The organism is Halomonas sp. 3F2F (genome assembly GCF_014897805.1).
In the GTDB taxonomy this organism is placed as follows: Bacteria; Pseudomonadota; Gammaproteobacteria; order Pseudomonadales; family Halomonadaceae; genus Vreelandella.
Window position 1 is genome coordinate 1 of sequence record NZ_JABUZE010000149.1, and the last position, 44,684, is coordinate 44,684.

41 protein-coding genes and 1 pseudogene are annotated in these 44,684 nt (G+C 53.2%); 34 read left to right on the forward strand and 8 right to left on the reverse strand.

Annotated elements, in window-relative coordinates:
* Positions 1-205: 205 nt before the first annotated feature.
* On the reverse strand, positions 206-535 hold the full coding sequence (locus INT21_RS15960; RefSeq protein WP_193060797.1) for a hypothetical protein: 330 nt from the start codon (positions 533-535) through the stop codon (positions 206-208).
* A gap of 381 nt (positions 536-916) precedes the next feature.
* On the opposite strand from INT21_RS15960, the gene fliD (INT21_RS15965) reads away from it, so the two are divergent.
* The 7 genes and pseudogenes from fliD (INT21_RS15965) (at position 917) to INT21_RS15985 (ending at position 7,041) form a co-directional block, all read left to right on the forward strand.
* Entirely contained in the window at positions 917-2,269 is a 1,353-nt protein-coding gene (gene fliD, locus INT21_RS15965; protein WP_193060798.1) for a flagellar filament capping protein FliD, read from the forward strand.
* 232 nt (positions 2,270-2,501) lie between these two features.
* The gene (gene fliD / locus INT21_RS15970; protein WP_193085464.1) at positions 2,502-3,893 is read left to right on the forward strand and encodes a flagellar filament capping protein FliD; all 1,392 of its coding nucleotides are present in this window, start codon (positions 2,502-2,504) and stop codon (positions 3,891-3,893) included.
* 291 nt (positions 3,894-4,184) lie between these two features.
* Positions 4,185-4,750, forward strand: a pseudogene (locus INT21_RS20460) (flagellin N-terminal helical domain-containing protein).
* Positions 4,751-4,760: 10 nt separating this feature from the next.
* The gene (locus INT21_RS20465) at positions 4,761-4,928 is read left to right on the forward strand and encodes a hypothetical protein (RefSeq protein WP_226930674.1); all 168 of its coding nucleotides are present in this window, start codon (positions 4,761-4,763) and stop codon (positions 4,926-4,928) included.
* A gap of 155 nt (positions 4,929-5,083) precedes the next feature.
* Entirely contained in the window at positions 5,084-5,743 is a 660-nt protein-coding gene (locus INT21_RS20470) for a flagellin (protein ID WP_226930675.1), read from the forward strand.
* A gap of 96 nt (positions 5,744-5,839) precedes the next feature.
* Positions 5,840-6,031: a hypothetical protein gene (locus tag INT21_RS15980; RefSeq protein WP_193060800.1), complete on the forward strand. Its 192-nt coding sequence runs from the start codon at positions 5,840-5,842 to the stop codon at positions 6,029-6,031.
* 410 nt (positions 6,032-6,441) lie between these two features.
* Positions 6,442-7,041, forward strand: a complete 600-nt coding sequence (locus tag INT21_RS15985) for a hypothetical protein (RefSeq protein ID WP_193060801.1) — start codon at positions 6,442-6,444, stop codon at positions 7,039-7,041.
* Between the two features lie 95 nt (positions 7,042-7,136).
* On the opposite strand, the gene INT21_RS15990 is transcribed toward INT21_RS15985, so the two are convergent.
* Together INT21_RS15990 and INT21_RS15995 are read right to left on the reverse strand one after the other, a co-directional pair.
* The gene (locus INT21_RS15990) at positions 7,137-7,877 is read right to left on the reverse strand and encodes a zeta toxin family protein (protein ID WP_193060802.1); all 741 of its coding nucleotides are present in this window, start codon (positions 7,875-7,877) and stop codon (positions 7,137-7,139) included.
* Positions 7,877-8,092, reverse strand: coding sequence for a hypothetical protein (locus INT21_RS15995; RefSeq protein WP_193060803.1), 216 nt, complete (start codon positions 8,090-8,092; stop codon positions 7,877-7,879). The genes INT21_RS15990 and INT21_RS15995 overlap by 1 nt, the downstream gene beginning before the upstream one ends.
* 301 nt (positions 8,093-8,393) lie before the next feature.
* Here INT21_RS15995 and INT21_RS16000 point away from each other — a divergent pair, with 301 nt between their 5' ends.
* From INT21_RS16000 to INT21_RS16080, 17 genes are all read left to right on the forward strand, one after another.
* The gene (locus tag INT21_RS16000) at positions 8,394-9,164 is read left to right on the forward strand and encodes an amino acid ABC transporter substrate-binding protein (protein WP_193060804.1); all 771 of its coding nucleotides are present in this window, start codon (positions 8,394-8,396) and stop codon (positions 9,162-9,164) included.
* Positions 9,165-9,266: 102 nt separating this feature from the next.
* Positions 9,267-9,935 carry an amino acid ABC transporter permease gene (locus INT21_RS16005; RefSeq protein WP_089040744.1) on the forward strand — a complete coding sequence of 223 codons (669 nt, stop codon included), beginning with the start codon at positions 9,267-9,269 and terminating at the stop codon, positions 9,933-9,935.
* A complete protein-coding gene (locus tag INT21_RS16010; RefSeq protein WP_193060805.1) occupies positions 9,932-10,687 on the forward strand; it encodes an amino acid ABC transporter ATP-binding protein in 756 nt (251 codons plus the stop codon). The genes INT21_RS16005 and INT21_RS16010 overlap by 4 nt, the downstream gene beginning before the upstream one ends.
* A gap of 273 nt (positions 10,688-10,960) precedes the next feature.
* Positions 10,961-11,227: a 30S ribosomal protein S20 gene (gene rpsT, locus INT21_RS16015; protein ID WP_009722795.1), complete on the forward strand. Its 267-nt coding sequence runs from the start codon at positions 10,961-10,963 to the stop codon at positions 11,225-11,227.
* Positions 11,228-11,336: 109 nt separating this feature from the next.
* Entirely contained in the window at positions 11,337-12,914 is a 1,578-nt protein-coding gene (gene murJ, locus INT21_RS16020; protein WP_089040746.1) for a murein biosynthesis integral membrane protein MurJ, read from the forward strand.
* 129 nt (positions 12,915-13,043) lie between these two features.
* Positions 13,044-14,081, forward strand: coding sequence for a bifunctional riboflavin kinase/FAD synthetase (gene ribF, locus INT21_RS16025; protein ID WP_120386314.1), 1,038 nt, complete (start codon positions 13,044-13,046; stop codon positions 14,079-14,081).
* A 7-nt stretch (positions 14,082-14,088) separates the two neighbouring features.
* Complete coding sequence (ileS, locus tag INT21_RS16030) at positions 14,089-16,920, forward strand: isoleucine--tRNA ligase (protein WP_193060806.1); 2,832 nt, start codon at positions 14,089-14,091, stop codon at positions 16,918-16,920.
* On the forward strand, positions 16,913-17,461 hold the full coding sequence (lspA, locus tag INT21_RS16035; RefSeq protein ID WP_089040749.1) for a signal peptidase II: 549 nt from the start codon (positions 16,913-16,915) through the stop codon (positions 17,459-17,461). The genes ileS and lspA overlap by 8 nt, the downstream gene beginning before the upstream one ends.
* Positions 17,462-17,488: 27 nt before the next feature.
* The gene (gene fkpB / locus INT21_RS16040; RefSeq protein ID WP_038478384.1) at positions 17,489-17,932 is read left to right on the forward strand and encodes an FKBP-type peptidyl-prolyl cis-trans isomerase; all 444 of its coding nucleotides are present in this window, start codon (positions 17,489-17,491) and stop codon (positions 17,930-17,932) included.
* Between the two features lie 55 nt (positions 17,933-17,987).
* Positions 17,988-18,968, forward strand: a complete 981-nt coding sequence (gene ispH, locus INT21_RS16045; RefSeq protein WP_038478382.1) for a 4-hydroxy-3-methylbut-2-enyl diphosphate reductase — start codon at positions 17,988-17,990, stop codon at positions 18,966-18,968.
* A gap of 63 nt (positions 18,969-19,031) precedes the next feature.
* Entirely contained in the window at positions 19,032-19,433 is a 402-nt protein-coding gene (locus INT21_RS16050) for a type IV pilin protein (RefSeq protein WP_193060807.1), read from the forward strand.
* A complete protein-coding gene (locus INT21_RS16055; RefSeq protein ID WP_193060808.1) occupies positions 19,434-19,841 on the forward strand; it encodes a type IV pilus modification PilV family protein in 408 nt (135 codons plus the stop codon).
* A gap of 13 nt (positions 19,842-19,854) precedes the next feature.
* Complete coding sequence (locus INT21_RS16060) at positions 19,855-20,328, forward strand: PilW family protein (protein WP_193060809.1); 474 nt, start codon at positions 19,855-19,857, stop codon at positions 20,326-20,328.
* 29 nt (positions 20,329-20,357) lie between these two features.
* On the forward strand, positions 20,358-20,852 hold the full coding sequence (locus INT21_RS16065) for a pilus assembly PilX family protein (RefSeq protein WP_226912668.1): 495 nt from the start codon (positions 20,358-20,360) through the stop codon (positions 20,850-20,852).
* A gap of 49 nt (positions 20,853-20,901) precedes the next feature.
* Entirely contained in the window at positions 20,902-21,924 is a 1,023-nt protein-coding gene (locus INT21_RS16070) for a tryptophan--tRNA ligase (RefSeq protein WP_193060811.1), read from the forward strand.
* Between the two features lie 137 nt (positions 21,925-22,061).
* On the forward strand, positions 22,062-23,273 hold the full coding sequence (locus INT21_RS16075; RefSeq protein WP_193085465.1) for a YeeE/YedE family protein: 1,212 nt from the start codon (positions 22,062-22,064) through the stop codon (positions 23,271-23,273).
* Positions 23,274-23,451: 178 nt separating this feature from the next.
* On the forward strand, positions 23,452-25,131 hold the full coding sequence (locus INT21_RS16080) for an NAD-dependent malic enzyme (protein ID WP_226912669.1): 1,680 nt from the start codon (positions 23,452-23,454) through the stop codon (positions 25,129-25,131).
* A 92-nt stretch (positions 25,132-25,223) separates the two neighbouring features.
* Here the strand turns inward: INT21_RS16080 and acnA are convergent, their stop codons facing one another.
* Positions 25,224-27,956, reverse strand: coding sequence for an aconitate hydratase AcnA (gene acnA / locus INT21_RS16085; protein ID WP_193060814.1), 2,733 nt, complete (start codon positions 27,954-27,956; stop codon positions 25,224-25,226).
* Between the two features lie 272 nt (positions 27,957-28,228).
* Between acnA and trxB the strand changes: the two genes are divergently transcribed.
* Positions 28,229-29,179 (forward strand): thioredoxin-disulfide reductase, encoded by a 951-nt coding sequence (trxB, locus tag INT21_RS16090; protein ID WP_193060815.1) that lies wholly within the window; start codon positions 28,229-28,231, stop codon positions 29,177-29,179.
* A gap of 28 nt (positions 29,180-29,207) precedes the next feature.
* Here trxB and INT21_RS16095 read toward each other — a convergent pair whose 3' ends face one another.
* On the reverse strand, positions 29,208-29,732 hold the full coding sequence (locus tag INT21_RS16095) for a GspH/FimT family pseudopilin (protein WP_193085466.1): 525 nt from the start codon (positions 29,730-29,732) through the stop codon (positions 29,208-29,210).
* A gap of 79 nt (positions 29,733-29,811) precedes the next feature.
* Between INT21_RS16095 and thiO the strand changes: the two genes are divergently transcribed.
* A complete protein-coding gene (gene thiO / locus INT21_RS16100; protein ID WP_193060817.1) occupies positions 29,812-30,921 on the forward strand; it encodes a glycine oxidase ThiO in 1,110 nt (369 codons plus the stop codon).
* A gap of 32 nt (positions 30,922-30,953) precedes the next feature.
* On the opposite strand, the gene INT21_RS16105 is transcribed toward thiO, so the two are convergent.
* On the reverse strand, positions 30,954-31,220 hold the full coding sequence (locus INT21_RS16105; RefSeq protein WP_038478351.1) for a PP0621 family protein: 267 nt from the start codon (positions 31,218-31,220) through the stop codon (positions 30,954-30,956).
* Between the two features lie 145 nt (positions 31,221-31,365).
* On the opposite strand from INT21_RS16105, the gene INT21_RS16110 reads away from it, so the two are divergent.
* Positions 31,366-33,000, forward strand: a complete 1,635-nt coding sequence (locus INT21_RS16110; RefSeq protein ID WP_095603762.1) for an NAD+ synthase — start codon at positions 31,366-31,368, stop codon at positions 32,998-33,000.
* Between the two features lie 122 nt (positions 33,001-33,122).
* Here INT21_RS16110 and INT21_RS16115 read toward each other — a convergent pair whose 3' ends face one another.
* Entirely contained in the window at positions 33,123-33,926 is an 804-nt protein-coding gene (locus tag INT21_RS16115) for an outer membrane protein assembly factor BamD (protein ID WP_193060818.1), read from the reverse strand.
* Between the two features lie 197 nt (positions 33,927-34,123).
* On the opposite strand from INT21_RS16115, the gene rluD reads away from it, so the two are divergent.
* The 5 genes from rluD (at position 34,124) to ilvN (ending at position 41,325) form a co-directional block, all read left to right on the forward strand.
* Positions 34,124-35,083: a 23S rRNA pseudouridine(1911/1915/1917) synthase RluD gene (rluD, locus tag INT21_RS16120; protein ID WP_193060819.1), complete on the forward strand. Its 960-nt coding sequence runs from the start codon at positions 34,124-34,126 to the stop codon at positions 35,081-35,083.
* Positions 35,080-35,835, forward strand: coding sequence for a peptidoglycan editing factor PgeF (gene pgeF, locus INT21_RS16125; protein WP_193060820.1), 756 nt, complete (start codon positions 35,080-35,082; stop codon positions 35,833-35,835). Before rluD ends, pgeF begins: the two co-directional genes overlap by 4 nt.
* Before the next feature lie 155 nt (positions 35,836-35,990).
* Complete coding sequence (clpB, locus tag INT21_RS16130) at positions 35,991-38,570, forward strand: ATP-dependent chaperone ClpB (RefSeq protein WP_089040764.1); 2,580 nt, start codon at positions 35,991-35,993, stop codon at positions 38,568-38,570.
* A gap of 539 nt (positions 38,571-39,109) precedes the next feature.
* The gene (locus tag INT21_RS16135) at positions 39,110-40,834 is read left to right on the forward strand and encodes an acetolactate synthase 3 large subunit (RefSeq protein ID WP_089040765.1); all 1,725 of its coding nucleotides are present in this window, start codon (positions 39,110-39,112) and stop codon (positions 40,832-40,834) included.
* Positions 40,834-41,325, forward strand: a complete 492-nt coding sequence (gene ilvN, locus INT21_RS16140; protein WP_027336791.1) for an acetolactate synthase small subunit — start codon at positions 40,834-40,836, stop codon at positions 41,323-41,325. Before INT21_RS16135 ends, ilvN begins: the two co-directional genes overlap by 1 nt.
* Before the next feature lie 79 nt (positions 41,326-41,404).
* On the opposite strand, the gene ilvY is transcribed toward ilvN, so the two are convergent.
* Positions 41,405-42,292 (reverse strand): HTH-type transcriptional activator IlvY, encoded by an 888-nt coding sequence (ilvY, locus tag INT21_RS16145; protein ID WP_193060822.1) that lies wholly within the window; start codon positions 42,290-42,292, stop codon positions 41,405-41,407.
* A 217-nt stretch (positions 42,293-42,509) separates the two neighbouring features.
* Here ilvY and ilvC point away from each other — a divergent pair, with 217 nt between their 5' ends.
* Together ilvC and pssA are read left to right on the forward strand one after the other, a co-directional pair.
* Entirely contained in the window at positions 42,510-43,526 is a 1,017-nt protein-coding gene (gene ilvC / locus INT21_RS16150) for a ketol-acid reductoisomerase (protein WP_016916053.1), read from the forward strand.
* 163 nt (positions 43,527-43,689) lie between these two features.
* A complete protein-coding gene (gene pssA, locus INT21_RS16155) occupies positions 43,690-44,622 on the forward strand; it encodes a CDP-diacylglycerol--serine O-phosphatidyltransferase (protein WP_193060823.1) in 933 nt (310 codons plus the stop codon).
* The last annotated feature ends 62 nt before the right edge of the window (positions 44,623-44,684 follow it).

The window sequence follows — 44,684 nt, forward strand, 5'->3', positions numbered from 1 at the left end:
TGACGTGAAGTAGGTCAACTACGTCGTAGGATGAACGCTTACGTTGTTGTGCTGTTTATTCTATCGCTGCTTGGACTGCGCTAAGCACATCACGCTAATAGAAAAGCGCCCGCAGCTCTTTTTTCAAGGGGCTGCGGGCGCTTTGTATTTAAAACGTCGTATTTAGAGCGTCGTATTTAGAACGTGCAGAGCAAAGCAAACGCGATTACGCGCAGTCGGCAGCACCCTGACCAAACATATCAAACATTAGCTCCCGCCCCATAGACGTCAGTACGAAGCGGTCGTAATCATTAAATTCAGCGGCACCGCTCTCTTCAAGCACCCGTTGGCATGTTTTCCAACTAGGGCAATGCCCCTTCAAATGAGCCAGCTCGCGTCGGGCGAGGCCACGCTGCGGCAAGGTAATGGTTTCGAGCACATGGCCGTTATCGTAAAGCAGCTCGGCAACGGTAGAAAGGCAGTGGCGTAGGCTGCGCTGCACATGATAAGCGGCAGACACTACGGTGGATGCGGGTTGTGACACCTCGGAAGGCATAAGTCGTTCTCCTGCAAACAGCCCCAAAATGGGCTTGTTGCAGTGCATTATAAAGCAATGCGGGCATTAGACCAAGGTCTATGATGGATTGGTGTCAAAGCAACCGCCGACCTTTTTCTGACATATTTCTGTCATCTAGATAATTCAACATGTGGGCCGCTAGGGGAAAAGCAAAAAGTATTAATTAAAATTGATGGTGTTATGCCTTTTTAGCTTTATGTAAGCGTCATTCTTTACAATTCATTACTTTTTAGTACGTAAAAAAAGCCAAATAGGCTCAAGTCTAAGCTTTAATGGTCGATAGTATTAAATATAAATCACATTCTTACGTATGAGCAGCGCCAGCGTGTTGGGCGTTATTTAAAAAAAGGGCAGTAACTTATGGCTTCCATTTCATCACTCGGTATTGGCTCAGGGCTCGACCTCAACGGCTTGCTGGATCAACTGCAAGATGCTGAGCGAGGGAAGCTGAAGCCTATAGAGCGTCAACTGGAAACCCAGCAGACCAAGATTTCTGCTTATGGTCAGCTGCAAAGTGCGCTCTCCCAATTTCAAACTGCCTCCGCTGAGTTAAACGACAGTGCGCTGTATGAAAGCCTTTCCACGAATGTGGGAGGCGATGCCATTACTGCCACGGCAGATGGCGAAGCGCAGCCCGGTAGTTACAATGTCACCGTTGATACACTCGCTACTCGTGGCACGCTGGCTTCCACAGGTGTTGATCAACTGGACGCGCCGCAAACGACCACTGAGCAAACGCTAACCTTCACATTCGGTGATGGGGCCAGTAAAGACGTCACCATCGGTGCGAATAGCAGCCTGGAAGATATTCGCGATGCGATTAATGCCAGTGAGGATTCAGGCGTTAACGCCACCATTGTGAACGACGGCACCAACTACCGGCTGGCGCTTAGTTCCAGCGAAACCGGTGCGGATGCCTCTATTACCGGCTTTAGCTTTTCTGATGCAGGCACAGCGCCCTTCGCCGCCGACACCGATAACACCCTGCAAGCAGGCACCGATGCCGCGTTGACGGTGAATGGCATTGCTATTACCAGCCCTACCAATCAGGTTGAAGGGGCGATTCAAGGCGTGACGCTTAACCTTCAAGATGAGGGCGATAGCACCGTGGCAGTCGAGCAGAATACACGCGCTGTTCGTGAAGCGATTACGGGCTTTGTCGATGCCTATAACGACCTCAAGGGCACCATCGGCGCGCTGACCAGTTTCAATTCTGAAACCGGTGCTGCGGGTGATCTGCTAGGTGATGGCACTGTCCGTATCGTTGAGTCTCGCATGCGCAGCGTGCTCAGCGGTGGCGTGGAAGGCGAATTTTCCATGCTCAGCGATATCGGCATTTCTTTACAGCGCGATGGCACGCTTGAAGTTGATAGCGACAAGCTTGATAACGCCATTGCCAATAATCAGGAGGCACTTTCAACCTTCTTTGCTGGCGATGCGGATGAGTCAGGCATGGCGGGGCAGCTTAACACCACAATAGAGCAGCTGCTTAGTTCCAACGGCAGAGTGTCGGGGGCGATTAGCGGTGCGGAAAGCCTCAAAGAATCTCTGGGTGAGCGCTATCTGAATATGGAGCAGTCTATTGAGCAGACCATTTCCCGCTATCGCACTCAATTCGGCCAGTTAGACGGCATGATTGCCCAGATGAACCAAACCAGCAACTATTTAACCCAGCAGTTTGATGCCCTTGACGCTCAGCTTGGGCGTAAATAGTCGCTAAAGTAATTTGGTGGTTGTTGAACGCCTACGCTAACGCCTGCTTCCTGCAGGCGTTTTCATTAGAAAATTCTCATTTCTAGTAAAAAAGTATGAAAATCGGCGAAAGCGCGAAAAGGCGCTAAAGTTGTGCGCTTTTCTGCCGATAGCAGTGCTATTAAATAAACGGGCGTGCGCATGCGTGCCTGGGTCTTGTGGTTTAGCCTTTTGCACTGAGGAATACCCCCGCATGGCGACGATAACCTCTCTTGGCGTTGGTTCTGGCCTTGATCTCACTGGTTTGCTTGATCAGCTTCAAGCGGCTGAGCGAGGCAAACTCGCGCCGATTACGCTTCAAAAGAAACAGCAGCAGGCGAAAATTTCTGCTTTCGGTCAACTTCAAACGTCGCTGAACTCGTTTCAAGATGCGGTCGCCAAAATCAATGACCCCAAGCTCTACCAAAGCCTTTCCGCCAATGTGCGTGGCGATGCCATTAAAGCGACTGCTGCCGCTGATGCGCTGCCGGGCAGCTACCGGGTAGAGGTCAGCCAGTTGGCCACCTCTGGTACGCTGGCCTCAAACCGCGTGGCAGAGCGGGACGCCGCCCTGGATCTACAAGGGGCCACCGCAATGCAGCTGACCTTTGGCGATGGGGAGAGCGTCGATATCAACATCGCAGAAGGCAGTAGCCTTGCAGATATTCGTGATGCCATTAACGCTGATAAAGAAGCTGGTGTTAACGCCACGATTATCAATGATGGCACGGGCTACCGGCTGGCACTTAGCTCTAAAACCACTGGCGCAGACGCTTCTATTGAAAGCTTTAGCTTTGTTGATACCAATGGCGCCGTGCTCCCCGGCCCCTTTGCTGAAGATGCGCTAACAAAACGCCCAGGTGAAAATGCCGCGCTTACGGTTAATGGCATTGCGATTAGTAGTGCAGAAAACAGTGTTGAAGGCGCGATTCAAGGCGTAACGCTAAATCTTGCTGAACTCAATATCGTGGACGGCGAAACGGCTTCCAGCACCATTAATATTGAGCGCGACACGCTAAAGCAGCGCGAAGCGATTAATGGCTTTGTAAAAGCGTTTAACGACTTAAAAGGCACCATTGGCAAGCTCACTAGCTTTACCGGCGATAGCGAAACCGCTGGCGAGCTATTGGGCGATAACACCGTGCGCACCATCGAATCCCGGCTGCGCAGTGTATTAACCGGCGGGGTAGAAGGCGGTGAGTTGTCGACCCTTAACCAGCTAGGCATCACTCTGCAGCGAGATGGCAAGCTCAAGGTCGATGAGGAGACGCTAGATGACTTGGTTGCCAATAACCCCCAGGCCCTCAATGACTTTTTTGCCGGTGAAAACGAGGGCGACGGCATGGCGGGTAGGCTAAACACTACAATCGAACAGATGCTGGGCAACAATGGCGTGGTAAAACTAGCGATTAGCGGCGCGGAAAACCGTGTTAAAAGCTTGGACGACCGTTTCGAGCGTATGGAAAAAACCATTGAAGGCACCATCTCCCGCTACCGCACCCAGTTCGGTCAGCTAGATGCGATGATTGCCCAGATGAACAGCATGAGCAGCTACCTCACCCAGCAGTTTGATGCCCTGGATAATCAGTTAGGCCGCAAGAAATAACCTTAACGCTTCGGTTGAGTAGCCACAGATAAGTAGTGCGGTGTAACGAGCGAAGCGAGGCACCCGCAATGGGCGGCGTAAGCCGCCCTTTTGTTGCCCACGTAAAAGTAAGCCTCTCACCCTACAGTTACCAAACATTACATCTTTTTTTACTAACCGCCCTAAAGATTCTTCTCACTGTGCCGTTAATTCTAATAACGGCGCACAAAGTGGCCGAATAGCAGGCCTTCCGGCCAGTGTTCATGCAAGGAGAATCACACCATGTCAGTGATCAATACCAACATTACTTCCATGATTGGCCAGTCCAACCTGTCCAAATCACAAAACTCGCTGCAAACCTCTATGGAGCGTTTGAGCTCTGGCCTGCGTATCAACAGCGCTAAAGACGACGCAGCTGGCCAAGCCATCGCTAACCGCTTCTCTTCACAGATCACCGGTCTCGGCCAGGCTCAGCGTAACGCTAACGATGGTATCTCCATTGCGCAAACCGCTGAAGGCGCGCTGAATCAGGTGAATTGTCTGTTCAGGCTCAAAACGGTACTAACTCTGAGTCTGACCTGGGTTCCATCCAAGACGAAATTAATCAGCGCCTGGATGAGATTAACCGTATCTCTGAAGAAACTGACTTCAACGGCACTAAAGTGCTGGCAGAAGATAGCGGCCTGAAAATTCAGGTAGGTGCTAACGATGGCCAGACCATTTCTGTCAACCTACAGCAGATCAATGCTGAAACATTGAATTTAGGCGGCTTTAATGTGAACGGTACGGGTACCGCCAATAAAGCTGCGTCGATTCAAGACCTACGTGCCAATGACTTTGAACGAGTATACAAACGCAGCGTTCAACACCGCTTCTAACGTTGGTGATGTGTTCCAGAATCTGAAAGATGGCGCTGAAATTACTTTAGATCCGGGTACTACCGATACTGTATACACTCTCGACGCTGACACTAACACTTTCAGCTTCGACCGTGCTGGCGTAGCTGTAGATGGAAATGCTGGTAACTTAGCCACCGATCTTGGCCTAACACCGTAAACTTAGGTGGTGATGACAAAGAAGTTAACGTTTCATCTTCTGGTGCACTAACGCTTGCCTCTACAGGCGAAAACTTATACCTGACGGGTACCGCTGGTTCTGCTGATCTAAGCGTAACAAATACGGGCGGCGATCCTGTCGCTACGATTGAAGACTTGGTCAGTGAGCTTGCTGAAGGAGGCCGTACTGCAGACGATACGGTTTATAGTGCGAACGGTGGCGCCGGAGTAGATACTGAAAACGAAACCATCGCCTTTGAAGATCTTCAGAATCAGATTCAAGACGATACAACTAACGCTTACGATGTAGACTTAGACGGTGAAGGTACAGCTGCTAATCAGTATAATATTAGTAACGCTAATGCGGTGACTGATGCCCTCGGTGGTGGCGGCGCAGCTGTCTTTACTTCCGGGTTTGAAGGAGACTTCACTCTTTCCGATTCAGCTGCTGCCTCTGTCTATGTTAATGACAATGGCAAGATCACTGATGGTGCTGCAAATGAAATCTTCATTACCGAAGATGGTGATCTGACTCAAGAAGCGCTTAGCGATGCGGACGCCACCAAAAACCCGCTGGAAGCCTTGGACAGCCTGCGTTCTGAGCTGGGTGCTGTGCAGAACCGTTTTGAATCAGCCATTACCAACCTGAGCACCAATGAGACTAACCTCTCTGCAGCTCGTTCGCGCATCGAAGATGCTGACTACGCGGTAGAAGTCGCCAATATGACTCGCGCGCAGATCCTGCAGCAGGCTGGTACTTCTGTATTGGCACAGGCCAACCAGATTCCGCAGAACGTTCTTTCACTGCTGGGTTAATCTGAGGCTTAGTTTCGATAGAGCATTTGCTGTATCACTAAGTAGTACACTAAACCGGCTCCCTTTGGGGGCCGGTTTTTTTTACTGAGGTGACGTATGACTAATGAAGAACAACAACACGTTATCGATGAGCTGCAAACTGTCATAGCGGACACTCAAGCCACTTTACAACGCTTTGAAGACACCGGCATGGATAAAGCGATGCCGGAGGATTATGAAAAGCTGCTGGGTATATTAGATGGTGCGGTGAAGCAGCAGCGCGAGCATACTAAGGCGATGTTGGGGTAGCTTGCACCCGCCACTCACAGAGGTTACGCCCCAGGTTCGTCATTCCCGCATGCCCTTAGCGGGAATCCATGGTGAGGCAGGCTGCTGGGTAGTATCGGGCAAAGGTCAGAATGGATTCCCGATAACCCCACTCGGGAATGACGGTGTGGTGGGTTACTCGGGCATGACGGTGCGGAGGGTTACTCGGGAATGACGGTGCGGTGGGTTACTCGGGTATAGCGGCGTGGTGCATACGCAAGTGATGTTGGGGTAGCTTGAAAGGTGCTATAGACCAAGGGTGGCTTGTGATGACGCGCTTTTCTACCATAATCACTTAGCAGGCTCATTTTGGGCCGTGCTAGCAACAACAGGGTGTTTTATAGACTGAGGCTTAGAGGCGCTGCGGGTGCCGCAGGGATAATAAAAATAGTATGGATACTTATACGCTCGCGCTAGTGGTGGCGATTGGTACGATGTGGGTTAGCCTGACCTGTGGCTTTGTTGCTATGTATTTAATTCTTAGCGGCGAGTTTAGAAGCGCTTCCCAGCCTGCTGATCGGCCCAGAAAGCTTTCGATGGGCGCTAAAATGCAAGCGGATGATGTTCCCACGCTGGCGAATGAGGGCGGTACTTCTTGGGGCGTGCAAGTGCTGTTTGAAACCCCTTCACCTGGGCTAAACGAGCGCTTAAGCGTAGCGCTGGCATCTGCGGGAGCGGTGTATGAGCCTAGTACGAAAGCCTTTACGGTGATGGGGGAGTCTTCACGTAACCCTATCGTTGTTGAAAACGCCTTTCCTCCTGGGCAACTTCCTTCTTTTACCGATGATAATAGCCAGTACTTAATTAAGGGTGTCACTATTAAGGTGAATGAGAGTGGTCGCTCTCTTTCGCCCAGCAAGCTCCAGCTTGCGCGGTTGGTTTCTCTTGCCAAATCATTGGCCCGTTTAGGCGGCAAGGTGGTTGACGTCAATCAGCAGCCGATCACCAAGGCAGGGTTTAAAGCCGTTATTTCTGGTAAGGCCAAGGTTTAGCCATCTGAGGCATCATTTCTGCTCGCCTTCTCGTTCACTCTGCTAAGAATGGGGGCTTCCGCAACGGAGAAAAAGTCCAGACGTGAGCTAGCTTCTTAATAGGCAGGAGTGAGCTTCTGTATAACGCTTCGGTAAAACCAGTCGGGTATTTCTTCCGCTTTAGGTTCAATTTCTCCTTCCGGAGTTACTTCTGCTAGCCATATGTCTTCATTACCTGAGTTATCGAATATAAACGCTCGATCAGCAAGCTTGATGGCATTTATTAATAAGTCGAGTGAACGATGGTAACGCTGACGAATCTTATCTTCTGGTACGGTGTGTCCTCCCGATTCTACTCGGTTGTGAACTCGTTGGACGTTAATGTCTGGGTCGTCGGTGGCAATGTAGTAGAGATAGTTTTTAAAACCTGCTGCACGGGATGCCTGTAATACTTCTATCTTGTCTTCTGATGACATTACAGTTTCAAACGTAAAACTAATTCTAGAGGCGATAAGCTGATCACGAATGAGCGATGAGGCAATTGAAGCGATATAGGAGTTTGGTTCGGTTTTACAAAAGGAAAGGCAGTTGTCTTCAAATAGTAATGTTTCAAGCAGAGGTGCCAGAGACGCTTTTCGTGTTAAAGGCGATTGATAGAAATAGTGTTTGATATCCGCTTTTGAAATGTCGACAGAATAATCACCAAAATAGATAGCGCCTGTGTCCTTGGCGCTTTGTTCAATATCATCTGGGTTGATGTAAACCCCTTTCAGATGTGCAGGTATGACACTCTGAATGGTGCTTTTGCCTGAGCCATTGGGGCCAGCAAACATTCTCAACCTTGGTGTTGGATCCATTAGGTCACCTTCAGCTTCACGCCTACAGGAATTTTGTGTTTAGCGGGTGCTTTTTTCAACACATAAGTGCTGCCATCGGGGCGCGTTTCGACAAGATTTCCGTTGGCGATTTCCACGACTTTCTGGCCTCGGCTCAATGACGCTTGGTAGGCGCGACGTGTGTAACGCACTGTTTGTGCTGCAAATCTTTGTTCTGCATCAGGTTTAGTTGCCACGATTATCTCCCCAGTCTGCAAATCACCTTATAAATGTATAGTACAAGGACTAGAGTATAAGTGTAAGCATACTAATAGTAATGGTGATAGGAGTGGTTATGTGTGGAACACGTGCTGAGCACGTCATCTTCAATAGCACCACCGGTTGATCCTAAATTCCAAAAAAGACTAAGAAAGCTGTTTATTATTTCTTTTTTGCTGGTATCTTGGCCTCATTGCACTGGTAGATGCTCGACGAACGTCGCAACCGGTGCCCACGTTTAAAGCAGGGGGCTTAGGTGCCCTAGAGGGGAAAATGAATATGGCGAATGTGAGCCGTTGGAAAAAAGCTGTTGCTGTTCTTTCGCTTAGCGTTGTGGGTAGTGTGCTGTCTGCCGCTGCTTACGCGGATACGCTGCGCGTCGGCATGTCTGGGGGGTATTTCCCCTTTACGTTTGTTGAGCAAAACGAACTGAAAGGCTTTGAAGTCGATGTCATGAACGCCGTTGGTGATGTGACTGGCGATGAGATTGAGTTCGTGACAGCGAGTTTCTCTGGCTTGGCGGGCATGTTGGAGTCTGGGCGCATTGATACCATTGCCAACCAAATCACTATTACCGATGAGCGCAAAGCGAAGTACGCCTTCACCGCTCCGTATGTTTACGATGGTGCCCAGGTTGTTGTGCGGGCAGGTAATGACACCATTCACGGTGTTGAAGATTTATCTGGCAAAAGCGTTGCGGTGAACTTGGGCTCTAACTACGAGCAGTTGCTGCGTGAACAGCCTAATGCCGATGAGATCGATATCCGTACCTACGAATCCAACGTCGAGCAGGATGTGGCGCTTGGCCGTATCGATGCATTTGTGATGGATCGCGTTAGCGCCAGCCAGGTGATCAGCGAGCGCGGTTTGCCGCTTGCATTGGCTGGCCAGCCGTTCACCATCATAGAAAACGCGCTGCCGTTTCGTGATGATGAAGAGGGCCGTGCTCAGCGTGACCGCGTAGATGCCGCCCTGGAAGAGCTGCGTGAAAACGGTACATTAGGTGAAATATCGCAAAAATGGTTCGATACTGATATCACCCAGCCATAATCGCGGCGTTTATCTTTAGACGACCAGCAACTGATTGCGGCCGTGGCACTGCCACGGCCGTTTCGCTTATAGCGACGTTGCGAAACTGACCTTGGAATAACCATGTTGAATGTGGAGTATATGTGGGGCCTGTTGCCGGTCCTATTGAGCTATTTACCGTTAACGCTGCAAATGGCGAGCATCGCCATGTTGTTGGCGCTGATCATTGCCTGCCTGTTGGCGGTCATCCGGGTATCGCGAGTGCCGGTGTTGAACGGCGCGGCAATGCTGTTTATCTCGTTTTTTCGCGGAACGCCGCTATTGGTGCAGCTGTTTTTGTTCTATTACGGCTTGCCCCAACTGATTAACGCGCTGATTTCCATCAACGGGGTGACCGCAGCGGTGCTGGGCTTAACGCTGCACTTTTCGGCCTACATGGCGGAATCCATTCGCGCGGCGATTGTCGGTATTGACCGCAGCCAAACCGAAGCGGCGCTGTCCATCGGTATGACCCAGTCTCAATTGATGCGGCGGATTATTCTGCCTCAAGCCACCCGCGTGGCAACGCCAACGCTGATGAACTACTTCATCGATATGATTAAAGCGACTTCCCTGGCGTTTACCCTGGGTGTTACCGAAATGATGGGCGCTACCCAAAAAGAAGCCTCGGGCAGCTTTCTCTATCTGGAAGCATTTCTGCTGGTGGCGATTATTTACTGGGTGGTGGTGGAAGCGCTTTCCTGGGGCCAGCGCCGTCTGGAAACGTATCTGAATAAGGCGTACCAGCGATGATCACCCTCGAATCTGTCAGTAAGCGTTTTGGCCAGCAGCCAGTATTTACCGACGTTGATTTGCACCTGGAGCAGGGTGAAATCATCGTCATTATTGGTCCCTCGGGTACCGGTAAATCAACCCTGCTGCGCTGTATTAACTTTCTAGAACGCCCAGAAACGGGACACATCACGGTAGGCGACTTAAGGGTCGATGCCCGGCGTGCTAGTCGTGCCGATATTCTGGCGCTACGCCGACGAACCGCTTTCGTATTTCAGAACTATGGGCTATTTGCCAACAAAACGGCGTTAGAAAATATCAGCGAAGGCATGATTGTCGTTGATAAGCTGCCTAAGGCTCAGGCGCACGCTCGGGCAAGGGAGATTTTAGAGCGCATTGGCTTGGCCGATAAGGCGGATGCTTACCCAGCATCGCTGTCCGGTGGCCAACAGCAGCGGGTAGGCATTGGGCGTGCGATGGCCGCGAATGCCGATGTGATTCTATTCGACGAGCCAACCTCATCGCTGGACCCGCAATGGGTGGAAGAGGTGCTGAGCTTAATGAAACAGCTCGCCGCCGAGCAGCAAACCATGATTGTGGTGACCCATGAAATGCAGTTCGCCAGAGACGTCGCCGACCGGGTGGTGTTTATGGATGAAGGACAAATTGTCGAACAAGGGCCGCCTGAGGAGCTGTTTACCAATCCTCAAGATGAGCGGACGCGGCGTTTTCTGCGCAAAATTCTGGCGCCAACGGGGCAGGCATTGCCATAACGGGTGAGTGGCAATCTGTGCGGGAAAAGCATTGACAAGCGCTGGCAAGCCCGCTTAACGCGTGATAGACTATGCCATCCTCTCAGACAAGACCCGTGGACGGGCAGATTTTGAACTGCTCGTTACACCATTTGGTAGTATTTTAATTGCTTCCAAATCAATTGGTTATTGTGGAAAGATTCTGACGGAAATGTCGTGGTGAAAGCCGACCGACAAACACATAGTTAATCCGTTGCCGTTTATTGGCAACCTTTATTCTCCAAGGAGATACCTGTGGCGAACAGCAAGCAAGCACGCAAGCGCGCCCGCCAGGCCGAGACTCGTCGCGTCCTGAAAGCCAGCCAGCGCAGCATGGTCCGCACCTACATCAAGCGTGTGATCAAAGCGATCAGCACCGGCGATCATGGCAAAGCGATGGAAGAGTTCCGGGCAATGCAGCCGGTTGTCGACCGCATCGCTGATAAAGACGTTCTTTCTAAGAAGAAAGCTGCACGTCTGAAAAGCCGCTTGAACAAGCGCATTAAGGCTCTGGCGGCGTAAGCCGGCAGGCGCCATAAAAAAACCGGCTGCGGCCGGTTTTTTTGTGTCTATACGTCGCGTTGCCCGCGGCGACTTTGGGTCTCTTGTTTTAGTCGCTATGGATTGAGTGATGACCGCCAACACGCCACCGCAAGCAAATATGTCGCCCCCGCGCCGCGGGTTGATGCGCTCTGGGTTAGTGGTCAGTGCCATGACCATGTTGTCGCGTGTGATGGGGTTGGTGCGCGATGTGGTGGTTGCCACCTTCTTGGGGGCAGGCAACGGCTCGGATGCGTTCTTCGTTGCGTTTAAAATTCCTAATTTTCTGCGCCGTTTGTTTGCCGAAGGGGCGTTTAACCAAGCCTTTGTGCCGGTGCTTTCAGAGTACTCAACCCAGCGCAGTAAGCAGGAAATTCGCGAGCTACTGAATGCGGTAGCGGGCAGCCTGACGGCTATTTTGGCGCTAATAACAGCGTTGGCGATGCTGGGCGCCCCGTGGCTGGTGTGGGTATTTGCCCCCGGCTTCGGGCGCGACCCCGAAAAGCTGGCCATGACAGCCGACATGCTGCGCCTGACGTTTCCCTATTTGCTACTGATTTCGTTAACCGCTTTTTCGGGTAGCGTGCTGAATACCTGGAACCGCTTTGCGGTACCCGCGTTCACCCCCGTGCTGCTGAATATTTCGCTGATTGGCGCGGCGCTACTGCTAATGCCGTTAATGGAAGAGCCCGCCATGGCGCTGGCCTGGGGGGTGTTGATTGCGGGTGCTGCCCAGTTAGCGTTTCAGGTGCCGTTTTTGCTGCGCCTTGGGTTGCTGCCGACCCCGTGGCCAAATTTTGCCCACGAAGGCGTGAAGCGCATTCTGAAGCTGATGGCTCCCGCGCTGTTTGGCGTATCGGTATCGCAAATTAACTTACTGCTGGATACGGTGTTGGCCTCGTTGTTAACGGCGGGCAGCGTGTCTTGGCTGTACTATTCGGATAGGTTGGTCGAACTTCCGCTTGGGGTCTTCGGTGTGGCGATTGGCACAATTATTTTGCCTGCACTTTCCAAGCGTCATGCGGAGCAGTCCACCGAACACTTTTCAGCGATGCTAGACTGGGCCATTCGCGTTGTGCTGCTATTGGGGGTGCCTGCCGCGCTGGCACTGGCCGTGCTGGCAGAACCGTTTTTGATTACCTTGTTCCACTACGGGGCAATGACCGATACCGATATTCAAATGGCCGCCATGAGCCTACGCGCTTACGCCTTTGGATTGGTGGCGTTTATGCTGATCAAGGTGTTAGCACCGGGCTTCTTTGCTCGTCAGGATACTAAAACACCGGTCAAAGTGGGCATTATCGCCATGGTGGCTAACATGGTGTTCAACCTGCTGTTAATTTGGCCGCTTGCTCACGCAGGCTTGGCATTGGCGACTGCACTGTCGGCATTTTTAAATGCTGGGCTGCTGGGATATCTGCTCTATCGCCAGAAGGTGTTGATCTTTCAGCCGGGGTGGGGACGCTACGCAGTACAACTGGTGGGCGGTAGCGCGTTGATGAGTATTGCGCTTTATCTGGCTGCCCCCGACTGGCAGGAGTGGCTTGATTTTGAACTGTGGCAGCGCATTCGCTGGGTAGCAGGGTTAGTCGTGCTGGGTGGCGGGCTTTACTTTGCCTGGTTGACCGCGTTTGGCCTGCGGCTGCGTCACTTTAAGATGAATAGCTGATGCGCCAATAGGCAGCGTTAGGGTGATTAAAAAGGTGATGCCAGGGCGAAAGTAATCTTCCCCTGCACCTGATCAGCGCGTTCGTTATAATCAAACGCTTTTAAAAAAGGCTTTTAAAAAAGAGGTGCCATGCACGTCATTCGAGGTCTGCACAATCTGACAGCGGCTCATCGGGGCTGCGTTGCCACCATCGGTAATTTTGATGGTGTGCATCGCGGCCATCAGGCGATCCTGCAGCAGTGCCGTGAGCATGCGGCGCGCTTGAAGGTGCCGTTGACCGTGGTGGTGTTTGAGCCTCAGCCGCGGGAGTTTTTTGCTGGTGATCAAGCACCGCCGCGGCTTACCCGCCTGCGTGAAAAAGTTCGCTTGCTGCGTGATCATGGTGCCGAACAGGTGCTGTGCCTGCCTTTCAACGATGCCTTGCGCAGCCTGACCGGGCGCGAGTTTATCGATCAAGTGCTAATTAAGGGCTTGGGGGTGAAGCATCTGGTGGTGGGTGATGACTTCCGCTTTGGCTGCGACCGCCGTGGCGACTTCACCTTGCTTAAAACTGTCGGGCAGGTGGAAGGGTTTGGTGTAGAGCACACGCGCACCTTTAAAGTTGATGACGAGCGGGTATCCAGTTCACGCGTGCGTACCTTACTGGCCAGCGGTAACTTTGACGTGGCTGCACGCCTGCTGGGCAGGTCGTATTCGCTGCATGGCCGTGTGGTACGCGACCAGCAGCTAGGGCGCACTATTGGTGTGCCCACTGCTAACCTGCCGCTGTTGCCTCAGCCATTAACGCTGCGCGGCGTGTTTGCTGTGGTGGCCGAGCTGGCTAATGGTCAGCGTTATCCCGCCGTAGCGAATGTTGGCTTTCGGCCAACGGTGGGGTCTAAACGCCCCACGCTGGAAGTTCATCTGTTGGATTTCTCAGGCGACCTCTATGGTCAGCGGCTGACGGTTTACCCCTGCGCGCGTTTGCGTGGGGAAGTGAAGTTTGACGACTTTGATGCGCTAAAAACGCAAATTGAACACGATCAAGCCAGAGCGCGCCGCTACTTCGCAGCAGCGGGTGCTGGCTGCATGAATTCTCTTCCGCTGGCCTCGGCCCCGCTTGGGCGTGAGACCGCTTCTTCTGATTTCTCTTCGGCGGATAACGCCGCCGATGCTAACGACGGCTGACCGGACTATGGATTATAAGCACACGCTAAACTTGCCAGAAACCGACTTTCCTATGCGCGGCATGCTGCCGAAGCAGGAGCCAGGGCGCGTTTCTAAATGGCAGGATATGAACCTATACCAGCGCTTGCGCGATGCCCGCGCGGGTGCGCCGCTGTTTGTTCTGCACGATGGCCCTCCCTACGCCAACGGCAGCATCCATATTGGTCACGCTCTCAATAAAATCCTTAAAGACATTATTGTTAAGTCGAAGAATCTGGCGGGTTTTGATGCCCCTTACGTGCCAGGCTGGGATTGCCACGGTCTGCCTATTGAGCACAAGGTAGAAACCACCCACGGTAAACATTTGGCCGCGGGTAAAGCCCGCGAGCTTTGCCGTGAATATGCCGGTGCGCAGATCGAAACGCAGCTAGCTGACTTTGTTCGCCTGGGCATCATCGGTGACTGGGACCACCCATACCGCACGATGGATTACGCTAATGAAGCGGGCGAAATCCGTGCCTTGGCGGAAATGGTGGATGCGGGCTATGTGTTCAAAGGCCTAAAGCCGGTCAACTGGTGCTTTGATTGTGGCTCGGCCTTGGCTGAAGCGGAAGTTGAATATGCCGATAAGAAATCCGACGCCATCGACGTCGCTTTCCCGGTAGAAGATGCCGACAAGCTAGCGGCGGCCTTTGGTCTAAGCGAATTGCCCAAGCCTGCGGCGGTGGTGATCTGGACCACCACGCCTTGGACAATCCCCGCTAACCAGGCGTTGAACGTTCACCCTGAGTTTACCTATGCGCTCGTGGATACCGGCGAACGCCTGCTGCTGCTCGCAGAAGAGCTGGTGGAAAGCTGTTTAGAGCGTTTTGAGCTGACGGGCAGCGTAATCGCTACCGCGCAAGGTGCAGCGCTGGATCTAATCAATTTCCGTCATCCGTTCTATGACCGCCTCTCGCCGGTTTACCTCGCGGATTACGTTGAGTCCGAAGTGGGTAGCACGGGCATCGTTCACTCAGCGCCTTCTTACGGTATGGATGACTTTATCACCTGCCGTGAGCATGACATGAGCTTTGACGACATGCTTAACCCAGTGCAGGGGAACGGTGTTTACGCTGATGATCTGCCGTTCTTCGGCGGCCAGATGATCTGGAAAGCTAACCCGCATATCGTTGAGAAGCTGCGCGAGGTTAATGCGCTAATGGCGCACACGCCCATCAAGCACAGCTATATGCACTGCTGGCGCCATAAGTCCCCGGTGATTTATCGTGCCACTGCCCAGTGGTTTGTGGGCATGGATATTCAAGGTAAAGACGGTAAAACCCTGCGTGAGCGGGCGTTGGAAGGCATCGAAGCCACCGAATTTACCCCCGCGTGGGGCAAGGCGCGTTTGCATAGCATGATCGCTAATCGCCCGGACTGGTGTATCTCCCGCCAGCGTAACTGGGGCGTGCCGATTCCGTTCTTCTTGCATAAGCAAACGGGCGAGCTGCACCCCAAGACGGTTGAGTTGATGGGAGAGGCGGCTAAGCGTGTCGAGCAAGAGGGTATTGAAGCGTGGTTTAAACTCGACCCCGCTGAGCTACTCGGTGCCGAAGCTGCTGAGTACGACAAAGTCACCGATACATTGGATGTCTGGTTTGACTCCGGCTCCACGCATCGTCATGTGCTGCGTGGCTCGCACCCTCATGGTCATGAAAGTGGCCCGCGTGCTGATTTGTACCTGGAAGGCTCGGACCAGCACCGTGGCTGGTTCCATTCGTCGCTACTGACCGGATCGGCGATTGATGGTCATGCGCCATATCGTCAGCTACTAACCCATGGCTTTACCGTCGATTCACAGGGCCGTAAGCAGTCCAAATCGTTGGGGAATGTGGTCGCGCCGCAAAGTGTGATGGATAAGTTGGGCGCTGATATTTTACGCCTTTGGGTAGCGTCTACCGACTACTCCGGTGAAATGGCGGTGTCGGATGAAATCTTGAAGCGTACCGCCGATGTGTATCGTCGTATCCGCAACACTGCACGCTTTTTGCTTTCTAACTTGAACGGTTTTGATCCGGCTAACGATCAGGTGGCTTTTGGCGATATGCTGGCACTGGATCAGTGGGTGGTTGACCGTGCGGCACAGCTGCAGGGGCGTATCGAAAAAGCCTATGAAGAGTACCGTTTCCTGGATGTGTATCAGCAGGTACACGGTTTCTGCGCACGGGAATTAGGCGGCTTCTACCTGGATGTCATCAAGGATCGCCAGTACACCACCCAAACGGATTCACTCGCCCGCCGTAGCGCGCAAACCGCGCTTTATCATGTGGTTGAAGCGCTGAGCCGCTGGATTGCACCGATCCTGTCGTTTACCGCTGAGGAGATCTACGAGCATATTCCTGGCAAGCGTGGCGACAGCGTACTGCTGGAAACTTACTACACTGGGCTTGGCACCTTAGAGGATGGCGCTGAGCTGGGCCGTGCCTTCTGGGAGCAAGTGCTGGAAGTGAAGCATTCGGTGAACAAGTGCTTGGAAGACGCCCGTAATGCCAAAGTCATCAAGGGCAGCTTGGCGGCGGAAGTTACGCTTTACGTGAGCGATGAACTGAACGCTACGCTGTCTAAATTGGGCGACGAGCTGCGCTTCGTGATGCTCACCAGTGAAGTCCATCTAGCACCGCTAGTGGATGCCGCCAACGCAGAAAGCACCGAGCTTGAAGGCTTGAAAGTGGCGGTTAGCGGAAGCGAGCACCAGAAGTGCGAGCGCTGCTGGCACCATCGTGCTGATGTAGGCACTCATGCTGAGCATTCCGACCTGTGTGGTCGCTGTATCAGCAATCTTCCAGAAGGCAGCGGCGAGATTCGTTACTATGCCTAACACTGCGTCAACCACCAATGATCCACACCAGCGGCCGCCGATGCGGCGGCCGCTGCGCTGGCTGTGGCTAGCGGTGGCGATCATCGTGTTAGATTTGCTGACCAAATACACCGCCAGCCATTTGTTGAATTACGCCCAGCCCGTTGAGGTGCTGCCGTTTTTCAACCTAACGCTGCTGCACAATACTGGCGCTGCGTTCAGCTTTTTAGCGGACCATCCCGGCTGGCAGCGCTGGTTCTTTGCGCTGATTGCCATTGGTGCCAGCATTGGCTTAACCGTCTGGCTTTCCCGCGTTAAGGCCGATGAAAAGCTGCTGGCCGTGGCGTTGCCGCTGATTATTGGCGGTGCCCTGGGTAATCTGTATGACCGTTTAGTACATGGCTATGTGGTGGACTTTTTATCGTTCCATGCCGCTGGTTGGTACTATCCTGCCTTTAATGTGGCGGATATCGGCATTACGCTGGGAGCGGTGGGGTTAATTTGGGAGTCGATAATGGGTGATCGACGTCGTAAGAAAGCCGCGCTACAGCAGCGTGATTGAAAGCCATAGAGTGACGAGTGAGGAACCATGGACTACCTAATTGATGATGGTATGGAGATTACCCTGCACTTCACGCTGAAGCTGGAAGATGGCACGGTAGTCGATTCCACCAAAGAGAAAGCCCCGGCGACGTTCCAGTATGGCGACGGTAACTTGCCACCTGGTTTCGAACACCCGATTAAAGGGATGGCCGCAGGCCAGAGCGGGTCGTTTCAAATCACACCTGAGCACTCCTTTGGGCAGCATAACCCGCAAAATATTCAAACGCTGAAGCGCGCCGATTTCGGTGATGAAGCGCCAGAAATCGGCATGGTGATGTCATTTGCTGATAAAGCGGGAACGGAATTGCCTGGCGTGGTCAAAACCATAGATGGCGACCGTGTGGAAGTGGATTTTAATCATCCGCTAGCAGGTCGCACGTTGACGTTTGAAGTCGATGTGCTGAACGTAACGCCCATCACCAAACACTGATTTTAAGCACTCGTTTTCATTTAACCGGCGATGCAAGTTGCATCAAGGCGCTTTTATGCAGTCATCAGAGTCCTCTCAGCCAATACAGATCAAGCTGGCGAACCCGCGCGGTTTTTGTGCTGGCGTGGATCGCGCGATCGACATCGTCAACCGCGCGCTAGATGTCTTCGGTCCGCCCATTTACGTACGCCACGAGGTGGTACATAACCGCTTTGTGGTTGAAACATTGCGCGAACGTGGCGCGGTGTTCGTTGAAGAGCTGCATGAAGTGCCTGACGACGTGATCGTGATTTTCTCGGCTCACGGTGTCTCCCGTGCCGTGCAACAAGAGGCTGAGCAGCGTGGTCTCAAAGTCTTCGATGCGACCTGTCCATTGGTTACCAAAGTGCATTTGGAAGTGTTGCGTTATGCTAAGCGCGGCCAAGAGTGCATTTTGATTGGTCACGAAGGTCATCCGGAAGTCGAAGGCACCATGGGGCGTTACGACACTTCTCACGGTGGCCAGATTTACCTGGTCGAAGATGAGCAGGACGTGGCGAAGTTAGCCGTCAATGACCCGTCAGCGCTGGCGTTTGTGACTCAAACCACGCTCTCGATGGATGACACCGCTAAGGTGATTGATGCATTGCGGGAGAAGTTCCCAGAGATCCAGGGGCCACGCAAAGATGATATCTGTTATGCCACTCAAAACCGCCAGGATGCGGTGCGTGAGCTAGCGGCAGATAGCGACTTGGTGTTGGTCGTCGGCAGCCCCAATAGCTCCAACTCTAATCGCCTGCGCGAACTTTCCGAGCGGATGGGCACGCCTGCCTATTTAATCGATAATGCCGACCAAATTGCGCCAGCGTGGCTAGAAGGTGTTAGCCGTATTGGTGTCACCGCCGGGGCCAGTGCGCCAGAAGTGCTGGTGAAAGGTGTTATCGACAAGCTGCAAACGTTTGGCGCAGAGGTGCCTGTTGAGCTGCAGGGCCGCGAAGAAAATATTACCTTCTCTATGCCGAAAGAGCTGCGTGAGCAGGTGATTGTAAGCGACTGATGCAAAGCCTATCGGTTTGCGACATACTCAGCGTATGGGCCAACTGATACAGGAGCGCGTTCAGTGCCTTTGCCTTTTGCTAACCGTGCTGGGCGCCAGGAAGCTCGTCAGCACGGTTTTACGCTCATTGAAATGCTGATTGCCGTCGCTATCATTGGCATAGTGGCGGGCATTGCCTACCCCAGTTACACCCGCTATGTTGAGCGTTCGCTACGCACAGATGCCCATGCTGGCCTGTTGCAGGCCGCCGCCGAGCTTGAGCGCTGCTACTCCCGCCAATACGCTTATGCCGACTGCTCATTTACTCCCTCTTCTCCCGATGGTAATTACATGATTACGGCCGATGACGGCAGTGAGGACGATGGTGGGTTTTTACTGACGGCGGCAACATCTCAAACTGACGGTTGTAACAGCGATATTCAATTTAATGCGCGGGGCGAGCGCCTGCCTGAGGCGTGCTGGTAAATGGTTAGGCAAAGCGGCCTTTCGCTAATCGAGGCGCTTATCGCGCTGGTGATTTTAGCGTTTGGGCTGATAGGCGTTGCCGCGATGCAGGTGACAGCACTGCAAAGCGCTAGTGCAGGCTACACGCAGTCGCTAGCGAACGTCGCAGCGGTAGATGCCCAAGAGCGGATATGGGCAGCACTTTCCTCGTACCAAGACTGTGACACGATTCCGTTAGCCACCATTGAGTCCGCATGGCACAGCCATTGGTTTGCAGGTCAACAGGCGGCGCTTGGCTATGCCCAGGGGCAAGAGAGTCGTATTGAGCGCCAAGGCTGTCGGTTTGATGTGGTGGTGCGCTTGCGGACTGAGCCTAATGAGTCCGACGATATCTTCAACTACGTGTTCCAACTTCCCAACCAGCCGTAAAGGTGGGCCTGCCATGGATGTGCAGCGCGGTTTTACGTTAACAGAACTACTGGTCGCCATGGCCATTGGTATGGTGGTGATTCTAGGTGCTGGACAGCTTTTCTTAAGCACCTTTCATACGTTTAAGCAGGTGGATCAATTGGGGCGGAATCAGGAAGCGCTTCTTTACGCGGCGACATCGATTACCGACACCCTACGCAGGCACGGCGCTACCGACTCAAACGGAGCGCCTTTTTTTCGCTTGCAGTGCGTGGTAATTGAGTCTGGCTGTCGCTGCACGGTTCAGGATATGCAGGAGGCTCAGCCGCTGGTCACCTTTGATTATGACGCTGGCGCTAGCTGTGAGCGGGATGAACCGCTTGGAGCACCCGCCACCAATGGGGTTAGCGTGGTGTCACTGCCATTAGGTCGGCAAGGGGCCAATATCGATTTCCACGTTACCCATCGAGAGGCTGTTCTGCAGCCTACGTTTTCGGCTAGCCCATGAGATGTATGGAGTGTGAGCAAGGAGGCGATATGCAGCTTAGACCGCGAACGCAGGAGCAGGGCGCTGCGCTAGTTGTGGTGATGGCACTGTTAGCTAGCGCGTTGATTATTGGCGTTATCTGCGTTCAATCTGCGTTTGTGGATGAACGCTTAGCGAGTAATTACCGGGCGTCGACGTTAGCGCAAATGCGCGCTGAAATAGCCGCCTCGCAAGCAGTGGCTTCTTTTAGTGAATTGGAGTGGGGAAGCAACGTGCTCACCATCAATAGCGATCAAACTCTCCGCTGGGAAGATGTCGTAGCGCACCCATTAACCACGCTGCTGGGCGATGACTGCGAACACGATAGTTGCTTATTTACGCCCATTGAGCGTGACGGCCAACCTTGGGTAGTGGCGTTAGGTGCGGTTATTACTAATGCCAATACCGATAGTGAAACGTTACTGGCGCAGAGCCTACCTGTATTTATCAAAGTAGAGGAGAGTGAGGAAAGCCATCAGACACAGGCGACGGTAGTTTGGCATTAAGTGTACAATGACTTACCTTTTTTGACCTTTATCCAGCTGGATCCACACTATGAGTCAGACAGCCAAAACCCGCGTGCTGACCGGGATTACCACGACCGGAACGCCACATCTTGGTAACTATGTGGGGGCTATTAAGCCTGCCATTGAGGCAAGCCAAGACCCCAATGTACAGTCGTTTTACTTTCTTGCTGACTATCACGCGCTGATCAAATGCCAAGATCCGAAGCGTGTGCAAGAGTCGCGTCTGGAAATTGCCGCCACGTGGCTTGCGCTAGGGTTAGATACCGATAACGCCATTTTTTATCGTCAGTCGGATATCGCTGAAATTCCCGAATTAATGTGGATGCTGTCTTGTGTATGCGCCAAGGGGCTGATGAACCGCGCCCACGCATACAAAGCAGCGGTCGCTGAAAATGAAGAAGCCGGTGACCAAGACCCTGATAAAGGCGTCACCATGGGCTTGTTCGGTTACCCGGTGTTAATGGCCGCCGACATCTTAATGTTTAATGCCAATAAAGTGCCGGTAGGGCGCGACCAGATTCAGCACATTGAAATGGCGCGTGATATCGCTGGACGTTTCAACCACATGTTTAAAGGCCAGTATTTTGTTCAGCCTGAAGCCGTTGTGGATGAAAAAGGCGAAGTGTTGAAGGGCTTGGACGGTCGCAAAATGTCCAAAAGCTATAACAATACGATCCCGCTTTTCTCCAGCGAGAAAAAGCTGCAGAAGCTGGTGCGCAAAATCAAAACCAATTCACTGGAACCCGGTGAGCCCAAAGACCCAGACACCTGCACGCTGTTCCAGATATTCTCAGCGTTTGCCAGCAATGAGGAAGCCGCTGCACTACGCGAGCAGTACGTGGCAGGGATTGGCTGGGGCGACGCTAAGAACCAGGTGTTTGATTACTTGAATGCGCACTTAACCGCACCCCGCGAGCGTTACATCGCGCTCATGGAAGACCCAGCACATATTGAAGCGGTGCTGCAAAAAGGTGCTGATCGCGCTAGAGAAGAAGCCGCCGTCACCATGGATCGCTTACGTTCCGCGGTAGGCTTAGGGCGCTTTGTTTAATATTCTTTAAAAGCATATGCACTGCTGAATAAAGAATTTCCAGCGTTCTACAGCCAGCGTTAGGCTTCTCATTATTGTCCAACTCAGCCAAGCGCCTGTTTCTAACAGGCGCTTTTGGCGTTGTTAGAAGGTGAGCTATGTCGACGATTTCTGCAGTGGCACCTAGTCAGAACCGGGTGCCATTACTCTCAACGGCAGCCATCGTGCTGGGCGCGGTGATTATCGGTGTGGTGTTTGGCGCCAATATTGGTCTCTTAATGATTGTTGGCGGCTTGCTTGGGCTGGTGCTGTATCACGCGGCATTTGGCTTTACTGCTGCTTGGCGGGTATTTATCACCGAGCGGCGGGGCCGTGGTTTGCGTGCCCAAATGGTGATGCTGGCGATTGCAGTGGTGCTGTTTTTTCCGGCGTTAAGCGCCGGTTCACTGTTTGGCACCAGCGTGAGTGGTTTTGTTGCGCCGATTGGTATTTCGGTCGTGGTGGGGGCGTTTATCTTTGGTGTGGGCATGCAGTTAGGTGGCGGATGTGCGTCGGGCACGCTGTTTACTGCAGGTGGTGGTAATGCACGAATGTTAATTACGCTGCTGTTCTTCATTGTTGGGTCGGTGATTGGTTCAGCGCATTTTGCGTGGTGGCAGAGCTTGCCAGCGTTTCAGCCTGTGTCGCTGGTGAATGTAGCAGGTGCTGGCGGTGGTATTGCGATTAGCTTGGTGCTGTTTGCGACGATTGCTGCGTTTACTGTGATTATGGAAAAGCGTCGTCATGGTCACTTGGAGCAGGCACCGCTGGTCGATAAGCCTGGCAGTCAGCGCTGGTTAACGGGTCCGTGGCCGTTGATTACTGGCGCAGTGGCGCTAGCGCTACTCAATTTCGCAACGTTAGCCCTTGCTGGTCGCCCTTGGGGCATTACCTCTGCGTTCGCGCTGTGGGGTGCGAAAGGGTTTGAACTCGTTGGTGGCGATGTCAGTCAGTGGGGTTATTGGCAAGCGCCGGGTAATGCTGCGGCATTAGAGGCGAGTGTATGGAGTGATATCACGACGGTGATGAATGTTGGCATCATGCTGGGGGCGCTTGCCGCCGCGAGCCTAGCTGGGCGCTTTGCTCCCAACTTCCGCATCCCGTTTAAATCCCTATTAGCAGCTGTTATTGGTGGCGTCATGCTGGGGTATGGCGCACGGCTGGCATTTGGTTGCAATATTGGCGCTTACTTCAGCGGTATTGCCTCTGGCAGCTTGCATGGCTGGCTATGGATGGTTGCGGCGTTCGCCGGCAACATGGTGGGCGTTAAGCTGCGGCCGTTCTTTTTTAACGGTGTTGAAGGCCGCCAACCTGCTGCTAAAAGCTGCTAGTGGTTGATCAGTTTTAATGCTTTTTATGAACGCCTTGGTAGCTACCAAGGCGTTTTTTTATTGCCATTATTTATGTCCCTCCCACCTTTGTCGTACTAGCATGTTACATTATGCGAAACGCCGCCAACGCCCAGCGTTGCTGCATTGCAATAGCAATCGACATAAAAAGAGAGTGCCTATGTCTACGAAGAGTAAACGCCCCCTGTACATTCCTTACGCCGGTCCTTCTTTGCTTGAAATGCCGCTATTGAACAAAGGCAGCGCGTTTACTCAAGAGGAGCGGCTAGCGTTTAACTTGATTGGTTTATTGCCGCAAAAAGTGGAGACCATTGACGAGCAGTTGTCGAGAGCATATCGCCAGTATCAACAGTGTCATAGTGATTTAGAGAAGCATATTCATCTGCGTGCCATCCAAGACGACAATGAAACGCTGTACTTTCGCTTGGTCTCTCAGCATCTAGAAGAGATGCTACCGATTATTTATACCCCTACGGTTGGGCAGGCATGTCAGGAGTTCTCTAATATTTATCGCAATCACCGGGGGCTGTTCATCAGCTATCCGGATCGCGAGCATATGGACGATATCCTGCGCAGTGCCACCAAGGATAACGTTAAGGTGATTGTTGTCACCGATGGTGAGCGGATTCTAGGGCTGGGTGATCAGGGGATTGGTGGGATGGGCATTCCCATTGGTAAGCTGGCACTTTATACCGCTTGTGGTGGTATTAGCCCCGCCTATACGTTGCCGATTATGATTGATGTGGGCACTAACAATCAGGCATTGCTGGACGACCCTATGTATATGGGCTGGCGTCATGAGCGGGTTAGCCAGGAAGAGTACGATGCGTTTATGGGGGAATTTATTGCCGCTGTAAAACGTCGCTGGCCGAACGTTCTGCTGCAGTTCGAAGACTTTGCCCAGGCCAATGCGGTACCGCTTTTAGAGCGCTACCGTGACGATTTATGCTGCTTTAATGACGATGTGCAAGGTACCGCATCAGTGGTAGTGGGCACCTTAATGGCGGCGTGCCAGGCCCGCGATGAAACGATTGCCCAGCAGCGCGTAGTGTTTGTTGGTGGCGGTTCGGCAGGCTGTGGTATTGCTGAGCAGGTGGTCGTGGCCATGCAGGCAGAGGGGCTGACTGAAAGCGAAGCACGGGCGCGAATATTTATTGTTGATCGAGATGGATTGATGACCACTGATCAGCCTTGGCAGCGGGATTTCCAGCGCCGTTTGGCCCACGATTCGGAGCTGGTGGCTAACTGGAATGGTCAGGGGCTTGAAGAAACCATTGCCCAAATGAAACCAACGATATTGATTGGTGTGTGCGGCAAGCGCGGTATTTTCACCGAACAAGTGGTGCGTACCATGCACGCGGGCTGCGAACATCCGGTGATTATGCCGCTGTCGAACCCTACTTCTCAGGCAGAAGCGGTACCCGAAGATGTGATTCGCTGGACCGACGGCCAAGCGCTAGTCGCGACTGGCAGCCCTTTTGCACCGGTGGTGTATAACGGCCGCACCTATCCAATTGCCCAATGTAACAATGCCTATATCTTCCCCGGTATTGGCTTAGGTGTGATTGCCGCGAATGCTAATCGCGTGACTGATGAAATGTTGATGAGCGCCTCTCGGGCGCTGGCGCGCGAAGCGCCGCTGGTTAAGGAGGGCAAGGGCGCACTGCTACCGCCGTTGTCGCGGATTCGTGATATTAGTAAATCGATTGCCTTTGAAGTCGCAGCCCAGGCCCAGCAAAACGGCGTGGCGCTTAAAACAAGCGGCACCGAATTACGTGAGCGTATCGAGAGAGCGTGCTGGTCGCCCGAGTATCGTGCTTATCGCCGCAGGGCCTTCTAAGCTTAATAGCGAGAAGCCAAACAGCAAAACCAGGGCGCAAAAAAAAGCCCCCACCATGGTGGGGGCTATGCAAGCATTGGTAGGTTTTGCCTTTAAGCTGCGCCGATCATTTTGCGCAACACGTAGTGAAGGATACCACCGTGGCGGTAGTAAGCCAGCTCATTGACGGTATCAATTCGGCACTTGGCATCAACGGTGCGTTCCCCATCGTCATTTTTGATGACAATTTTTACGCTGCCCCCTGGGCTTAAATCGCTTAAGCCAGCAATTGATATTTCTTCATCACCGGTCAAACCAAGCGTTGCACGGCTTTCACCTTCAGGGAACTGCAGCGGTACCACGCCCATTCCAATTAGGTTTGAGCGGTGAATACGTTCATAGGACTCGGCGATAACCGCGCGCACACCTAATAAGCGGGTGCCTTTTGCTGCCCAGTCCCGTGAAGAGCCGGTGCCATACTCTTTACCAGCAATCACCACTAGGGGAGTGCCTTCCTCCTTATATTTCATGGCAGCATCGTAAATCGCCATTTGCTCGCCGCTGGGAACGTGGCGGGTTTCACCACCAACAACCCCGTCCAGAATTTCATTTTTAATGCGCACGTTGGCAAAGGTGCCACGCATCATTACTTGATGGTTACCTCGACGTGAGCCGTAGGAGTTGAAGTCGACGGGCTTAACGCTATGCTCTTGCAGATAACGACCCGCAGGGCTATCGGGTTTGATAGAGCCGGCCGGGGAGATATGGTCGGTGGTCACCGAGTCGCCTAGCAGGGCTAACACTCGGGCGTTTTCAACATCTTCAATGGCGTCCGGCTCACGCTCCATGCCTTCGAAAAACGGCGGGTGCTGAATGTAGGTCGATTCAGGCCACTGGTAAACTTTGCTTTCAGGAACGTTGATCGCTTTCCAGGTATCGTCGCCTTCAAATACCGCACCATACTCTTTGCGGAACATCTCGGTGTTGACCTGTTCAACGGCAGTGGCGATATCTGCTTGAGAAGGCCAGATGTCTTTGAGATAAACCGGGTTGCCGTCATTGTCCTGGCCAAGCGGGTCGGTCGTTAAGTTGCACTGTACGTTACCGGCTAACGCATAGGCGACCACCAAGGGCGGTGAGGCGAGCCAGTTTGTTTTGACTAGCGGGTGCACACGGCCTTCAAAGTTACGGTTGCCTGAAAGCACCGATGCCACGGCAAGGTCGCCGCTGTTGATCGCTTTTTCGATCTCATCGGGCAGCGGGCCGGAGTTGCCGATACACGTCGTACAGCCATAACCCACTAAGTTAAAGCCCAGTGCATTCAGGTCATCGCTTAAGTTCGCGGCTGCTAAGTAATCGGTCACCACTTTGGAGCCGGGGGCAAGCGAGGTCTTAACCCAAGGTTTCGTGGTAAGCCCCTTTTGGAGTGCATTACGTGCCAGCAGCCCGGCTGCCATCATGACGCTGGGGTTGGAGGTATTGGTACATGAGGTGATAGCGGCAATTACCACGGCACCTGGATCGAGGCTGAAATCCTTATCGTTAAGTTTAACGGTTTGGCTGGTGTCATGTTTAAAGCTGCGTTCAACCCCTACCGCAGTTTGACCGCCTTCCGAGGAGAATTCCCCGTTTGCGGTTGTGTCCGCGCTGGCGTCCTCTTGCATGAACTTGTCAAAGGCGGCGGCCATGTCTTTCAGTGCCACACGGTCTTGGGGGCGTTTCGGGCCAGCAAGACTCGCTTCTACCTCGTCCATGTTGAGGCTGAGGGAGTCGGTAAAGATCGGCTCATCGCCAGGTTCGCGCCATAAGCCCTGCGCCTTGCTATAGGCCTCTACCAACGCAATTTGGTCATCTTCACGGCCGGTAAGGCGCATGTAGTTAAGCGTTTCGTCGTCTACAGGGAAAAAGCCACAGGTCGCGCCATACTCTGGTGCCATATTGGCAATAGTGGCACGGTCGGCCAACGGCAAATCTTTAAGGCCATCACCGTAGAATTCAACAAACTTACCTACCACGCCTTTTTTGCGCAGCATTTCAGTCACGGTAAGCACCAGATCGGTGGCGGTAATGCCTTCGCGCAGTTTGCCGTTCAGCTTGAAGCCAACGACTTCTGGAATCAGCATCGAGACCGGCTGGCCAAGCATGGCGGCTTCCGCTTCGATACCGCCGACGCCCCAGCCAAGTACGCCCAGGCCGTTGATCATAGTGGTATGGGAGTCGGTGCCGACTAAGGTGTCCGGGTAGGCAAACGTCTGGCCATCCTGCTCTTTTGTCCACACTGCGCGACCCAGGTACTCGAGGTTAACCTGGTGGCAAATGCCGGTGCCGGGGGGGACAACGCTAAAGTTGTCGAACGCTTGCTGGCCCCAGCGCAGAAACTCGTAGCGCTCACGGTTGCGCTGCATTTCGATATCGACGTTTTCTTGAAACGCGGCAGCATTGCCGAACTTGTCGACCATCACCGAGTGGTCAATAACCAGATCAACAGGGGAAAGCGGGTTAATGCGGGCGGGATCTTCGCCGAGCTTCTCAACGGCAGCGCGCATAGAGGCAAGGTCTACAACCCCTGGCACGCCGGTGAAATCTTGCATGAGGACGCGGGCAGGGCGGTAGCCTATTTCACGGCTTGATTTGCCCTCTTTTTGCCAGTCCACTAGCGCCTGAATGTCCTCTTGATCAACACTTTCGTCATCGCCAAAGCGCAGCTGGTTTTCGAGCAGAATTTTGAGCGTTTTGGGTAGCCGGTCAATGTTGCCGAGCGCGTCGGCGGCTTTTGGCAGGCTATAGTAATGATACTGCTGGTTGCCTACTTCTAGCGTGGTGAGCGTATCGGGTATCTTGCCCATTGGTCTCTCCTATGATTGCTTGGCCTTAAGCGAATTGCTGATCACAATTTGCTGATCGCAATGCTTAGGCGCGACGGTCACTGCTTTGCTTTAATGTGGCTTATCCCCAGTATGGCTTATCTTATTAATAGCACATGGGTGTTTCACCCCCGGCTTTCAAGGCGTCTTCGCCTAATCGCGAAGGCTAACCCTTGTAATTGCTTGTACTTGACGCCATTTCAGGCAGACTCTCTTGCAAACGATATCTGCTCAATTGTGACAAAGGTGGTGTCATGGAAACGCGTCATGAACGTTTAATTATTCTTGGTTCCGGCCCTGCCGGGTATACGGCAGCGGTTTACGCAGCCCGTGCTAACTTAAAACCGCTGCTGATTACCGGCCTGCAGGCAGGTGGCCAATTGACCACCACAACCGATGTCGATAACTGGCCCGGCGACGCACAAGGTGTTCAGGGGCCAGAGTTGATGGAGCGCATGAAGCAGCACGCTGAGCGTTTTAATACGGAAGTGTTGTTCGACCATATCAATGAGGTCAGCTTAGGTGAGAAGCCGTATACCTTAAAAGGGGACAGCGGCATTTACACCTGTGATGCGCTGATTATTGCCACCGGTGCCAGCGCACGCTATCTGGGCTTGCCAACCGAGCAGCAATTTATGGGGCAAGGGGTGTCTGCTTGCGCTACCTGCGATGGCTTCTTTTATCGCAATCAAGAAGTGATTGTGGTGGGGGGCGGCAACACCGCTGTTGAGGAAGCGCTGTACCTTTCAAATATCGCCTCTAAGGTTACTTTGGTGCACCGTCGCGACACGCTGCGCGCCGAGAAAATCCTCCAGGACAAGCTATTTGAGAAAGTTGAAGCAGGAAAAATTGCCCTTGAGTGGTTCTACGAAGTGGACGAGGTGTTGGGCGATAACAGCGGTGTGACGGGCGTGCGCGTTAAGTCGACTAAAGATGGTTCTACCAAAGAGATTCACGCGCCCGGCTTGTTCATCGCTATCGGTCATAGCCCTAATACGGGGATTTTTGAGGGCCAGCTGGACATGAATGGCGGCTATATCAAGGTGACATCAGGCCTTGAAGGCAATGCTACCGCTACCAGCGTGCCAGGCGTCTTTGCCTGTGGTGATGTGATGGATCATATTTATCGTCAGGCGATTACCTCTGCAGGCAGTGGTTGCATGGCAGCGCTAGATGCTGAGCGCTATCTGGATGGCATCGCCTGAGTTAGCCGTGGTTAAACGCCTGTCGCGATCAACAATCGGCGGGCGTTTCATCGATGCGCAGGCGCCCCAGTCGGCTGAGCACGAGCACTTTTCCTGGAGCGCTTGCCGCACATATATAAAAACGGCCATTGAAGCCGTTTGCGTGGCCAAGCGTGCTATAGCTCACACGCCGCCTGTTACGATTATAAGTGACGGTAGTTGCCTGCTCCTTAGGAAAGACACGAACGACATCGCTGCTGGTTATTTGATTTATCGCGTCCCCCTTGATGACCAGTAGCGCATTACTCCAGTCGCTGGTGCAGCTGTTTCTTTGCTGATTGGTTGGGCAAACCGTGGTCGTTTTACGCTGCGTGATGGCTGTGTTGCGAGCCAGCGAAAAGGCAGACTGCAATCTGTTAATATCGGCGGTAACGGCTGTGCTTCGGCCAAGTGCTTGAAAATTTGGCACTCCCCAGGTGGCTAAGGCTGAAATAAGCAGAAGAGCAATAATAAGTTCGATCAGGGTAAAGCCTTGGATACGCGTGTGTGGAACGCCGTTATTGTTAGCTGGCATGATGGCTCCAGGCGTGTGTTTTTTCTACAGCCTACCTCGCGGTGATCGTTTTTTATGTAAGCCAAAGCGGACAAACGTTGTGAGCAATTTCTTAATTATTGGCGGTGGCGTGATCGGTATGATGACGGCACTGCAGCTAGCAGATGCTGGCCAGCAAGTTACTTTAGTGGAGCGCGGCATTTGCGGGCAGGAGTCTTCTTGGGCAGGTGGCGGCATTGTCTCGCCGCTTTACCCATGGCGGTATGCGCCGCCCATCTCGCAACTTTCGCGCTGGTCAGAGGGCGTGTATCCCACGTTGTCGCTACGCTTGTTGGAAGAAACCGGCATTGATCCTGAATATCGCCAAAAAGGGCTGCTCTATCTCAACGTTGATGATGCGGACACTGCGCTTGGCTGGGCGAGAGGCTTAGCCAAGCCGCTGGAGCGTGTTAGCGCTGAGTTTGTGCGTCAGAAGGAGCCCATGGTGGCAGCAGCGCAGGAGAGTGCGTTGTGGATGCCGACACTTGGCAGTGTACGCAACCCACGCCTTGGGCAGGCGCTGCGCGCTCGGCTGCTGGCAATGCCGAACGTTGTGCTGAATGAAGGCTGTGAGGTAAATAGTTTTATAACGCATGACCAACAGGTGTTGGGCGTTGCGACCGCGCAAGGGGAGCTGCGCGCTGAAAAGGTGGTGGTATGTGGTGGCGCCTGGACAGCCAAGCTGTTAGAAAGCTTAACGATTCGCCTGCCGGTACGCCCCGTAAAAGGCCAAATGATTGCTTATCAAGCGCCGCCAGGATTGGTGCAGCGCGTGGTATTGAAAGATGGTCGCTATATTATCCCGCGTAGTGATGGGTTGCTGTTGGTAGGCTCAACCTTAGAAGAAGCGGGTTTTGATAAAACGACCGATAGTGAAGCACTGGCGTCACTCAAACAGACCGCTGAAAGTATTGTGCCTGGGTTGTCAGATCACCCGGTTGCTTATCATTGGGCAGGGTTGCGCCCTGGCTCCCCGGACGGCATTCCATTTATTGGGGCGCTGCCAGGATGGTCCGGTGTTTATGTCAATGCGGGCCACTACCGCAATGGGTTAGTGCTTGCACCTGCGTCTACCCACGTATTGGTTGATCAGCTATTAGGGCGTGAGCCACTTATCGACCCAGCACCCTTTCAGCCGACGGTAGATCGATTAATCACGGATTTGGCATAGCTGATGGCTGACGTTGTCTATCGGTAGCGGTTTTAATCGCGGTTCTGCTTATCTTGTTGCTCTTGCAAAAAACGATCCCGATGAGCGCTTGAGCAAAACCACTGTTCGCTATCGCGTAGGGCTTCTTCTTCCGGAACATGGACATCGCACCAGCGGCAGCGCACCATTTGTCCGCCTTCATGGCGTTCGGGTTCACTCTGTTGGTGGGAAAGTTTGCGCTCTCGGTAGAGACCATAAAGTTTCAGGCCCACATAGAACAGCACGGCAAAAATAATCAGCCGAATGATCAAAAGGTTCATCCTCTATGACTCCCATGGTGGGATGTAATAATAGCTAGAGTAACATGAGCGCCGGCTAACCTTTGCCAGTTGGCAGCCCTTGCGGGACAATGTACGTAGGTGAGCGGCAACGTGTTCTAAAGATTCTCAAGAGATTTTAACGCCCATGCAAGACTTAACGCTGGTAATGGCCCAACTCGACCCTTTAGTGGGAGATATTCCCGGCAATGCTGCACGCGCCATTGAAGCGGTGCGCGAAGCGAGGATCGAGCATGGGGCGGATATTGTTGTCTTCCCAGAGCTTTTCTTGTCCGGTTATCCACCGGAAGATCTGCTACTTCGCCCCTCGATGGAAGCTCGCTTGCGTGAAGCGCGGGCGAAGATGGCAGAAAAAATCGCCCGCGATGTGCTGGTGATTATTGGCTATCCGGGCGTTCGTGAAGGGAAGCGGTATAACCTGGCGGGTGTGCTGTATAACGGCCAATGGGAAGCGGAGTATGCCAAGCAGGCACTGCCGAACTATCAGGTGTTTGATGAGCAGCGCTACTTTACGCCGGGCACCAAACCGCTGGTTTACGAGCACAAAGGCGCCAAGCTAGGGCTGCTGATTTGTGAAGACCTTTGGGAAGGTACGCCTGTTAATGCTGCCCGCGAAGCCGGCGCAGAAGTACTGATCAGCTTAAACGCCTCGCCCTATCATCAGGATAAGCCCAGCGAGCGCTTGCGCCTGTTAGAGCAGCGTGCCCAGGATGTAAACCGCCCGATTGTGTATGTGAACACGATCGGCGGGCAGGATGAGCTGGTTTTTGACGGTGGTTCTAGCTGTGTAGACGCCCAAGGCGAACTTAAAGTGCTGGCGCCTTCTTGGCAAGCAGGCTTAATGCCCGTTCAACTGCTGCAAACGAGCGCTGATACGTGGGAACCCCAAGTGGGTGAAATTGAGCCAGAAGTTGAGCCTGAAGAGAGCCTTTACTGTGCGCTGGTGACAGGGCTGCGCGACTACGTCAACAAAAGTGGTTTTAAAGGCGTTGTTCTGGGGCTTTCCGGTGGTATCGATTCCGCACTTTCCTTAGCGATCGCCGTCGATGCGTTGGGTCCTCAGCGTGTACAAGCAGTGATGATGCCTTATCACTATACGGCGGATATCTCGAAGCAGGACGCTGCCGAACAGGCGGACATGCTGGGCGTTCATTATGACGTAATGCCTATCGAGCCGATGGTCGAAGCGTTTATGGGCACGCTAGCAGAAAGTTTCGCGGGCACCGAGCGGGATACCACTGAAGAGAACCTGCAGTCGCGCTGTCGCGGCGTTCTGCTGATGGCGATCTCCAATAAGAAAGGCCTGATGGTGCTTACGACCGGCAATAAAAGCGAAATGGCCGTGGGTTACGCCACGCTTTATGGCGACATGGTGGGTGGCTATAACGCCATCAAAGACGTCTACAAAACCTGGGTGTATCGTTTGGCCCGCTGGCGCAATACCCAGTCGCCCGCTATTCCAGAGCGAGTGATTGAGCGCCCGCCCAGTGCGGAGCTAGCTCCCGACCAGCAGGACAGTGACTCGTTGCCTGATTACGACGTCCTAGACGCCATTTTGGTGAGCTACATTGAAGGCGATATGAGTGCTGAGGCAATTATCGCCGCTGGGTTTGATGAAGAGGATGTTTATAAAGTAGTGAAGCTTGTTGATCGCTGTGAATATAAACGCCGCCAAGCCCCGGTCGGAGTGCGGGTGACGCCCAGAGGGTTTGGGCGCGACCGGCGCTACCCGATTGTTAATGGCTGGCAGCCTGGCGATTAAGCATCAAAAACGCCCTAAATCGTGCTTCTGCATGATTTAGGGCGGTGTACACCTGGCTAATCCATCCTATTCGGCCATTGGACCAGACGTTATTTTACAGGCGCTTATTCATAAGTGCTTATTTACAGGTGCTTAGGCTTGAAACGGCCATTGCTAAGCTGCTCATGGTTTGGCGCATTTTCGCGCAGCACGGTAAGCACTTCGTTGGCGCGATCGTCCATGCCAAGTCCTTGATAGCCTTCTACCATGGTTGCCAGCGCGTCACGCGTTGCGTCGGACTCCGGATAGTTTTCAATCACCCAGCGACCTCGTTCAACGGCGGCCAGGAAGGCACCGCGGCGCAAGTAGTAATCGGCCACGTGCAGTTCATGGCGTGCCAGCAACTCACGTAGATACACAATGCGTTGCTGGGCATCCGCTGCATATTCGCTTTGGGGGAAACGCTGAATTAATTCGCGGAAGTCATTGTAAGCATCCCGTGAAGCACCCAAGTCACGCTTAGAAATATCAATCAGGCGCAAGCGTTCAAGGCTAAATCGCCCTGCCTGCCAAGCGGAAAGGCCGCGCAGGTAGTAGGCGTAATCCACTTGAGGGTGATCAGGGTGCAAGCGAATAAAGCGGCTGGCAGCGGCGCGTGCCTCTTCCCAATTGCTGTTTTCGTAGTAAGCGTAAATTAGCTCAAGCTGAGCTTGTTCGGCATGGGGGCCAAATGGGTAGCGGGTATCAAGCGCTTCCAGTCGCTCAATGGCAATTGGGAAACGGTTGCTATCCAGCGCTGTGCGGGCAAGTTCATAGAGTTCACGTTCTTGCACACCTGAGAATTCATCCTCTTCTTCAGGTGTGGTGTCGTTACTGGCACAGCCTGCCAAAAGGGCAAGGCTTAAGGCTAGAACGCCAAAGCGGTTGGCAGCGGAAAAAGCGCGCATCATCATCCTCGTTGCAAACAAGCCTCAATCACCGAAAAGCGACGATGGCCATAAGTAGAAATGGTAGAATAGGTCGCAGTTCGCCCACTATAAATCACCTAGACGCAAAACGCAGGCTTAGCGACACTCTAATGCCGTTTGAAGAGTTAAAAGCATTATAGGGTAGCCGCGGTGTTTGCGTCTTAAAGAGGTTGTTCATGTCTCGTATTGTTGAAGCCACGCAGCGAGTACCCGCGACATTAGCTGGCGCGCGTTTAGACCAAGCCGCCGCTGAGTTGTTCAGCGATTATTCCCGCGAGCGTTTGAAAGCGTGGATCAACGCCGGTGAGCTCACCGTCGACGGCGCTAAAGTAAAACCGAAGGCCAAGCTGCACGGCCACGAAATATTAGCGCTAAAAGCGACTATTGAAGACGATACTCGTTTTGAGCCCCAAGATATTCCGCTTGATATCGTTTATGAAGACGATGCGGTGATGGTCATCAATAAGGCCGCGGGCATGGTGGTTCATCCCGCCGCGGGCAATCCTGATGGCACGTTGTTGAATGCGTTGCTCCATCATCATCCTGCACTGGCAGAAGTGCCTCGGGCGGGCATAGTCCATCGCCTGGATAAAGACACCACTGGTCTAATGATGGTGGCAAAAACGTTGCCCGCACAAACGACGCTGGTTGAGCAGTTGCAGGCGCGCAGCGTTTCTCGTCAATATGATGCAGTGGTGATTGGCAAGCCCGTGTCGGGCAGCACCATCGACGCGCCCATTGGTCGGCACCCAAAAGACCGCAAGCGCCAAGCGGTCACGGCTTCCGGAAAACCGGCAGTGACTCACTTTCGGGTAGTTGAGCGCTTTCGCGCGCATACCCATGTGCGTTGCCAGCTGGAAACCGGGCGTACCCACCAAATTCGCGTTCATATGGCTCATGCCCGCTACCCATTGATTGGCGATCCGCTCTATAGTGGCCGTGCTAAGCTGCCGCCGGGTGCTGCTGCGCCGTTAAAAGAGATTTTGCGTGAATTTCCGCGTCAGGCGCTGCATGCTCGGAAGCTCAGCTTTGTGCATCCGGTAAGTGGTGAAACGCTTACTTTTCATGCTGACTTGCCCGATGATCTACTGATGTTGTTGGATTACCTGCGCGAAGATAGTGAGACCATGAGATGAGCGACGCGATTGATCTGAAGCCCACGCTACTGTTGCCTGATTGGCCAGCCCCCGCGAATGTGCGGGCGTTTGTGACCACTCGGGAAACAGGGCCGAGCCAGGATGATTTTGCCGCTTTCAATCCAGCGAGCCACGTAGGCGATAATGCTGATCATGTCGCGCTATGTCGGCGTTTGTTGCACAAAGAAATCGGCGATGATCGACCGCTGCTGTGGCTTAACCAAACCCATGGCGCACGCGTTCAGCAGGCGTATCAAGACGATACACCGGAAGCAGACGCCTCGGTTGCCAGCAGCAACGACTATGCCTGTGTGGTGTTAACCGCAGACTGCTTGCCGGTGATGTTCTGCAATCGCCAAGGGACTCAGGTAGCCGTTGCCCATGCTGGCTGGCGCGGGCTGGCGGGTGGCGTATTGGAAGCGACCGTCGCCGCGATGAACTGCGATCCTGACGACATTTTGGTATGGCTCGGGCCGGCTATTTCAAATGCTCAGTTTGAGGTCGGACCCGAAGTGTATGGTGCCTTTGTCGCGGTACACCCTGAGACCGCTGAAGCGTTTGACCACAGCCCCTATCGTCTTGGTCACTATATGGCGGATCTTTATCGCTTGGCGCGCTTTCGTTTAGAAGCGCTGGGGATTCATCACATCAGCGGAGGCCACTTCTGCACGGCCTGCGAGTCGCGTTTTTACTCCTACCGCCGAGACAATGGCAACACTGGACGCATGGCAAGTGTGATCTGGATCAATTAAGTAGTGTTATTCCTTCGAGCTTGTTATGCACAGCTCTTGAAATGCGTGGAACTGACTCCATTAAACTTGTCAAGCTAAACGTTTTTAGCACATTAAAGACAAGTTGTTGGGAAACACCGTGGGTCCAAACGCACGGCTCCCCCAGGAGGAACTCCATGCGATTCGATAAATTTACTGCCAAATTACAGGCCGCTATTTCTGAGGCACAATCCCTTGCGGTTGGGCACGGCCATAACCAGCTTGATCCCGCGCACTTATTGCTTGCGTTACTCGATACCAAAGACACTGGCATTAAAGCCTTGGTTGAAAAAGCTGGGGGCAGTAGCTCGCGCCTGCGCGACGGTTTGCAGAAGCAGCTAGATGACTTACCTAAAGTGAGCCAGTTCGACGGTGACGTTCAGCCATCTCGCGACTTCATTAAACTATTCAATTTAACTGACCGGGAAGCGCAGAAACGCGGCGACCAGTTTATTGCCAGTGAATTGGTACTTCTGGCTGCACTGGAAATGAACAGTGCGATTACCAAGCTGATGAAAGAGGCAGGGCTCAACCGGAAAGCCCTGGAAGCCGCAATCAATAGCTTGCGCGGTGGTGCTAAGGTCGACGACCCGAATGCCGAAGACCAGCGCGAAGCGCTTAATAAATACACCATGGATCTAACCCAGCGTGCGTTAGATGGCAAGCTGGATCCGGTGATTGGTCGTGATGATGAAATTCGCCGCACGATTCAGGTGCTGCAGCGTCGTACCAAAAATAACCCGGTACTGATCGGTGAGCCAGGGGTGGGTAAAACCGCCATTGTGGAAGGGCTGGCCCAGCGTATTGTGAACGGTGAAGTGCCTGAAGGCTTGAAAGAGAAGCGCGTCCTTTCCTTGGATATGGGCTCGCTGCTGGCGGGCGCCAAATTCCGTGGCGAGTTTGAAGAGCGTCTGAAAGCGGTGCTTAAAGAGCTTTCCCAGGAAGAAGGCCGGGTCATCCTGTTTATTGATGAGCTGCACACCATGGTGGGTGCGGGTAAGGCTGAAGGTGCGATGGATGCAGGCAACATGCTTAAGCCTGCGCTGGCGCGTGGTGAACTGCACTGCGTAGGCGCGACCACCCTGGATGAGTACCGCAAATACATTGAAAAAGACGCCGCGCTGGAACGTCGCTTCCAGAAGGTGTTGGTCGATGAGCCCTCTGAAGAGGACACGGTAGCTATTCTGCGCGGCTTAAAAGAGCGTTACGAAGTCCACCACGGCGTGGATATTACCGACTCGGCGATTATCGCCGCGGCTAAGCTCTCTACCCGCTATATCACTGATCGGCAGTTGCCCGATAAAGCCATTGACCTGATCGACGAGGCAGCGTCACGTATCCGCATGGAGCTGGACTCTAAGCCTGAAGAGATGGATAGGCTGGATCGTCGGCTAATTCAGCTGAAAATGGAGCGCGAAGCGCTTAAGAAAGAGACCGACGAAGCCACTAAGAAACGCCTTGAGGCGCTGAACAACCAGATCCACGAATTAGAGCGCGAATACGCTGACTTGGATGAAATCTGGAAAGCTGAAAAAGCCAGCATTCAGGGCGCAGCGCAGTTTAAGGCGGAGCTTGAGCAGGCGCGCATTGACCTTGAACAAGCGCGTCGCCAGGGCGATCTAGGTCGTATGTCAGAGATTCAGTACGGCAAAATTCCGGCGCTTGAGAAGAAAATCAGCGAAGCGGGCGAAGGCGAAGCTGATATTGCCAGCCACCAGTTGCTGCGCTCAAACGTTACCGAAGAAGAGATTGCCGAGGTGGTTTCTCGCTGGACAGGCATACCTGTCTCCAAAATGTTGGAAGGCGAGCGAGACAAGCTGCTGCGCATGGAAGAAGCGCTGCATGAGCGAGTGATTGGCCAGCATGAAGCGGTAGAGGCAGTGGCTAACGCCGTGCGCCGCTCGCGGGCAGGGTTGTCTGACCCCAATCGACCCAACGGCTCGTTCCTGTTCCTCGGCCCAACCGGGGTGGGTAAAACAGAGCTATGTAAGTCGCTGGCTAACTTCTTGTTCGATACTGAAGAGGCAATGGTGCGTATCGACATGTCGGAGTTTATGGAGAAGCACTCCGTGGCTCGCTTGATTGGTGCGCCCCCAGGCTATGTAGGTTATGAAGAGGGTGGCTACTTAACTGAGGCGGTGCGTCGTAAGCCCTACTCGGTGCTGCTACTGGACGAAGTGGAAAAAGCGCATCCGGATGTGTTCAATATCCTGCTGCAAGTGCTGGAGGATGGTCGTTTAACTGATGGGCAAGGTCGCACAGTCGATTTCCGTAATACGGTGATCGTGATGACCTCTAACATGGGCTCGGACATCATCCAGCGCATGGGTGGAGATGATAACGACTACGAAGTCATGAAAAATGCAGTGATGGAAGTGGTGGGTAACCATTTCCGCCCTGAGTTGATTAACCGCATTGATGAGGTGGTGGTGTTCCACGCCCTTGGCCAAGAGCAAATTCAGGCGATTGCCGGTATTCAGTTAGAGCGTTTGAAAGTTCGCTTAGCTGAGCATGACCTGAGTCTGGAAATTAGCGATGACGCTATGGCCCAGCTGGCGGTGGTCGGTTTCGACCCGGTGTATGGCGCAAGGCCGCTGAAGCGGGCGATCCAAAGCCGCATCGAGAACCCATTGGCTCAAGACCTGCTGGCGGGCAAATATGCCCCTGGCGACACTATTCATATCAGTGCGAGTGAAGGCAAGCTGGTATTTGAGTAAGGTGGGTAATTAAAACGCCTACGTTTTCAACGCGTCTGTGCAGTGATCCTCAGCAAGCCTGCGCAATGAACCCCAGCTAGCCTGCGCAATGAAATAGGGCAAAAGCCTCGTTAGCTCTGCTAGCGGGGCTTTTTTAATGGCTAACTGCGACGTTTGTTGCGTTTGTCCTGATCGGAGGTTGACAGGCTGAGGGCGCTAATGGAATCTTGTGTGTTCCTGATTTGCGGGCGCGGAACCAACGGGCAACCCCTAATCCCCGCGCGAAGGGTAGGCGAAAGCCTTTACCCGCCGAAGGACTTCCGGGCTTGGGCTAACCGCCCGACCTGGCCAACGCCCCGACACGGCAAACCGTCGTGTAAGGTAGCTACTGGCGTATTTGATGATATACCGGTGCTTCCGATGAGAGTGCAGGCCCTAACCGGGCCATATGCCAGGGTTTGGCATCAGGTGCCGGCATGGGCCGGCAGCGGCATACCGCCGCACTCGACACCGCAGGATGTCCTGCGGATCGCACTCGAGACCTCCAGGGGAGAAACACAGTGGAACTGCTTTCCGGCGCAGATATGATCGCCCGCTTCTTGCAGGATGAGGGCGTAGAGTACATTTATGGTTATCCCGGCGGCGCGGCGCTGCACATTTACGATGCGCTGTTCCGCCAGGACAAGGTGAAGCACATTCTCGTGCGTCACGAACAGGCTGCAACTCACGCAGCAGACGGCTATGCCCGTGCGGCGGGTAAGCCAGGCGTGGTGCTTGTCACCTCCGGTCCTGGTGCTACCAATGCGGTTACCGGCATTGCGACTGCCTATATGGATTCGATTCCAATGGTCGTGTTGTGCGGTCAGGTCATGAGCCACCTGATTGGTGACGATGCCTTCCAGGAAACCGATATTGTGGGGGTGACTCGCCCCATCGTGAAGCACAGCTTCTCAATTCGGCATCCGTCTGAGATTCCAGAAGTGCTGAAAAAAGCCTTCTATCTCGCGGCGACTGGTCGCCCGGGTCCGGTCGTGGTCGATATTCCTAAAGATATGACGGCACCGACCGAGCGCTATGAGTACGTCTACCCGAAAAAGGTCAAGATGCGCTCCTATAACCCGGTTACCCGGGGGCATACGGGGCAAATTAAAAAAGCCGTTGAGTTGATGCTGAAAGCCAAACGTCCGGTGTTCTATACCGGCGGTGGCGTGGTAACTGGCAAGGCAAGCGAAGGATTGACCGATTTGGTCAAACAGCTCGGCTTCCCCATTACCACAACGCTGATGGGCATTGGCGCCTATCCGCAAAGTGATCGGCAGTGCCTGGGCTGGTTAGGGATGCACGGCTCGTATGAGTCCAATATGGCCATGCACCATGCGGATTTGATTATCGCTATTGGCGCGCGTTTTGATGACCGAGTGACCAACAACACGTCGAAGTTCTGCCCCACGGCAAAAATCATTCACGTGGATGTGGACCCAAGTTCGGTATCTAAAACCGTACGCGCAGATGTGCCTATCGTTGGGCCAGCGTCTAGCGTCATTAATGAAATGATCAGCCTGGTTCAGGGGCAGTCAATTTCGCAGCCTGAAGCGCTGACCGAGTGGTGGCAAAAAATTGACGGCTGGCGCGCCGAGCGTGAAGGCAAGCTATATGAGCCTTCTAAGCCAGGCGAAGTGTTGAAGCCACAGGAAGTTATCGAAGCGCTATGCCGTGTTACTCGCGGTGAAGCCTACGTGACGACGGATGTTGGCCAGCACCAGATGTTTGCTGCTCAGTACTACAAGTTTGATAAGCCTAACCGTCTGATCACCTCGGGTGGTTTGGGCACCATGGGCTTTGGCTTCCCGGCTGCCATGGGTATCAAGCAGAACTTCCCTGACGACGACGTCGTGTGTGTAACAGGGGAAGGCAGCTTCCAGATGATGATGCAGGAGCTCTCTACCTGTAAGCAGTACGGCGTGGGCGTCAAAATTGTAAACCTCAACAATGCATCGCTTGGCATGGTGCGGCAGTGGCAGGATTTGAACTACAAGTCCCGTCATGCGCACTCCTATATGGAGTCGCTGCCAGACTTCCACATGCTCATTGAGGCTTACGGATTTACCGCAATCACCGTGAATACCCTTGATGAGTTGGAACCGGCGCTAGAGCGCGCCTTTGCCGACAAGCATGAGCTGGTGTTCCTGGATGTGAAGGTTGATCCCTTTGAGCACGTCTATCCGATGCAGGTGCCGCTAGGTGCCATGCGTGACATGCTGCTGTCTAAAACGGAGCGTACCTGATGCGTCATATCATCTCGATTCTGATGGAAAACGAACCGGGTGCGCTGTCACGTGTGGTCGGGCTGTTCTCCCAGCGTAACTTCAACATTGAAACGCTGAACGTTGCACCGACCGAAGACCCGTCGCTGTCACGCCTGACGGTGACCACCGTGGGTGATGACCGAGTGATTGAGCAAATCACCAAGCATCTTAATAAGCTGATTGATGTGGTGAAGCTGGTCGACCTGACGGAAGGTAACCACATTGAGCGTGAGCTGATGTTGGTGAAAGTAAAAGCGTTAGGCGCTGCCCGCGATGAAGTGAAGCGTACGGTGGATATTTTCCGGGCGCAGATCGTCGACGTAACGCCAAGCCTTTATACCGTTCAGATTACCGGTGACGCCGCTAAGTTGGATGCTTTTCTACAGGCCATGGCGCCGGTAGGCATTCTTGAAGTGGCGCGTACCGGGGTGTCCGGTATCGCTCGCGGCGATAAAGTTCTATCGTTGTAAACGCAACATGCTAGCTGAATCTGTCGTTGGCAAAGCCGTCCTTATCAGGGCGGCTTTTTTTGTATCCTTTAAGCACACGTTAACCTGGTGTCACAGTCGCCCAAAACGCGTCAATCATCGGATTTTTGAGGCGTCGGTTAAGCACGCAAACTCCGACATCGTAGTGGGGTAGCTCGGGTTTTACGTTGAGTACTTGCACACGTTCGGACAGCGGGCTGTTATCTAGCACGATTTTGGGTACCACTCCCACGCCAAATCCCAGCCCCACCATACTTACAATTGCTTCGTGCCCAGCTACTTGAGCATAAATGCGCGGCGTAATGCCCATCGCTTTAAACCACGTGTTGGCGTACTCCCTTGATAGCCCAGCCTCTGAAAGAATCATCGGGACATCACGCCACTGCTCGGCTGTTGAGCTTTCCGGCTGACTGGGCAGCCAGTTGTGGGCTTCTGTAGGTGCAATAAACAGCAGCGGTGAGCGGGTAAGCGATTTAAAGGCCAGAGCGCTGGGTGGAATCCGCGGGCGGGGGGTAATGGCCATATCGTCTGCGCCTTCCAGTACCCGTGACATGGCATCAGCGGGGTCGCCGGTATGCAGCTTTAACTCGATACCAGGGTGCCGAGTACGCACATCACTCAGTAGTTCGTAGAGAAAGCTATAGCTCGCGGTTACCGAACAGTAAATGCTTATTTCGCCACTCAGCTGTGCCACCGTGGCGGCCAGTGTTCGCTTCTGCATTTCCCATTGCTCTAAGGTCTCTTTTGCATAGCGCTGAAACGCTAAGCCTTGAGGGGTTAACGTGACATGGCGATTGTCGCGCTCAAATAGTTGCGTGCCTAGCTCGGCTTCAACCTGCTGAATTGAGCGGCTTAAGGTGGATGGGCTGATATGACAAAGCTCGCTGGCGCGGCCAAAGTGCAGCGTCTCGGCCAGCGTTACCACATGCTTTAATAAGCGAAAATCCATAGAAGCCCACTTTTAAGATCGACGTTTCATAATTAGAAATAGTATGTTGCAAATATAGCGTTTTACGCAATGGTGGCGGTGGCGTAGAGTGATCTCAACGCCAAAGCCCAGTGCTGCAAAAGACGGCACGGGTGGCCATCAACGCTGATACGACCTATATAAATTATTCCTATATAACGATCATTTTTTGATCAAATTCGATTTTTGGAGTCTCGCTATGCACGTTTATTACGATAAAGATTGTGATCTGTCCCTCATTCAAGCCAAGAAAGTCACTATTGTTGGTTATGGTTCGCAAGGCCATGCCCATGCGAATAACTTGAAAGAGTCTGGCGTCGACGTCACGGTTGCTCTGCGCAAAGGTTCTTCCTCTGCCGCCAAAGCAGAAGCCGCAGGTCTGAAAGTGGCAAGCGTTCCAGAAGCGTGCAAAACCGCAGACGTTGTCATGATTCTGGCGCCGGATGAGAATCAAAAAGCGATCTACGAGCAAGAAGTAGAGCCGAACTTGAAAGAAGGCGCGACCTTGGCCTTCGCTCATGGCTTTAACATCCACTACAACCAAATTGAGCCGCGCAAAGATCTAGATGTCATCATGATCGCGCCGAAAGCGCCAGGTCACACGGTTCGTTCTGAGTTTGTTAAAGGTGGCGGCATTCCTGACTTGATCGCTATCCACCAGGATGCGTCTGGTAATGCCAAAGAATTGGCGCTTTCTTACGCGGCAGGCGTTGGTGGTGGCCGTAGCGGTATCATCGAAACTACTTTCAAAGATGAGACTGAAACGGATCTGTTTGGCGAGCAAGCAGTTCTGTGTGGCGGCGCAGTTGAGCTGGTTAAAGCTGGCTTTGAAACGCTGACTGAAGCAGGTTATGCGCCAGAAATGGCTTACTTCGAGTGTCTGCATGAGCTTAAGCTGATTGTTGACCTGATGTACGAAGGCGGCATCGCCAACATGAACTACTCCATCTCCAACAATGCGGAGTACGGTGAGTATGTGACTGGCCCTGAAGTGATTAACGATGAGTCTCGTGCCGCAATGCGCAATGCACTCAAGCGTATCCAAACGGGTGAGTATGCCAAAATGTTCATCCAGGAAGGTAACACCAACTACCCGTCGATGACGGCACGTCGTCGCTTGAATGCTGAACACGAAATTGAGCAAGTAGGTGCTAAGCTACGTGGCATGATGCCGTGGATCGCTGCCAACCAGTTGGTTGATAAATCGAAAAACTAAGCGGTTAGCGTGTTAGTACGCTAGTTAAAGTCTCGGGGCGCACATTGTTGCGCCCCGAGTCGTTTGGCGTCGCATGCTGCAATTGACTGGCTGAGTTAGCGTCACCGTGTAGAATGAAAAGGGATCACTGTGCTTGTGACTTCACTTCAAACGGATGATATTTATGACCCAGGATGCTCGCGATCAAGAGCGTAAACAGGCCTCGCAGTCAGTGCCTCAAGAAGGCCAGAAAACAGAAGCTAGTGGTGCTGGAGAGCAAGAAGACGCTAGTCACGAAAAGGTAAGCAATGGCAGCGTAAGTCATGACAACGTAAGTAATGAAGATCTTGCTAGCGTTTTTTTGCGCGAAACGGAAGTGGTTGAAGAAGCGGTTGAAGACGGTAAGAAAATTCGCCGAAAAGGCATTTACTTATTACCTAACTTGTTTACTACGTCTGCGCTGTTTTCAGGCTTCTTCGCGGTGGTCGCTGGCATTAACGGAGAATTCACTTCGGCAGCAGTGGCAATTTTTATCGCCATGGTGCTTGACGGGCTTGATGGTCGTGTTGCCCGTATGACCAATACCCAAAGCGAGTTTGGCGCCGAGTACGATAGCCTTTCCGACATGATCTCGTTCGGTATGGCGCCTGCATTGGTGGCCTTTACCTGGATTTTGCAAGATATCGGTAAAACTGGCTGGGTGGTGGCATTTCTTTATGTGGCTTGTGCTGCACTGCGCCTGGCGCGCTTTAACGTGCAGATTGGTAGTGTTGATAAGAAATGGTTTATCGGCTTGCCAAGCCCATCCGCTGCCGCTTTAGTGGCTGCAAGTGTGTGGACCTTCCATAGTTTTGATGCGGATGCGGTAGGTTTTAAGCTGCTAATGCTGTTTGTTGTAGGGGCAGCGGGTGTGCTCATGGTTAGCAATATTCGTTATTACAGCTTTAAAGACCTCGATTTCAAAAAGCCTGTACCTTTTGTTGTGCTTCTAGCGGTAGTGCTAGGGTTCGTAATGATCTCAGTGGAACCATCTGTAATGCTGCTACTGCTTTTTGGTGCTTATGTGTGCTCAGGCCCGGTATTGGCCGTTATGCGCAAGGCCAAGCCTAAAAGCTAAAGTTTATTCACATTTTCCCAAAAAACCACTTGCCAAGACGGCAGCGAATCCGTAAAGTACGC

Coding starts and splice junctions, on each gene's coding strand:
- INT21_RS15960 (WP_193060797.1), bottom strand. CDS start 535: ATGCCTTCCGAGGTGTCACAACCCGCATCCACCGTAGTGTCTGCCGCT.
- fliD (WP_193060798.1), top strand. CDS start 917: ATGGCTTCCATTTCATCACTCGGTATTGGCTCAGGGCTCGACCTCAAC.
- fliD (WP_193085464.1), top strand. CDS start 2,502: ATGGCGACGATAACCTCTCTTGGCGTTGGTTCTGGCCTTGATCTCACT.
- INT21_RS15980 (WP_193060800.1), top strand. CDS start 5,840: ATGACTAATGAAGAACAACAACACGTTATCGATGAGCTGCAAACTGTC.
- INT21_RS15985 (WP_193060801.1), top strand. CDS start 6,442: ATGGATACTTATACGCTCGCGCTAGTGGTGGCGATTGGTACGATGTGG.
- INT21_RS15990 (WP_193060802.1), bottom strand. CDS start 7,877: ATGGATCCAACACCAAGGTTGAGAATGTTTGCTGGCCCCAATGGCTCA.
- INT21_RS16000 (WP_193060804.1), top strand. CDS start 8,394: ATGGCGAATGTGAGCCGTTGGAAAAAAGCTGTTGCTGTTCTTTCGCTT.
- INT21_RS16005 (WP_089040744.1), top strand. CDS start 9,267: ATGTTGAATGTGGAGTATATGTGGGGCCTGTTGCCGGTCCTATTGAGC.
- INT21_RS16010 (WP_193060805.1), top strand. CDS start 9,932: ATGATCACCCTCGAATCTGTCAGTAAGCGTTTTGGCCAGCAGCCAGTA.
- murJ (WP_089040746.1), top strand. CDS start 11,337: ATGACCGCCAACACGCCACCGCAAGCAAATATGTCGCCCCCGCGCCGC.
- ribF (WP_120386314.1), top strand. CDS start 13,044: ATGCACGTCATTCGAGGTCTGCACAATCTGACAGCGGCTCATCGGGGC.
- ileS (WP_193060806.1), top strand. CDS start 14,089: ATGGATTATAAGCACACGCTAAACTTGCCAGAAACCGACTTTCCTATG.
- lspA (WP_089040749.1), top strand. CDS start 16,913: ATGCCTAACACTGCGTCAACCACCAATGATCCACACCAGCGGCCGCCG.
- fkpB (WP_038478384.1), top strand. CDS start 17,489: ATGGACTACCTAATTGATGATGGTATGGAGATTACCCTGCACTTCACG.
- ispH (WP_038478382.1), top strand. CDS start 17,988: ATGCAGTCATCAGAGTCCTCTCAGCCAATACAGATCAAGCTGGCGAAC.
- INT21_RS16055 (WP_193060808.1), top strand. CDS start 19,434: ATGGTTAGGCAAAGCGGCCTTTCGCTAATCGAGGCGCTTATCGCGCTG.
- INT21_RS16060 (WP_193060809.1), top strand. CDS start 19,855: ATGGATGTGCAGCGCGGTTTTACGTTAACAGAACTACTGGTCGCCATG.
- INT21_RS16065 (WP_226912668.1), top strand. CDS start 20,358: ATGCAGCTTAGACCGCGAACGCAGGAGCAGGGCGCTGCGCTAGTTGTG.
- INT21_RS16070 (WP_193060811.1), top strand. CDS start 20,902: ATGAGTCAGACAGCCAAAACCCGCGTGCTGACCGGGATTACCACGACC.
- INT21_RS16075 (WP_193085465.1), top strand. CDS start 22,062: ATGTCGACGATTTCTGCAGTGGCACCTAGTCAGAACCGGGTGCCATTA.
- INT21_RS16080 (WP_226912669.1), top strand. CDS start 23,452: ATGTCTACGAAGAGTAAACGCCCCCTGTACATTCCTTACGCCGGTCCT.
- acnA (WP_193060814.1), bottom strand. CDS start 27,956: ATGGGCAAGATACCCGATACGCTCACCACGCTAGAAGTAGGCAACCAG.
- trxB (WP_193060815.1), top strand. CDS start 28,229: ATGGAAACGCGTCATGAACGTTTAATTATTCTTGGTTCCGGCCCTGCC.
- INT21_RS16095 (WP_193085466.1), bottom strand. CDS start 29,732: ATGCCAGCTAACAATAACGGCGTTCCACACACGCGTATCCAAGGCTTT.
- INT21_RS16105 (WP_038478351.1), bottom strand. CDS start 31,220: ATGAACCTTTTGATCATTCGGCTGATTATTTTTGCCGTGCTGTTCTAT.
- INT21_RS16110 (WP_095603762.1), top strand. CDS start 31,366: ATGCAAGACTTAACGCTGGTAATGGCCCAACTCGACCCTTTAGTGGGA.
- INT21_RS16115 (WP_193060818.1), bottom strand. CDS start 33,926: ATGCGCGCTTTTTCCGCTGCCAACCGCTTTGGCGTTCTAGCCTTAAGC.
- rluD (WP_193060819.1), top strand. CDS start 34,124: ATGTCTCGTATTGTTGAAGCCACGCAGCGAGTACCCGCGACATTAGCT.
- pgeF (WP_193060820.1), top strand. CDS start 35,080: ATGAGCGACGCGATTGATCTGAAGCCCACGCTACTGTTGCCTGATTGG.
- clpB (WP_089040764.1), top strand. CDS start 35,991: ATGCGATTCGATAAATTTACTGCCAAATTACAGGCCGCTATTTCTGAG.
- ilvN (WP_027336791.1), top strand. CDS start 40,834: ATGCGTCATATCATCTCGATTCTGATGGAAAACGAACCGGGTGCGCTG.
- ilvY (WP_193060822.1), bottom strand. CDS start 42,292: ATGGATTTTCGCTTATTAAAGCATGTGGTAACGCTGGCCGAGACGCTG.
- ilvC (WP_016916053.1), top strand. CDS start 42,510: ATGCACGTTTATTACGATAAAGATTGTGATCTGTCCCTCATTCAAGCC.
- pssA (WP_193060823.1), top strand. CDS start 43,690: ATGACCCAGGATGCTCGCGATCAAGAGCGTAAACAGGCCTCGCAGTCA.